Genomic DNA, 57671 nt, shown 5'->3' with positions numbered 1-57671 from the left:
CAGCCAAATGAAAGAAATAGAAGACAAAGTAGATTCAATAGAAAAAGAAATATTGTCAAAAGTTAATCTATAATAATACAAAAAAATAATATAAAAAAACTCTTTATCAATTTAATTTTGGTAAAGAGTTTTTTTGTATAAAGGAAACTTACGGCTATTCTTGGAGGTTCAAAAAGGCTACGTCTAAATGTTTCTCTATAAAAAGGCATATACACTTTTGTTTTCTTCCATTATTGTTTATTACTTTTAATTTCATACTTATAGCTTTGTATAATCGTAATAGTGTATTTTTTATTTAGTTGTTTTTGCATTTCGGCAATCTCTACTTCAGCTTTCTTGGATTGTCCTACCATAAAGGCTTTATTTTTTCCATTTTTCATTACTAACTCTATATGATATCTATCGCCATTACCGCCTCTGCCTCGTAGCAAGTGAATTGTAGCTTTACTTATATTTTTCAGCAAAATTTTTCGATTTCCGGGAACAATACCGCTGTGAATGTAGAAAAATCCGTCTGCAATTTTATATGATGAGCAAAAATTGCCACCACTTTGAATTGTAATAGATAGTCTTCTATAAATAACAATTGATGCTAAGAGCACAAGTATAATAACTGTTGTTCGAACTATATCGTATGAAAAGACATCTTTCATGCCTACTAAGAAATAATGTAATATCATTATTTTACCACCTAAACATTATATATATTCGTTGTTTTGAATATATAAAAGGCTTCTTTTGAAGTCACATAACCATAAAATTTTAATATCTTATATGAACCAATCTTTACACGTTATTTCTAATGATTTCTTTGACAATGGAGATTTTTTTGTTCTCAATATAAATACTAATGTTTGTAAAATAGCTTAAAATGAAAAGTATTCATAATTTATACTAATACTGACTCAAATAGATACTATGTTCAAATCCCTTAAAGTTATACTTTTGAGCATATCTTTTTTAAAAGGTATTATATATTATTTTTCTCTTTTGCACCGTTATTTCATAGAAGTTTAGTATTAACTCTTTGTATCAACGCTATGGTTGCTAGATGAAAGGACTAAACATTATGGAGTACTCGCTATAAAAATTACCATTGTTTGTTAAATTGTATTGTCAGTTCTACACCGAGATTTGTCAATATCTGTTTCTATATTCACATTTTGCCAAGTCTGTACATTTTTTTATAAAATCTGTTTTTGCATTTGTATATCCATCTCTATCATGTTCAAATTTTTTCCAAAGAGATAGTTTTAATGTTTCGTATTCTTTAGCTATTTCCTCATGTTCATTAAGATAATCTCTAAAAAACAGTTCATCATTATCTCCGGTAATTCTAATATGAAGATGGAATACTTTTTTTGCAAAACCTTGTTCTGTATATCCTTTGTTGAGTGTAATTCGGTTTTCGGTATTGTTCATACATAACCAACCATTATTTATAAGAATATCCTTAATAATATCTAAATATGACTTGTTGTTTACTTCAAGTAATATATCTACAATATTTTTCGACCATATTCCTAAAATAGCGGTGCTTCCGATATGATTTATTCTTTTTATACTTTTACTTGGCGCTGTTGCTAAAATAGAGTTCTTTTCTTCTTCATACCATTTTGTCCACTCTGTATTATGTTCAACCAAAAATATCGGAAATTGTTGCCAAAGTTCTTGTAGGCTCATTTCTCCAAATTTTTTCTTCATACTTACTCCTTACAATTTTGTATTTATATTTCATTTTTAAGAATCTCTACTATCTTTTCAAATGTATTGCCATTTCTAATTGTAATTTTCTTATAAAAATCTTGCTTTATTAATTTTTTATGGTAGGTAGTTTTTAGATATTCGGCCTCATCATATTTACCCCCAAATACTGCGTGCCTCCCGATGTGCACTATTTCATTGTGAAATGTAGCTTTGTCTATAAAGTCAAGAATCTTTGATTTATCCAAGTTACACGAAAAAAATAAGACGTCTCTTCTTGCCAGCTCTTGCTCCCACCAGTCAGGCAATTTTGCTTTTTCTTCTAAAAACTCTTCTTTGCTGATTAAAGTAAAAGGGATAGAAAAGTCGTAGTTAGTTTCTAACAAATATCTTATCTTGGATATACAGCTTTTGCAGTTTTGGACACTACTAAAAAATAAATTTCCGCTGTTGATATAAGAATCAACATCTTCAAACCCTGCATTTAACAATAATTCTTTTAAATGACTCATAGATACTTTATTCTTTCCACCCACATTTATGCCACGCAATAAAAGTATATATCTCAAAATTGACCTCCATAAATTTTCTTCTGCAAATATGATTTTTTTCTGATTTTATTTACTTCCTTAAACGCAATTCTTTGTTTTTCAGGTATTTTTTCCTTTAAGCTACTTATCTACGTCATAATCGTTTCTCTAAAATATAATGCATGAATTTGTGATTTTCACAAGTTAAGAGAGTAATATTTTCAATTAAAATATAATTTGACGGTATTTTAATATCAACATTATTCAGATGTAGACCTCGTTTACAATACATATTATCTTTATAAACTACCTTTAATTAAAGATAATTCTTCCTTTTTATCTATAAGATTTCATGAACTAAAAGAAGATGTAGTAGAATTATTTGAAAAAATAGCTAACGAGTAATGCTGTCTATAAAATTGTAGTAGACAAATAGTGGACAAAAATACAATTTTAGGATAGATAGCTATAGAAAAATATTATTATTTCAATGATAGATAACATATAGTTTCGCAATGATACAGATATGGAAACATATTCCCCTAAAATTTCCAATTAGAACGTTTTATTCATAATAAACCATATTTTTTCATATCTTCTTTAATCTGTTTTATATATTTTTCTGATTTACATTTATTCAAAGCAGTTTGATAGCTAGTTGATGCTGACGATAAATCTTTAATTTCGGCTAAAAAGTTCGCTTTTGTATGATAAAAGCTGGACAAAAAATTTTCTTTTTTGCACAAATCAATTGCCTTTTGCAAGTATTTCAACACCATTTCTTTGTCATATTTTGAACCAGAAGAAAACGCCATTGCTTGTCCTATTCGATAATTCCAAAATTCATCATTTTCAAACTTATTATCCATTAAAACTGTTATCGCCTCCTCATACTTTTTTAGTAATATAAGATTCTCTACACGTTGTACACATCGATAACTATTTTTTAAGTCTATAAGATTGTAAAAATTCTCTGCTGTAATAAAATAATTATTCACATTTTCCTTTTCAAAATTTTTTTCAGACCACATTATGGCTTTACCTACTTCCTTATACATTTGAGCAATATCAAAGTAATTCTTTTTATTTATCATCTCTACTGAAGGAACAGGTATACTATTCATGAATAATATAACCTTTTCTGGATGTTCATAGGTAAAATATTTCATTGTTAATGCTAAAGTATTATATGGCAGATCAAAAGTTTCTACCGCTACTGAAGTAACAGCCTTAAAGAAATGCTCAAAATACTCTAAAAAATATTTCTTTTTAATTGTACCAACTTTATCATAAGAGTATATTTCCATATATGCAGCCAATACTACAGACATGCTTATATCTTTACCATTTATATATTCATCTATAAGATTAGTATATTCTTTTAGCACATCTTCTTTTGAAATCATTTCTTTTGATTTGTATATTCTTATAAGTTGAAGTTTCGTTTCATATCTTTCCGGTTTTTTTTCAAGAACAGATTCAAAATATTCTCTTGCTTCGTCAAGCTCACCAATATTACGATAAAGCTTTCCCAAGTGGTGTTCTATATTTCTATATAAATTTGTTTTTGAATTAACTTTAGCCAATATTGTTTTTAAAAATAATATTCTCTCTTGTATCTTTGATATATATTCTGATGAATCTTTATTTTTTCTTGATTCTCCCTCAACAATTTCAAAAACTGTACCTATTATATATTCTGAATCCTTGCTTTTAACTAATTGATTCATATCCATATCTTCAAACGAAAAATTATCAATGACATTCATATCATCATTAGGAAAAGACTGTAAATAAAAATACCACTCAACACTAGGTTCATTTTTATGCTTTGCTAATTCAAATATCTTATTTTCATGTTGATGTAAAGCTTTAAAATAAACTCCAGATTTTTTACTTTTCTGACTTTTAAAAAAGCTATAGAATCTATTATAAAAATCTGAATCATATTTCTTTATAGACTGCTCATTATAATCGCCATTATCAATACAACGAAAAATTATATCATGAACTTTAACTGTATCGTTATTTATTTGTATAAAAGACCTGCTAACAAGTTTTCTAATGCCTTCTTTAGTTATTAATTTTGACAATAAGGATTCACTTATATTTTTTTCATTAATCCATTTTATTGAATATAGCTCTCTTTCCAGCACCTCTTTGTGCCGTTTTAAAATTTTAGAAATAAATTTGTCATTATCTACCTCATGATACATAAAATCATTCGACTCTTCTTCTACAATATCTTCCCAATTTGAATTGTCATACAAAACCAACGCTCTCAAAGAATTTAGCAGTAGCGGATGTCCATTGGTATTTTTCTTTATTCTTTCAACCGTTTCAATAGAGCATTTTTTATCTTTGGGCAATCTCCAATTCAATATATAAGATACCTGTTCTGTTTCCGTTAAAAAACTCTGCCTATATTGAATATTTAACTTCTTCGAAAATTCTGAATTGATTTGTGAATTTACAATTACGTAAGAAGTACTTTTATTATTAGAACTACTTATTTCATTCCAAAATTCTTCCATTATTCCCTCAATACCCATTTGTAAATCATCAATAATAAACAAAGAATTTCCTTCTTTTATAATTGCAAGCAAATTTATCTTACTTCCTGATTCAAGACATACTGAATTCAAATTTTTAGCTTCAATTATTTGAGCTCCATTAATAAAAAATATGGATTTTAAGGATTTGTTTTCTTTCAACATCTCTGATAGCTTTATAGATAAAGAAGTTTTTCCTATTCCACTAATTCCAGAAATATATAATAGATTGTTTTGGGTTAAAATATTAAAAGGTTCTTTTAAATTAGATTCTTCTATTCTATAATTCACTGCTAAATTAGGTAAGTTGTATTCTTGTACCTTATCAACAACCAAAGGCACACCACTAATAAAGTCTTTTTTGTCTTCAATTACCTTATTAATATAATCGTTGAATGCCTGGTATTCGTTCCAAGTAGAAAACTTTGTATTCCAATTATAAAAAGTAATCTTACCTATACCTATACCTGTATCACATATGCAAAATGTATTTTCAACACCTTTTTCTTGCACCAGACAACCTGTTGTTAATTCAATAGTATTATTAATTTTTTTGATCCATACCTCATGACTATCTCCACATAAATAATAACTTACAGGATAATCATTAAATAAAGTTTCTACAACCTCTCGTTCTTTTTTAGAAAAACAATCTGTAGAATGATGTGCCAAAATAATAATTTTTTTATCTGAATAAGTTTTACTTATGTCTTCAAGAGTTTTATACAGGTGATAATTATCTACAACTAGATTACCTCTTTCATCACTTCTTCCACATGTAAGTGATGTATTCATATATAAAAGCACATAATTTTGTACTAGTCTATAGGTATGAATATTTTTCATAAGTTCATCATAAAAAATATTATCTCCATAAAGTTCGCAGCATACCAACTTAAAAAAATCAAATCTATTCAGCAATTTAATAAGTTCTTCTGTACTAAAATCACCTTTATCATAATCGTAACTTTTAATTATATTATCAAGTTCATCATTAGAGCCTCTCGTTAAATCATGATTACCAGGAACAATATGAATATTATCTGTGCTTGATACTCCTACAGCTTTTGCTACTTCTTTTATATATTTAACAGAGTCTTTAGCTACTTCCAGGATGTTTTCATCCTTTTGAAAAAATGCATGTCTAAAATCTCCAGTAATAAAAATCTCATCAACCTCTAATTTTTTATTTTTCAGAAATAATAAAAGTTTTTCCCTTAACTGCGCAGAGCTTCTCCCATCTTTTCCGGGATTGTAATGAATATCGGATAAATGTAACCATCTCATGTACTCTTCTCCATTCAAAAATATATTTATTAAAATTACAAGTATTTTATATATCTAAATTATCAATCTTTCTTAAAACCTTTATATTTCATAATTCTTTGTATCTCCACACATCATATCAATGCAAACATTCACATCTATATAATTTTTCAGGACTTTTTTTCTTCCACCTTCGCCATCTTCATTAAAGACATAATGTTTGTAAAACTGCTTAAAATGCAGGATTTTTATGATTTCACTCTTTGTATCAACGCTATGCACTCCACATGATAACTGTTTGGAAACATGTCCACACCTTTTACATTTTTTATCTCATATCCAGATTCTTTCAATATTATCAAGTCTTGTACGAGCATTTTTGGATTACATGATATATATAATATTTCTTTTGCATTAAAATCTATTATATCTTTTAGAGCTTTAGGGTTTATCCCTGCTCTTGGAGGGTCTAATATGATAAGCTCTGGATTATCGCTTAATTTAGAGACTTCTTCTTTTACATCTCCTGCTATAAATTCAACATTGCTTATATTATTTGCGATTGCATTTTTCTCTGCCATTTCGACGGCTTCTTCGATTATCTCTATTCCTATCACTTTTTTTGCTCTTTGAGACATACTTATACCGATTGTTCCCGTACCGCTATATAGGTCAAAAATAAGATTTTTTTCTCCAGCGATCATATTCATAGCTGTTTTATACAAAACTTCGGCTCCTTTTGTGTTAGTCTGGAAAAAAGAAAATGGCGAAATTTTAAATTTTTTATCTAACAATATATCATAAAAATAATCTCTGCCATATAGAATTTCAATTTTTTCCGGAGTAACTGTATCTGAAAAAGAGTCATTTAAAGTGTGTAATATTCCAACTATATTGCCGTTTAATTCAATATTTGCTAATATATTAATATAGTCTGTTAAATCAAAATCTATTTGGCTTGTTGTCACTATGTTTATTAATAGTTCTTCTGTGTTTATCCCTTTTCGTATTACTAAATGTCTTAAATATCCTTCGTGACTCATTATATGATAATGTGGAAGACCTTGTTTTCTGAAATATTCACCTGTTGTTTTTAAAATTTTTCTGTAATCTTCATCTATTATTTTGCAATCTTCTACATCAACTATACTCATGGATGAATTTTTTCTGTGAAGACCTATAAGTAAATCTCCGTCTTTTTCTTCATTTCCGAATGTAAACTCCATTTTATTTTTGTATTCTTGTTGTATAGGGCTTCCTACTACATCAATGTTTTCTATTTCTGTATGTCCGAATTTGTGAAACAGTTTTAATAATTGCTCTGATTTCAATTTCAGTTGATTTTCATAGTTTACACTTAGTATGGTGCAACCTCCGCATCTGCCAAAATTACTACAGACATCTTCTGTTTCAAGATATGATTTTTCTGTTACTTCAAGTATTTTAGCTTGAATTTTGTCTTTTCTTTTTTTCTGTATTACTGCTTTCACTTTTTGACCGATAATGCCACCTTTCATTGTAACTTTCTTGTCAAACTCTGTGATATTTAAAGATTCTCCGCCAAATATCATTTCATCTATGTTGAACTCAATTATTTGCTTATTTTTCATTTAAACTCCTTATTTATTATTCAATAATGTTTTATTATTATATTTTGATAGTGTATCGTATAATTTTTATTGAATATTTGCATTACTTTACAAGTATATCAATATATATAACAGATTGCAATTATATATTGAAAATTATAGTGCTATGCACTATAATTTTAAGTAAGCTTATTGAATTTGATAAAATTTCAATGTAGAGGGAAATAACCGACATTTTAAAGATAATATATCAGTATTTTATATATAAGAGTCTTATATTAAATGGAGGGACAATCTATGTTTTGGGACAAAGTTGCAAGATTTTATGATATTTTTGAAAAATTGTATAACGGAGAAGTAAATTGTAAACTTGTTATTGCAGTTTCAAACATGGTTGAATCAAGTGACAGAATACTTGAATGTGCATGTGGGACAGGTATGCTCAGTAAAGGAATAGCTCTAAGATGTAAAGAGCTTATAGCTACTGATTTTTCTGATGGAATGCTTAAACAGACAAAGAAAAATTGTAAACATATGAATAATGTGAAGATAAGAAAAGCTGATATAATGAGTCTGAATTTTAAAGATGGCGAATTTGATAAGGTTGTTGCCGGAAATGTAATACATCTGCTTGATTTTCCATATGAGGCATTGACAGAATTGATACGAGTTTGCAAAAATGGAGGAAAGGTGATAATCCCTACATATGTAAATAATGAAAATGTTGGAAAAACTAACCTGTTTGTTCGCTTGCTTAAAAACTTAGGGGCTGATTTTAAGAAACAATTTGATTTTAAATCGTATATTGAATTTTTTAAAACAGCAGGTTATATTGAAAATGTCGAGTATATTTTAATTGAGGGTAAAATGCCTTGTGCAATTGCAATAATCACTAAAATAGGTTAATTGAAACTTTTAAAATATAATATAATTCTATAAGGGAGGTAAAACATGGAAAAATTTACTTTTGCATTTATACCTAAAAATGTTGAGGAGTTAAAGACAATTCCGCAAGCTACATTGGATTCTCCTTACAAAACAGCTGCTCTTTCATTATTGGTGCTTTGTAATTATGAAAACGATGTTGAAGAAACTCATGCAATGTTAGATTTTTTGAGAGGTCCTGATCCGCTTACACCGATGGCAAAACAGTTTTTAAGAGATCGCTTGAGAGGGAAAAATTATAAAACTTTTTCTTTCTTTGAAGGAGCTTATAAAACTAACAATTATACGCCTTCTATGCCATATACAATAACAGTTACAGAGAATCCATATTCTTTTCCTGAAGATAATTGGGCTACACTTTATGTAAAAAGCGGAGGGGCTGATTCTCTAAGACCGATAAAACTTCGTAAAAAACCGTCTACAGGTCAATGGTTTATAAATGACATACAATGTCTTTCCGACATTAGACTTCCTGAATCTGAAGATCCTTGGGCATAGATAAAAAAGTATTGACAAATTAATCTTTGCAAAAGGAGAGCGTGATATGATTAGAAGATTTGAAAAAGTATGTGGAAATTATGTTGAAATGATTTACGGTCAAAAAAGACTTGGTTATAGTATTAGCGATACCGTTGGTTTTTATGATATGTTTGAATTGCAAAAAGAAGGTGAACGTCAAGGTTCTGACATTATATTTTATGATTATGAGAATGGAAAAGTTTATGAGCCTTTTGAAAAAGAAAAAAATGTGATTTATGATAAACCTATATATGCTAAAGGAGCTTATTATTTTTTGAAAGGGGATTTCAATAAAAATATAATGACTCTTTTCAAATATTTACCTGAAGATTTACCTGAAAAAATAACAGAGTTGAATATAGGTGACATGAATCTGTATAATCTGAAAATTATTGGAGATGAAGTATATATTATCAGTGAAGATGAGTATATAGTATCTTATTATCCTAAAAGATTTCAATTTCCGTTGGAGCCTAATGAATGTGTTTTGCTGATTGATAACGATAAAGTATTTATAGAGGCTTGGATTGAAGAGGGCTGGGACGATGAAAAACATTGTGCTACTGATGAATATAAATACTATCATAAATTGATTGTCAAAGATTTTTTTGGTAATTTATTGTCTGAAGAGATAGGCTCATTAGATCAAAATCCGGATGGAAATTGGTGGATTTCATAAGATTAAATATTGGATATGTCTGAAAAGTGATGATTTCAATATAAATTACCACTTTTCGGACATATTTTTATAGTAAACGTAATAAATTCTCTTTGATACAATCACACAGAGTATTTTTTAAATGATAAACCTAATACATTATTTATATTATTTTTATCAAATTTATTTTATAATCAGTTAATAATATAAAATGATACATACAATTACTTATTGATAAATTCTGTTAAAAATTTCTCTCCTGTACCATATTTTTCATATACAAAGTCAATATCTTTATCTCCACGACCTGAAAGATTTACAAGTATAGAGCCTGAATTTTGATTTTTAGCATATTTTATTGCGTATGCCAAAGCATGTGAGCTTTCTATTGCTGGAATTATTCCTTCATAACGGGATAGTAAGAAAAATGCTTGCATAGCCTCATCATCATTCACAGCTTCGTATTTTATTCTTCCGCATTCTCTCAAATATGCGTGTTCAGGTCCGACAGACGGATAGTCAAGTCCGCTTGCTATAGAGTACACAGGCAACGGTTCTCCGTTTTCATCTTGTAAGAGCATACTTTCAAAACCATGAAGAACACCTTTTTTTCCAAATTTCATACTTGCCGCATGTTCTCCTATGCCATTTCCTTTTCCGAGTGGTTCTACACCAACAATATCAACCGGTTCTGACAAAAATGCTTCAAACATTCCTATTGCATTAGAACCTCCACCTACAGCTGCACAAACTATGTCAGGTAAAATACCTGTCATTTCTTTGAATTGTTCTTTTGCTTCAATCCCTATAACTGATTGAAAATCGCGAACTATCATAGGAAACGGATGAGGTCCTACAGCGGAGCCTATACAATATATTGCATCTTTATATTCTTTTAAATATGCTTCAAATGCAGAGTCTACAGCCTCTTTTAATGTTTTAAGACCGTGTGTTGCAGGAATTACATTTGCACCGAGCATTTTCATTCTTATTACATTAGGGTGCTGTTTTTTTATGTCAACTTCTCCCATATATATATCACATTCCAAACCGAAATAGGCTGCTGCTGTAGCAAGCGCAACACCATGTTGTCCGGCGCCTGTTTCGGCAATGAGTTTTTTCTTACCTAAGAATTTAGCGAGCAAACCTTCGCCCATACAATGATTTAGTTTATGTGCGCCTGTATGGTTAAGATCTTCTCTTTTAAGATATATTTGACATTTTCCGAGCAATGAAGATAAGCGCTCACAATGATAAACAGGAGTAGGTCTGCCTTGAAACTCTTTTCTGATTCGTCTTAATTCATTTATAAAACGTGCATTATGACAGATTTCCAGATATGCCTGTGTAATTTCTTTAAAAGCAGGAACTAATTCAGGAGGTAAAATCATTCCTCCGTATTCACCGAAATATCCCTTTTCATCAGGAAAGTTTTTTAAATAGTTATAAAAATCACGATATGTTTTCATATTATTAAATCCTTTCATAATTAAATAAAAAACGTCTTATCTCATAGAAAATAATAATTCAATGAGACAAGACGAAATATCCTGCGGTACCACTCAAATTGATGCCTAAAAGCATCCACCTTTAACACGTACTGTCATACGCTCCGCTTAATAACGACTGCGGTTTGCCGTCCGATTGCTACTTAGGTTTAATCCTGTTCGTTCGCCCTCATAAGTCCATTCGGTATATACATATCTGCTATGTTCTCAGCCACCACAGCTCTCTGTAAGTTATTGTTATGTACCTACTATTCTTATTCAAAGGTTTATGCGTCTAATATTAACATTTTAAAATTTTCTTGTCAAGCGGTTATTTTAAAAATAATTTTCATATACAGTTTTATCAAGTTTAATATGTTATATTTGAATATTATATTAAAAAATGTTTATTAGATAGTAGCATAAACTTATACTATTTTATAATAAAATTATGGATAAATTATATTGCAAACCTAAATCAATATAGATAGTTTATTGCAAAAATTAACTATTATAAATTTTCATTATTCTATAAGATTTTAGTATTAGAGTATACAAGTTTTAAGTGTTTTATATTATCTTGAAAAATGCAATTATAGATATTCAATTATAGAGAATTTGGAAAAATAAAAAATGCTATAAAAGCCGAATATATCTTGACAATTTAGACAAAAAATTATATATTTATATAAAGGAAATAGATTTCCGAATATAAATATTATATTGATTTAAGCTTGTTTGAAAGGAACTTATTTGAATGGATACCTTAAATATATTCATACTTTCGGACTCTCTCGGTAATACTGCTGAGCATGTTGCAAAAGCTGCAATGTCACAGTTTGAGGCTAACGGTTTTATAACGAGAAAGTTTCCGTATGTTACTGATATATCTATGTTAGACAGTATATTTGAAGAAATTAAATCTCACAAAAATGTTATTATATTATATACTATAGTACATAAACAAATAATAAGTGAAATAAAGAATTTTGCATCGAGAGAGAATATAAAAGAGATAGATTTATTGTCTCCTATAGTATCTTCTATACAAGATATAACAGGGCTTATTCCTCTTGATAAGACAGGTATGCTCAGAAAGCTGAATGATTTGTACTTTAAAAGAGTAGAGTCTATAGAGTTTGCGGTCAAATATGATGACGGAAAGGATCCGAGAGGGGTTTTAAAGGCGGATTTGGTAATACTTGGAATATCAAGGACTTCAAAGACACCGTTATCTATGTATCTTGCCAATAAAAATATAAAAGTGGCAAACATACCTTTGGTGCCGGAGTCTACACCTCCAAAAGAAATATATCAGGTACAGGCACAAAAAGTAATAGGACTTACAAATTCTCCTGAAAAACTCAATGAAATAAGGACAGAGAGACTTAATGCACTTGGATTGCCGACAGGTTCAAGTTATGCAGATATGAATAGAATACTTGAAGAAATTGATTATGCTGAAACGATAATGAAAAAGATAGGATGTCCTATTATAAATGTTGCAAATAAAGCCATAGAAGAAACAGCAGAGATTGTAATTTCCTATTTAAAAAGAAATGGGGTAAAGATAGATAATGAAATAATATAAGTTATATTATATGGCTTTTAATACTATTTTTATAAAATTATTTTGTTAAAAGCTGATAGTTGACCGGTTTTTGGAATATTCAGATTATTTAACATTTAGGAGGAGTTATAATGGCAAAAAAATATGTTTATGACTTTAAAGAAGGCAATATGTCAATGAGAGGCTTGCTTGGCGGAAAAGGTGCTAATCTTGCAGAAATGACCAACATAGGATTACCGGTGCCACAAGGATTTACAATAACTACAGAAGCTTGTCTTAAATATTATGATGAAGATAAAAAACTTTGGGATGAATTGTTAAAAGAAATTGATGAACACTTGGAGACAGTAGAAAAATTGCAGGGCAAAAAATTTTCAGATGCCAACGATCCTTTACTATTCTCAGTTCGTTCAGGAGCAGTTATATCAATGCCCGGAATGATGGATACAATACTTAATCTCGGTCTTAATGATGAAACTGTAAAAGGGCTTGCAAGAGCAACAAATAATGAAAGATTTGCATACGATTCTTACAGAAGATTTATACAAATGTTTTCTGATGTTGCAATAGGAATACCTAAAGTACTTTTTGATACAAAATTGGATAATATGAAGGAAAACAAAGGTGTTACTCAAGATACGGAGCTTGATGCGAATGACTTGAAGAAACTTGTGGAACAATTTAAAGAAGTTTATAAACAAGAGATGAAAGAAGATTTTCCTCAAGAGCCTAAAAAGCAATTATACAAAGCGGTTGAAGCTGTATTTTCTTCTTGGAATAATAACAGAGCAATAGTATACAGAAACTTAAACGGTATATCTCATGATCTTGGTACAGCTGTAAATGTTCAATCTATGGTTTTTGGTAATAAAGGAGAAACATCAGGAACAGGTGTTGCATTTACAAGAAATCCTGCAACAGGAGAAAACAAACTGTTTGGCGAATTTTTGATGAATGCACAAGGTGAAGATGTAGTTGCCGGTATAAGAACTCCAAAGAGTATTGATACATTAAAGGAAATAAATCCTGATTGTTATAAGCAATTTGTTGATACAACACATATCTTGGAAAATCACTATAAAGATATGCAAGATATTGAGTTCACAATAGAAGAAGGAAGATTATTCTTCCTGCAAACGAGAAATGGAAAAAGAACAGCTCAAGCAGCAGTAAATGTTGCAGTTGATTTGGTTGAAGAAGGACTTCTAACAAAAGAAGAAGCTATAATGAAAGTAGAGCCTAAACAATTGGATCAATTATTGCACCCTACATTTGAGATAGAGGCACTTAAAAAAGCTACTATGCTTACAAAGGGTTTACCTGCATCACCGGGTGCTGCATCAGGAAAGATATATTTTCATGCAGAAGAGGCTGTTGAGGCAAGTAAAAAAGGTGAAGAAGTGTTGCTTGTAAGACAGGAAACTTCTCCGGAAGATATAGAAGGTATGGTATGCTCTCAAGGTATATTGACTTCAAGAGGAGGTATGACATCACATGCTGCGGTTGTTGCAAGAGGAATGGGAAAATGCTGTGTAGCAGGATGTAGCGAAGTGAGAGTGGATGAAGAATTAAAAACTTTAAGAGTAGGCGACAGAGTGTTTAAAGAAGGCGATGAAATATCACTTGACGGCTCAACAGGAGCAGTATATGATGCAAAAATAGCAAAAGCAAAAGCTGAGTTATCAGGAAAATTCGGCAAGTTTATGGAGTGGGTAAACGAAGTAAAATGTTTAGGTGTCTACACTAACGCTGATACACCAAGAGATGCAAAACAAGGAAGAATATTCGGTGCTGAAGGTATAGGGCTTTGCAGAACTGAACATATGTTCTTCAGTGAAAACAGAATACCGGCAGTTAGAAGAATGATAATATCAAGATCTTTGGAAGAAAGAGTAAAAGCTTTAAATGAACTTTTACCGATGCAAAGAGAAGACTTCTATGGAATATTCAAAGAAATGAGAGAATATCCGGTAGTTATAAGATTACTTGATCCTCCACTACATGAATTTTTACCTAAAGGAGAAAAAGATTTACAAGATATAGCGAATTCAATGGGTATTTCTTATGAAGACATAAGAGATAGAGTTATCGAACTTGAAGAATTCAATCCGATGCTTGGACATAGAGGTTGCAGACTTGCAGTAAGCTATCCTGAAATAGCAAGAATGCAGGCAAGAGCAATAATAGAGGCAGCTATAGAAATAAAATCCGAAGTTCCTAATATAAAACCTGAAATAATGGTACCGCTTGTAGGTCATGTAAATGAGCTTAAGTTTGTAAAAGAACAAATGGTAGATGAAATAAATAAGGTTTTTGCAGAAAAGGGCGAAAAAGTTGAATATCTCATAGGAACTATGATAGAAGTACCAAGAGCTGCACTTACAGCAGATCAGATAGCAACTGAAGCGGACTTCTTCAGCTTTGGAACAAATGACCTTACACAAATGACATTCGGATTTTCAAGAGATGATTCAAGCAAATTTCTTGCAGATTATAACAATAAAAAAGTATTTGATTTTGCACCGTTTGAACAAGTTGACCAAATAGGAGTAGGTAAGCTTATGAAAATGGCAGTAGAAGACGGTAGAAAATCAAATCCTGATTTGATACTCGGAATATGCGGAGAGCATGGAGGAGATCCTTCATCAGTAGAATTCTGCAACGCTTTAGGTTTGACATATGTATCTTGTTCACCATATAGAGTTCCGATAGCAAGATTAGCGGCGGCACAGGCAGTGATAAAACAAAAACAGAAATAATGATTTATTTAATACTAATACCTATTTGACTAATTTATATTATAAAAAATAATAATTCGTTTTTTGATGATTATAAGTTGAAAATATTCATTTGTTTTATCAGGTATTAGTATAAAATGAGTTAATAGGACTTATTCATTAAATAAAAAATGGCTATCATCGATGAAATAAAATATTGATGAATAGCCGTTTTTTATTATATTATACTAATATCTGTTTAATTAACGTATAAACTTTATATAAGTTATTTATTTTAAGTATACTTAATTTTGCTTATACTAAAATCTTATAGAATAATGGAAAATCATAGCAATTAATTTTTCTGGTAGACTATGTATATTAATTTTATATAATTATACAAGTTATCCATAATTTTATTAGAAAATAGTATTAGTTAATAAATTCTTAAAAATAGAAATATCTGTTATTATATTAACTTTTAGAATTAAACTTTAAATTGCTCAGATTTTATGCTGTAAGATTCTAATATTTTTTCAATAGGGTCATCTATATTTTTTAATTTTATGTTTATTATGGAATTCTTTTCGTTTTTTTCTATTTCAAATATATACATAAGATAGAAGTTACTGTCATCAAAGCTATAAGAATATATATTCTCGCCTTTCGTGTCAAATATATCAGATATTTTAGCGATTCTAAAAGATACTTTTCCACAATTTTTCTTCTGTGATTGATTTAATATTGCAAATTTTATGTGTCTTATACTACTCGGTATAGATGCAAGATTTACGAGTATGACTTCGTCATCAGCTTCGGAGTTTCCTGTTTTGTTGTCTCCTGTGTGAAATAGAGCCCCTGTTCTTGAAAATAAGTTGTTATAAAAAATTAAATCGGCTTTATTAAGAAATTTTTCGTTTTTATCCAACATTATAGCCAGCAGGTCAAAATCTATTTCTTCGCCGTTGGAAAAATTTTCCCATGATAAGCCTACAAGCAGTTTATCATCATTTTTTAGTGAGATAATTTCATTTTGCATAAAGACTCCTCTAATAATTTTCTAAATAGCTATGTGATTTTCCATCTAAGTTATACCCTAAAATACAGTCTGTATAAACATTTTGAGCTGACATAAATATATTTTTATCTACATTAGGGTTGGATTTTTTCATTTCTTCTATTAAATCTTTTACTTCATATCTTTTTGAGCCTGTTTTTTTTGCAGCCACCATACATGCACAGTTAAGTACGTTGATACCTGCGTTTTGAGTGAAGCGTATTATGTTTTTTTCTTCTATATAGTAAAGTGGACGTATTAATTCTATTGAGTCGAAATTCTTTGATTTTAACTTTGGAAGCATGGTTTTGTAAGAGCCGGCATATAATACATTTAGCATTGTGGTTTCTATGACATCATTAAAATGATGTCCAAGCGAAAGCTTATTACAATTAAGGCTTCTGGCAATGTTGTATAAAGCGCCTCTTCTCATCTTTGCACACATATAACAAGGATAGTCGCCTGCTATTTTGTCGGCAATTGCAAATACATCTGTATCGAATATTTTTATAGGTATATCAAGATATTTACAGTTATCCTCCAAGAGTTTTCTTATATCTTTATGATATCCGGGATCCATTACTACAAATTCAGCATCAAATTTTATATTGCCATGTTTTTGTAGTTCTTGAAATAATTTTGCCATGAGTATAGAGTCTTTTCCGCCTGATATGGCTACCGCAATTTTGTCATTTTCAGATATGAGGTTGTAATCTCTTACGGCTTTTGTAAATTTTGACCATATATCTTTTCTGTATTTTTTGATAATACTTCTTTGTATTTCATCAAGGCTTATTCTGTCATTTGTTATATTCAGAGTTTTACAGTAATTATCGCCTAATTTTCCCATTGTTTATAAAACCTTTCTTATTTAAAAATTGTTGTGTTTATACTATTACCTAAATTTATACGAAATTATTTACTTTCTCTTGAAAAGATATATTGCATATACTACAATAAATTTTTATTTTGACTAAAGAAAAATTTTTAATGTAGTTTACTATTATAAATAGGTATATTATAAAAATGCTGAATAAAATGTGTTTGATTAGAGAGGTGATTGCATTTTTTGTGTTCTGAAATTATACGCTTTTAAAATAATGTGATTAGCTTAATAATTTATAATAAAAAAGACTGCTTACAGCAGTCTCATTTATTATACAGCTCTTTGAACTTTTCCAGAGCGTAAACATCTTGTGCAAACTCTTACTCTTTTTGGCGCTCCGTTAACTATAACTTTAACACTTTGAAGATTAGGTTTCCATTTTCTTCTTGTGTGACGATTTGAGTGGCTCACGTTGTTTCCTGTTGTAGTTCCTTTTCCGCATACTTCGCATACAAATGCCATATATATAACACCTCCATTATTCTCAATTAACTAAAATCAACATTTAATATATTAACATAAAAAAATATAAAAATCAATAATAAATTAAAAGTTTTGTGTCAGAGATCCTACATAAAATTATATTAGTTTTTGATTTAATTATTTAACTTTTACCTGATGAAAAGTTTTTTTACCTTTTTTTATCATTATTATGTCATTTTTTAGCATAGATGAATTTATTTTGAAGTCTTTACTTGTAACCTTTTCGTCATTTACCGTTATACCGCCTTGTTCGACAAGACGCCTCGCTTCAGATGATGAAGGTGCTAAAGCAGTCATTTTTAATAATTCCAATATATCTATGCCGTTATCAAGCTTATCTTTATCAACAAGAGTTGTAGGAGCGTTTTGTGATACACTGTTTGATGAAAATATTGCTCTTGCAGCCTCTAAAGCTTTATCAGCTTCTTCTTTTCCGTGGACAAGTTTTGTAGTTTCGTATGCTAAAACTTCTTTTGCTTCATTTATTTTGTTGCCTTCCAAACTACCGAGTCTTCTGACTTCATCCATAGGTAAGAAAGTAAGTAGACCTAAACATTTTTCTACTGATGCATCTTCAATATTTCTCCAATATTGGAAAAATTCATAAGGTGAAGTTTTATCTTTATCAAGCCATAATGCACCTGACATTGTTTTACCCATTTTTTTGCCATCTGATGTAGTAAGTAGATTAAATGTCAAAGCATATGCTTTATTTTGAGATTTTCTTCTAACTAAATCTGCGCCTGCGAGTATATTGGACCATTGATCATCTCCACCGCATTGAACTTTGCAATCATATAATTGATTCAGTTTGTAAAAATCATAAGCTTGCATAATCATATAGTTAAATTCCAAAAATGAAAGACCTTTTTCCATTCTGCTTTTAAAACATTCAGCGGTTAACATTCTGTTTACAGAAAATTCTGCGCCAACTTCTCTTAAAAAAGGAATATATTGCAGTTTCATAAGCCAGTTTGCGTTGTTTTCCAATATGGCTTTATCTTCGCTGAAATCTATAAATCTGGAGAGTTGCTCTTTGAATCTTTCGGCATTATGGTTAATGTCATCTTCTGAAAGCATTTTACGCATATCCGTTCTTCCAGACGGATCTCCTACCATAGTAGTACCTCCGCCTAATAAAACGATAGGTCTGTGTCCTGCAAGCTGCATATGTCTCATGGCTATTGCCTGTAAAAAATGCCCTACATGTAAAGATTCGGCTGTTGCATCATATCCTGTATAAAATGTTACACGTTCGTTTGCAAATAACTCCCTTAATTCATCTTCATGCGATGTTTGAGCTATAAAACCTCGTTCTTTTAGAGTATCAAATACATTTGCCATTTCAATTACCCCTTTTAATTTTAAATTATTGCTTAGAATTATATCATAAATTGTTAAAATGTTCTATCGTTTTGTTTGAAATATAATTGATTGTTAAAATATTTGAACATATCTTATATTCAAATAGTATTCGGTATAAAAGTTTAGATTATTTATATAAAGCTTGAATATTTTTTTATTGTTTGATGATTTTTATAAGCGTTAATATAATAATTTTTATTATATGTTGTAAATTTTCAATTTGATTTATTATATATTTGATAATTTCAATATTTAGATATGAAATTACAATTGACAATTTATAGTATATGATATAAAATTAAACAAGATAATAAAAGATGATATTGAAAAATATAGTTTTTAATTTTATATTAAAAATATTATTGAGAAATCTATAATAAATTTTTTGCTTTTTTATTATGCAATTGACTTGCTATAAATGGGAGGGATTTTATGAAAAAAACAGCAAGAAGGAAATTGGCGTTGACATTGTCATTGATAATAAGCTTAGGATTTCAAAGAAGTGCATTCGCGTCTAATTATACATATAAAGCATATATGAAAGGCTATCCTGACGGCAGTTTTAATCCTGCAAAGGTAGTCACAAGAGCCGAAGTTGCCGTTATGATTTCAAATCTTATAAGAGATGGAGAACAAATAGATAGAAATGTAGAATTTACAGATGTAAAAAAAGGAAATTGGGCATATGACAGCGTAAACTATCTCAGAACAAAAAATATAATAAGCTCCGACAATGGAGGTAAGTACAGCGTAAAAGATGATATGAGCAGAGCTGAACTTTGCAGTGTGATAGTTAAAGCATATAATCTTACAAAAGAAGATGGAGTAAGCAAAAAATTTTCAGATATTGAAAAAAATGAATATAAAGATTACATAGAAATAATGGTTTCAAACGGATATATGTCGGGCTATCCTGACGGTACATTCAAACCTGACAAGAAAGTTTCAAGAGCAGAGATAGCGAGCATATTAAACGATGTGCTTGGCAGACCTAAAGCAATAGAAGAATTAAAGAAAATGAACGGCAATCTTGTGATACCGAAAGATGTAAGCATAAACTATTGGGCTTACTCCAATATAGTCAGTGCTATAAATGACCTTAAGGAGCAAGATACAGTTCAAGATAATATAACAAAAGATAAAAAGGAAGAAAAAATTCTTGAAAAAGCAGATAAAAAACACACTGAAAAAGTAGATTATAAAAATTTAAAAGACGGAGAATATAAAATTTCTGTAGGTATGTTAAAAGCGGAAGGTCAAGATACTCCAAGTGAATTGTCTATGGCAAATGACTCTATAGAGCATAAGGCGATGTTAAAGGTTGAAAATGGTAAAGCTAAATTGTATTTAGTTACCAAACCTATGGCATTAAAAAGTTTTGGTGAGCAAAAAGGACATTTGCAAAATGCTTGGTATTACGGAAGCAAAGAAGATTATTATAAATCTTTGACAGATAAAAATACAGGTAATTTAAAATCAGTTGAAATCACGGATAAGTATAATGATAAAGCATTTGATACCGATGATGTAAAGAGCTATCCGAAGACAATAGCATTTCCTGTAGAGATCGGTACAGATTTTATATATATTAAGATAGAAGTGGATGTTATGAACTCTTTAGGAGGAATAAAACCGGATGCGGCAATAAAATTGGATTGGAGTTCACTTGAAAAATAAATAGTAAAAATAAAAGTAATAATTAATGAGCTTGCAGTATAAAAGTTTATTTTTTAGATTTTATTATAGTTTTTTATATTGATATTTAGAGTTCGCACTATTTATATAATATAAGAAAAGGAGAGAGATTATGTTAAAAAAAATATTATCAAGCATTATAGCTTTAAGTTTTATTTTTACGATTTTTGTATTAAATATAAATGCTCAAGATTTAGAAAGCAAAGTATATTCTGTAAAAAATACGGCTCAATACGAAAATCCTATAACTAAAGAGTTGGAAGATCTGAAAATAAAAGAAGGTCAACCTAAATACAAGAGCAAAAAAGCTATCGGAGATGGAATGAGCAGATCTATATTGGGCAAGTATTCTCTTTTGGACAATACAGGTAAAACAAAGACTTTAACTATAAAAATAGGACTTGCGGATGTTTGCAAAGATTATAAAATATCAGTGAAAAATGTAAAAGATGATAAATATAAAGAAGTAAAATTTAAAGTAGTAAAAGAAGATAAAAAGAAAAAGACAAAAGATATAAAATTTGAAGTGCCTACAAATGAAGCATATATAAAAATATCGGCATATGTAGACCCTATGGGCAGAGATATAACATTTTTTTGCCCAAATGAGCAGTAAAGATGCGAAAGAAGGGGCGAAGGAATTTAATTCACAGAAGATGACTACAAAAGCACCTTCTACTGATGAAGAATAATTAAAATGAAAGATGCTCTTCATAATTTGGAAGAGTATCTTTTTGCGAATACATAAATTAGATATATTATTTAAATCTAAACAAATTAATATTGATTTTAAATTTACTCGGTTTATTATTAAAAACATAGAAATCATTATTTTTCAATGGAAATAAAAGTAGCAGATATAATATATCGGTATAAAATATTTTTATAAAATTTGAAAGATAATTAATATTGATAATCAGGGAAAGGAAAGTTATGAAAAAGAGATTTATAGGAATGATTGTACTTATATGTATGATTATGACCGGTTGTGTAGATCAGCACCAAAAACCACAAGGTCAATCAGGAACGCAGACGAGAATAATAGCTACATCTGTTGCCATATCACAGATTACAGATTTGTTGGGATTGGATTTGGTTGGTATATGCGATACGAAGTCATTTAAACTGCCAAAAAGATATGAAAGTGTAACTCGTGTAGGTATGCCTATGGGGCCTGATATGGAAATAATGCGTTCTCTTAAACCTACACAAGTGTTCAGTCCTACATCTTTACAAAGCTTTTTGGAGGAACAATATAAAGAAGCAAAACTGCCATATAGATTTTTGAATATGTCAAGTGTCAGCTCTATGTATGATTCAATAGACGAAGTGGCAAAAGAATATGGAAAAGAAGAAGAAGCAAAAAAACTCAGAGATGAATATGAAAACTTGCTTAAAGATTATCAAGAGAAGAGAAAAGATAAAGAAAAACCTAAAGTTCTCGTGCTTATGGGTTTACCTGGTTCGTATGTAATTGCTACGAATAATTCTTATGTAGGCAATATGGTGGAGCTTGCAGGCGGAATAAATATTTTTAAAGATGACGTTGAAGAATTTTTGCCAATAAATACGGAAGAACTTGTAAAAATGCAGCCTGATATAATATTGAGAACTTCCCACACTATGTCGGAAGAAATTATGGACGAGTTTGATGAAGAATTTAAAACAAATGATATATGGAAACACTTTGACGCTGTAAAAAATAACAGAGTATATAATTTGGACAACAAGTATTTCGGAATGTCGGCAACAATGGCTTATAAAGAAGGACTAAAAATATTAGACGAGATTTTTTATGAAAAGTAAAGAGGTGTTTTGTGTTAAAAAAAATTTTTGCTTTTATTTTTCTAATAATTTTACTGATAATTCTACTATTTGTTGCAATAAGAAGCGGAAGTATAAACCTTACTTATACACAAATTTTTAACGGATTATTTATAAAATATGATGAAGAATTTGCTACAATATATGATTTGAGATTTCCGAGAATATTGGTAGCTATACTTGCAGGAGCGGGACTGTCAGTGTCTGGAGTTATGTTTCAGGCGGTTATGAAAAATCCGCTTGCAGATCCCGGTACTATAGGAATATCATCAGGTGCAAGTTTTATATCTATGATTGTTACGTTTATGTTTCCTAAGCTTTATTTTTTATCTCCGCTTTTTGCCTTTATAGGTGGAGTGCTGGCTTGTATTTTAGTTTATACACTTTCTTGGAAAGATGGACTTAAACCGCTTAGAGTAATACTTGTGGGTGTGGCTGTAAATGCAGTATTTGTAGGGCTTTTAAATGCTATAAACGCTATGAGCGGAGGCAGCCAAAATTCGGTTACCGCCATAGTAAATGCAAATATAGCTCAAAAAACTTGGAAAGACGTATCATTATTGTCAACTTATATAAGTATCGGTATGTTGCTCGCATTAATATTTTCAGGTCGTTGCAACCTGTTAGCTTTAGAAGATAAAACTATAAAAAGTTTGGGAATAAATGTAAACAGATTGAGAATATATATATCGGCAATATCTTTATTACTTATAGGAATATCAACTGCCGTAGTAGGAGTGATAGGATTTATAGGGCTTATTGTGCCACATATGTCAAGAATGTTGGTAGGTAATGACAATAGAGTATTAATACCGTACTCTATAATATTAGGTGCATTTGTGATGTTGCTTGCAGATACAGTCGGCAGAATGATAATAATGCCTTTTGAAATACCGATAGGAGTATTTATGTCGGTATTCGGTGGACCTTTTTTCATAATCCTGCTTAGAAAAAGTGAGGGCACATATGAGAGTCAATGATTTATATTTTGCATATGATAAAGAAGATATTATAAACGGAATTTCCTTTGAAATTAAAAATAAGAAGATAACCACACTTCTTGGAGCTAACGGATGCGGAAAATCTACGCTATTTCAATTGTTGACAAAGAATTTAAAAGCAAGACATGGGCAAGTGCTACTTGAAGAAAAAAATGTTCAGGATATAAAGTTGAAAGAATTTGCACAGAAAGTAGCAATAGTTCATCAATATAACACAGCTCCTGCTGATTTGCCTGTGAAAAGACTCGTTTCTTATGGAAGAATACCGTTTTATAAACATTTTCAAACACAAACAGACAAAGACAAAGAAATAATAAATTGGGCATTGGAAGTAACTAATTTAAAAGAATTGAGCAACAGACATTTAGGACAGCTGTCAGGGGGACAAAGACAAAGAGCCTGGATAGCCATGGCGTTGGCACAAAAACCTCAAATATTATTTTTAGATGAGCCTACAACATATCTTGATGTGAAATATCAAATAGAGATATTGAGATTGATAAAATTGCTAAATAAGGAATATAGTATGACAATAGTTATGGTATTGCATGATATAAACCAAGCTATTCATTACAGTGACGAGATAATAGGAATGAAAAAAGGTAAAATAATATTCCAAGGTGATCCGCAAAAAGTGATATGTGAAGAGAGCATACAAAATATGTATGGAATAAATCTCAAAGTGGGTTATTTAGAAAATCAAAAATATGTACTTGCGGTATGATATAGAATAAAAATTTTCGTAAATAATTTAGAATTTGTTTATTTATAAAACAGGATAATGATATATTTATATAAACTTTTTCGATTTGAGATTATAAATTTATAAAAATATATCGTTAATTGAAAAAATAAGACAAAAATTATTATTAGGAGGAAATATGAGAACTTTAATAATATATTCAAGTAAGACGGGAAACACGAAAAAGATGGCTTATGGAATATATGAAGGTCTGAAAGATGAATACGACTTGAATATAGAAGATATGGACAATATAAAAGATTTAAGCATACTTGATGATTATGATACTTTGGTTGTGGGTTTTTGGATAGATAAAGGTACAGCCAACTCATTGGCAAAAAAATTTATAAAAAATATAAAGAATAAAAATATTGCGCTATTTGCAACCTTAGGTGCAGATCCATCATCAAAACATGGACAGGATGTTATAAAAAATATGAACAGGCTTGCAGACAAATCAAACTGTCTTATAGAAGTAGGTATTTATAACGGACTTGTAGATCCGAAATTACTCGAAAAGCTTAAAACAAAACCGCCTCTATTTTTGCCTAAACCGATACTCAACAAAATGATAAGCTCCGGAGAAAAATCAAGAGAACCTAATGAAGAAGATATAAATGATGCTATTGTAAGATTTTCTAAGGCATTGAAAAAAGTGTCATAATTAAAAATATAGATATTTATACAATATGATTTACTTATAGAATTATATATAATTATTTTTATATAAGTTATGAAATTAATTTTTTGTATTGAACAGATACAATTTGTTTTATAGAAATCTCAGAACAAGGCAGACGAATATATCTTGAATGTGTGTATTAAAATGATATAAGCGAAATTATATACTAATGACGTAAATATACGCTTTTAAGACAAATTTTGATAAGTTGAAATTTAACAATATTAGTAGACTTTTAAGATTATATTTTTTTAGAGAATATACATTTTTATAAATATATATTATACAGAATTGGAGAGCATATGAAATATATAGTACTAACAATAGGATTCATATCACTTGCGCTTGGAATAATAGGAATATTCATTGTGCTTTTGCCTACGACACCGTTTTTATTGTTGTCAGGAGTTTGTTTTGCAAAAAGCTCAACAAAAGTAAATGAATGGTTTAAAAATACCAAGATATATAAACAGTATATTGAAAGTTATGTAGAAAACAAAAGTATGACTAAAAAGAGAAAAATATCACTTCTTGCAATGGTGACAGTTCTTTTATTAATAGGTATATTTTTAGCGAAAAGTATTCATTTAAAAGCGTTTATGGGTGTGGTATTATTGGCACATTATTATTATTTTATATTTAGGGTAAATACAGCACAGGAATAATTATATTTTTATTGTAATACTAAAATTTATTTAAAATGTAAAGTAATACTGATGAATATAATAAAAATTCATTGATTTGTGGTGTTTTTATAGGATTTTAACTTATTAGTAGCCTGTAAAACTCGTGAAATAAAGATTTTTATCTAACTGATATGAAAATATACTTTATTTATCAGCATTACTTCAATATCAAAAATTATGATAAAGGAGAACCGAATTTGATAAAAAAAAGGTTGATTCAAGAAGCGCCGGAAGGTATGAAACACATAAAAAATATAGTGTTTTTTAATTGGATATGCCTTATATGTAATATAGTATCAATATATTGCATATCAATTATATTACAAAAAACAGTTGATAGAAGCATAGACATAGAAACTGTTAACATAAATGTAGCTGTTATAATAATTCTAACAGCAGTAAGATATTTTTTCAGATTAAAAGTTGCAAAACAAAGTTTTTTAGCAAGCGGTAAGATAAAATACACGCTTAGAGATAAGTTATACCAAAAAATGATAAGTTTTGGTACAAATTATGCACAAAAAGTATCTATATCACAGGTAACTCAATTATTCAGCGAAGGTATAGAACAAATGGAGATATATTTCAGCAGATATCTTCCGCAATTTTTTTACAGCCTTATCGCGCCGCTTACATTATTTATTGTGATAAGTGTACTTAGCATCAAAACAGCATTAGTGCTTATGCTTTGCGTACCCCTTATACCTTTGTCTATAATAGCGGTACAGAGATTTGCCAAAAAATTATTTGCAAAATATTGGGGTAAATACACCAAACTCGGCGATGATTTTTACGAAAATCTGCAAGGTCTTACAACGCTGAAGATATATGGAGCAGATGAAAGACAGCAGAAAAAGATGAACGATAATGCCGAAAACTTTAGAAAAATAACCATGAGCGTATTGGTTATGCAACTCAATTCCGTATCGCTTATGGATTTGATAGCATATATGGGAGCTGCACTTGGTGTGATATTTGCGACGATTGAACTTATAAACGGAAGAGTAAATATAGGTCAGGCATTTTTCATAATGATGATTTCTTCAGAATTTTTTATACCGCTTAGAATATTAGGTTCGTTTTTTCATATAGCTATGAACGGTATGTCGGCAAGTGACAGATTGTTTACGATATTAGATATGCCGGAAGATAATGGTGATAAACAAGACGTAGAAGAATTTGCAGATATAGAAGTAAAAAATTTATCTTTTTCATACAATGAACAAAGAACAGTATTGCAAGACGTGAATACTGTTATTAAAAAAGGAAGTTTTGTAGGTATTGTTGGAGAAAGCGGTTCAGGGAAAAGTACGCTGGCAAATTTACTTACATTGCAATACAGACATTATACAGGAGATATACTTGTAGGAGATGTACAAATTAAAGATATATCATCATCAAGTCTTTGGAATAATATATGTTTAGTAAAAAATGAAAATTATATATTCAAAGGCACTGTGAGAGAAAATTTAATTATTGCAAAAAAATCCTGTAACGATAAGGATATGATAGATGTATTACAACGAGTAAATCTTTGGGATTTTTTACAGACAAAAGAAGGGCTTGATACAAAACTTGCAGAAAATGCAAGCAATCTGTCAGGAGGTCAAAAACAAAGATTGGCCATAGCAAGAGCATTATTAAAAGATGTAAATATCTATATTTTCGATGAAGCTACATCAAATATAGATGTAGAAAGTGAAGAAATAATACTTGATTGTATAAATTCACTTAAAAAGAAGAAAACAATACTGCTTATAAGTCATAGATTGGAAAATGTCAAGCAGGCGGATAATATACTTGTATTTGAAGAAGGAAAACTTGTTGAACAAGGTAATTTAAATCAGCTGTTAGAGAATAAAGAACAGTTCTATACACTTTATACAAAACAGCAAGATTTGGAAAATTTCAAGAAAGGAGCAGATGATTATGAACAAGAGCAAGTTGTCTTTAATATCTGATTTATTAAAAATAGTTAAGCCATTGTTTCCTATAATGATTATTACAATAGTTATGGGAGTTATAGGATTTATCTGTTCTATTGGAATACCTGTACTTGGCGGTATTGCTTTGCTAATATATATGGGTGAACTTACAAAGATAACATATAATCATATATTTTATGCAGTTATTATACTTGCAGTTTTGAGAGGTGTACTCAGATATGCGGAGCAGTATTCAGGGCATTATATAGCGTTTAGAGTCTTGGCTATAATAAGAGATAAAATATATACCGTACTTAGACGCTTATCTCCTGCAAAATTGGAAGGCAGGGATAAAGGTGATTTAATTGCGCTTATAACTACGGATATAGAACTTCTCGAAGTTTTTTTTGCACATACTATTGCACCTGTGTGCATTGCATTTTTTATGGGCTTGATAATTTTATTTATAATGTATCAGTATAGTGTAGTAGCAATGTTTATATTACTTATTGCATATTTGACTACATCAATATTTATTCCAAGACTTATAACAAGACTTGGAGAAGAAAAGGGCAAAAAATTTCGCTCCGATTTTGCAACACTCAGCAGTTATGTGCTTGAAAGCCTAAAGGGATTAAGAGAAAGTATGCAATACGGTAACACAAAAGAACGTATGGATACTATGCAGAATATGACAGAAAAATTGGAAGACACAAATAGAGAACTTAAAGAATATGAAGAGCTTACAAAAGCACTTAGTGATTTAACGGTAATAGTTACAGGAATTACAATATTTTTATACACGATGTTCGTAAGGGAAGTGACAAATGCGCCTTTTGAGATGGTAGTAATACCTACCGTACTTTCATTATCATCATTCGGTCCTTTCATAGCGCTCAGCAATCTTTCTAATAATCTTTTGCAGACATTGTCAAGTGGACGAAGAGTTTTAGGTTTGCTTGAAGAACAGCCTCAAGTTGAAGAAAATATATCAGAAAACATAGCAAAATATGAAGATATAAATATAGATGATGTAGATTTTGCATATGATTCAAAACAAATTTTCAAAAATGCAAATATGAATTTTGAAAAGAATAAAATCATAGGTATATTAGGCAAAAGTGGTAGCGGTAAATCTACAATGCTGAAACTTATTATGCGTTTTTGGGATGTGAATAAAGGTAAGATAAACATAGGTGAAGAAAATATAAAAGAATTGAATACAAAAAGTCTTAGAAATATACAAAGCTATGTAACGCAGGAAACAGTATTATTTCAAGGCACTATTGAAGAAAATATAAGAATAGCAAGAGAAAATGCTCCCATTGAGGAAATTATAGAGGCGAGTAAAAAAGCGTCTATACACGAATTTATAGATAAATTACCGGATAAATATGATACGCCTATAGGAGAAGCGATTAATCAATTAAGTGCAGGAGAAAAACAAAGAATATCTATGGCAAGAGCCTTTTTGCACGATGCGCCTATATTGCTTTTGGACGAGCCAACAAGCAATCTCGACAGCTTAAACGAAGCTGTTATACTTAAAACTATTAAACAAGAAAGCCGAAATAAAACAGTTATTTTAGTATCGCACAGAAAGTCAACATTGGCAATAGCGGAAAAAATATATAAAGTAGAGTAGAAGTCAGGCAGGATATATTTTATAATATATCCTGTTTTTGTTGCGGAAAATTAATAATCTATGTTTATTAATTATGATATTGAGTATAATTTTATTTTATTATTCATTTGACAAAATAATTCATTTGTAATATAATAACTAATGCAATAAGTTTGTTTTATCATATGAAACTTACAGGACTTTTAATATTACATATCATCGTTAAAAATATTAAATTTTATTGATAAAAATTATATGAATATTATGATTTATATAATTTAAAAAGTATTGTAGTTCAGACTTATGTATAAGATTATAACCTGAAATGATATCTATTTTTTATGCGTATGGTTTGCATATTGAATTCAATATGTATAAATTACGTATATATTTAAAAATGATTTCAACATATTTTTACGCAACTGTTTGAAATTTGCTGATATTCATACTTGACAGTTTTGAATTTGAAACTTAACAAGACAATAATTATTTTTACAATAATTCTATCTAACATTTTATAGTATTGACACAGATAATTATCGAATTTATAAAATCGGATTTTCAAATTTATGGTGCATAATACATACTTGTTTTGTATTATTATGATGTTTTTATGGGAAGTTGTTGTATATTAACGGTTATAATGTTATCATTTGTGAATATGGTATAAGTTTTATAAGAATTTTTAAAGCATTTAATCAGGGAGGAAAATTGTGAAAAGAAAGGCACAAAAACTGTTATCTCTTGCACTGTGTTCTGCTATGATATATGGTAATACATTATCATCAGTGCCGTTTGCAGTATATGCACAAGGGCAGGAAATATCGCAAGATCAAGGCAGTGAGCAAGAACAAAATAATACAACAAATGCTCAGGAGAAAGATGCAGTAGAAAATACAACAAACGAGGGACAATCTGAGAAACAAAATACGCCTTCATCAGAATATGTAGAAGCATTAAGAAAATTGTTGGATGTAAATAACACCGTTCCATTGGCACCGTCTAATAAAAAACACTCAGACGGTATTGAAATAGTTAGTATAGTGTTGGGAAAAGCTGGCGGATTAACCGGAGAAATGAATGTGGTTAAAGAGTGTATAAGTATAAATATTGATGCTGAAATTAAACCTAATGAGTTGTCCTCTGTATTAAGAGAACATGTTAAAAATGTAGTTATTGATGACTTTGAATATCCTTACAGAGATCCGAGTGACAACAAACCTGCATTTATGCCTTGGCAAGGAGCATACAGTATATTTGCCGCATATCCGTTAGGTATACAGGCGGTAGAAGATTTCAAAAAAAGAGATAAACATAAAGTTGTTATAAATTTTGATGACGGCTCAAAAGTGGAGCATACAGATCAAGGTTATGTAAAGCCTGACAGAGAGCCTCAGTCAGCTACAGGTATAGCAGCAAAATATAAAATAGTAAGTACAGCTAAAATAACAGATAAATATGACTATGATAATTTTGTTATAAACTTTGATAAAAAAATTGAATATCAGGATTTTAATAAGATTAAAGAGATAAAAATTGAAGGAAGCAATAAAATTTTTTCAAAAGATAAATTTGAATGGAGTTCTTCGCAGATATCTTCAAAAGACGGAGATGTTGTAAGAGTCGCTGAAAATAATGGAAACTTTGTAGATACAAAAGTCATAATAAAATTTGAAGACGGCTCAATACTTAAAAAATCAGAAAGCGGTTCCGGAGGGCAAACTCCTAATATAGCATCACAATATAAGATAGAAAAAACGGAATTAGTTACAAAATGGGGAACAACAGAATTAAAGATACATTTTGATAAAAACATATCTTTAGAATGGGTTAATAGTATTAAAAATATTACTATAAACGGTAAATTGTATGATCAATCTAATCCGGAAGCTAATAAAAGAGATATAACAGATTTAGGTATTAGCATGAATACCATTTTATCCACATCATTACATTCCGATGTGATAGCTCAAGCCAAATTAAAAGATCCTATATCCATAATAATACAATTTAAAGACGGTTCTATATTGAAAAATGCGGCTGCTGAAAATGAGAAACCGCAAACGAATATGGCTGCAGAACATAAACTTACAGGCGTTAAGACCAAAGAAGATATGTTGTTTTTGGGGTTTGAAACAAGTTTATATCCGTTCCAATTGAGAGATTTCAGCAAGATTAGCGTAAACGGACTGGAGTTTGAGTTCGCTGCATTGACTTATGCCGTAAGTGAAGATAATCACAATCTTCATATACAAAATTCTGATATAGTGCAAAAAGCAAAAGAAAAAGATCCTGTTGATATAGTGATTACATTTGCTGATTTGACAAAGATAGAAAAATCTATAGCTAAAACTGTTGAGAAAATAGCATCAAAATACGAAATAGAATCAGCGGCAGCTAATGAAAATTATAATGGAAAAAAAGGTCTTGTCGTGAATTTTGACAAGGATATTGAAACTGATAAAAAAATATTTAAAACTGTCAATATAAATGGGCAAGATTTTGCATTATCGGAGGATAAGCTGACAGTTGGCGGTAAAGTATTGTTTATAGAAGGGGAAGATATACTAAAACAAGCCAAGAAAAAAGTGCCTGTTGAAATAATACTTGTATTCTCTGATGACTCTAAATTGGAGAAGAATATAGGCGAAGGTAAAGAGCCCGGACTTACAATAGATAGCGAATTGCCTGATGGAGATTATACGCTCGGATTTAATGCTTATAAATATGGAGAAAATGAAATATCGTCAGTAGGCGGTTATCTTGATGAAAGAGTTAAACTTCATATAGAAGGAAATAAGAAAACAGTATCATTTTTAAATCACTTGTTTGCTGAACTGTTATTAGATATGGCTATAAAAGATGATGACGATAATAGGACAAGATTCAGCAAAAATTTAGTGGAGGTTAAAAACGGTAAACCTCAAAAAGCGGAATATAGCATAGATTTGCCGGATTTAAAAGGCAAAAAGGTTGTATATGTATTAGTCGCTATGCCGGGTTCACAAGTAGGAGCCGGAGATATAGGAGATTACAGTAAGTATAAAAAAATACAAATTGTATTCAAAGATGAAGTTACAAAAGGCTTTAGAGATTATAAAGTTATAGAAGATGAAAAATCAGCTTTGGTAGAAGAAGATAAAAATCTGATAGATGCGCTTGCAGAAGCAGGTGTAGATACTAATAATGATGGACAAATCAGCAAGGAAGAACTAAAAAATGCTAAGGGTAAAACTAAAGAATTACCGAGTGGAAATAATAAATATAAAATATATAGCAATGTATTAGACCTTGAAAATAAAAAGATAAAAAATGTAAGTATGCTTAAAGATTTGGGGCCTAATATTGATGCTATAGTTTTAGCTTCTAATCAAATAGCTGAATTGCCACATGATGTATTTGCCAATGCAACGAATATAAGAGCAATATTTTTAGACGGAAACAGGATAGAAAAAATAGATAAAGATGCATTCTCCAATTTGTCCAAATTAGAACATATACAAATGGACGGAAACAGATTTACCGAATTACCTGATGATTTGTTTAAAAATAATCCTAAGCTTCAACTTATATCTATTGCTAATACCAATTTAAGTAAATTAGGTAGCAATTTCATAAAAAATCAACGTAATTTACAAAATTTATATATATATGAAAATAAATCATTAACTCATTTACCGGATGATTTCTTCGAAGGTCAAAAAAATAGTGAAAAACTTACAAATATACATTTTGAATTAAATAATTTGGATAATCTTCCTTCAAGTTTGGGCTATGTTACAGGTTTATCCGTATTAAAAGCAAACGGAAATGAGATAAAGGAAATACCTGATACATTCTCAAATTTAGTACAGTTGACTGAGGCTGATTTCAGTTATAACAGAATAACAAGTGTACCTGATGAACTTTATACAAATATGGCTTTGTATTCAAAATATTCTAATAAAGAGCCACGTTTACAATTTAGCAACAATATGATATCAGATTTGCCTATAGAAAAGATTTTTGAGACATATGACAATAATACCAAGAAATTTGCAAGACTTGAACTTAATATGAACTACCTGAATTCCGATGTCTCCAAAGAAGATAGAGAAAAGCTTGAAAAAATAGGCGTAAAATTTGAATCTGATAAATGGGAAACATATTATCCGCAAAAAACTAACATGAAAGCCGTTGCAACAGCAGAAAACGGAGTAATCAGTTTAAAATCGGATTTGGATTTGTTGGAGCTTATTTATTGGGATAAAGGAGATTTAGTGGGCGGATATTCAAGTCTTCCTACTAATAAAGCATCTTTCTTGTCAAATGATGAGTTTTTGAGTTATTTTAATACTTTTGGACGTGATGCAAATGGCGTATCAAGAGATTTAAAAAGAAATAAAGCGGCTTTAGAAATATTGAAAAGTAAAATCGGAAATGATTTTAAGGTAAATACGGTCATCACTAAAAACGGTTCTGTAATATATGAAGACAGATCGGCTCTTCCGAAAGAAGAAGGGTTACTTCAAACGTTTAAAGATGATGAAATGAAAAAAGGTGACAGATATATATTAACAAAATCTGTATATGAAAATAATAATATTTACGGCTTTATGAAATCTGCAGATTTTGATATAGAATTCACTGCAAACAGTGATGCAAAAACTCAAAATGAAAACGAAAAATATAATGTTGACGTTTGGTTGAAAAAAGATGATAACAGCAATGAAAAATCAATGGCGGATCGAGCTTTGGTCAAACCGGCAAAGGTTGAAAAAATAGGGGATAATACTTACAGATACACTGTAACTTTCAAACCTATGGAAGTTTTAGGAAGAGAAGGGAATATAACTAAATTTTCAATATTCAAAAATGGAAATAAGCAGTTAATAACACCGACAGTAAAAGGGAAACAAAGAGAATATACATTTGAACTTAATGAAAAAGCGAATGAAGTAAAAGCTGAAATTCTTGCCGACGTTATGGAACAGATGAATATGAAAGAGCAAAAAGTCATATTGGTATTTAATTGGGATAAAAAACCTGAACAACCAAAACCTGATCAACCGAAGCCTGAACAACCTAAAGAAGAAAAACCTGTTGTGACAAATATAAAAACAAAGGTTGAAAATGGAGTTGCCACTGCTGTTGTAAATGAAGCTGAAGTACAAAAACTGAATAAAGAAATTAAAAAACCGGAAAATACTTCGGTTGAATTAAAAGTGGATACGGAAAACAAAGATGTTAAAGAAATAAAAACATCTATACCTGAAAGTTTATTTAAAGCAGTGAAAGAAGCTGATAAAAAAGTTACAGTTACTACTAAATCCGCAAAGATAAACTTGGACTCAAAAGTTGTGAAACAATTAGCGGGTAAGGGCGATATAGAAGTATCTGTAAAAGAAACAACTTTAGACTTGAAAAAATTACCTGATAATTTTAGAGATAAAATTGATAATAGCAGACCTGTAAGAGATTTAATAATAACAGCTGACGGAAATAAGATCGGCAATTTTGCGGGTAAGATAACTGTTGAAATACCATACAAGAAAAAATTGAATGAAGATTCAAGAGCTATAACACCATATTATGTAAAAGAAGATGGTAGCGTACAGGAAATGACAGACTCGGTAAAATATGACGGAGAAAAACTTTCATTCAAAACCGATCACTTTTCAACGTTTGCAGTAGGATATGATAAGAATAAACTTCAAACTTCAGGCTCAAGCGATGAGCTTAGCGACGGTGTTCATACTGTAAGTGCATGGTTGAGAAAAGAAAATTCAAATGAAGAATCAATGGCAGGAAAAGCATTATCGGAAAATGTAAAAGTTGTAAAAAACGGAAGTATATATAAATATACAATAACATTTGTACCTCTTGAAATACTTGGAAGAACAGGTCATATTACAAGTTTTGCTATAGACAGAAACGGAACAAAAGAAGTTGTAGCCGAAGTATCAGATGGAGTATATGAGTTTGAGCTTGATTATAAAGCCAAAGAATTAAAAGTATACCTGAAAGCGGATATAATGGATGAATTGGGATTAGGAGAACAAAGAGCTTTCATAATGTTTAACTGGGATGGTGCAAATACAAAACCTGTGAAAATAGAAAGAGACTTAAATGTAAAAGTTCTTGATATGGACACTAATAAAGAGTCAATTATTAACAAGTTCATAAATCCTATTGCAAAATTGGTAGAAGAAAGCGGTAAATATAAGTATACTGTAGAGTTTAAAACTATGAAATTGAACGATAAATCAGGAGACATAACAAGTTTTAATATATATAACGGACAAGATTCAGATACAATATCACCGGTTAAGATTGACAATGATGACTATATTGTATCATATACGTTTACTCTTGATGAAAAACCTGATAAAGTGAAAGCATCAATAAAAGCAGACAATGTAATAGATACTTACAAAGATGTTTATCTTGTATTTACAGAAACAAATGAAGTTAAAAAGGATAATAAACAGGATAAGAAAAAAGAATTAGAACAACAATTGAAGAAAAAAGTTGAAAAAATATTATCCAAGGAAGAAAGAAAATATTACAAGAAACAAACTTTAGAATCTTTGGAAAAAGCATTTGAAGCATTCAAAAAAGGAGAAAAAGATTCTGAAGCAAAATTAAGAGCTGTACTTGAAATTGCAAGATTAGAAAAAGTTACGACATTGTTACAATCAGGATATATGGTAGGATATCCGGAAAATAAATTTATGCCTAACAAACAAATAACTGTAGCAGAAGCATCAGTTATGTTTGCAAATCTAATAGATGAAGAAACAAACGAAATGCCTGTAACAAAAGCTAAGACTTGGTATAGCAAAGGAGTGAACAAATTAGTAGCTCTTGGATATATAAAAGTTGAAAAAGATACTAAACTTGACCCTGATAGAGCAATAACAAGAGCAGAATATGCTTATATATTAGCTAAATTAGGAAATTACAAAGATGGCACAAAATCATTAAAAGATGTAAAAAATGATTATTGGGCAGCAAAAGAAATATCATCTTTAGTAGAAAAAGGCATTATAAGTGGCTATAAAGATGGAAGTTTCAAACCGGATAACACTATCACTCGTGCAGAAGCTTGCTCTATGGTAAATCGTGCATTTAACTTAAAAGCAGATATATCTAACAAGAAACCTTATAGTGATGTTAAAAAAGATAGCTGGGCATATGAAGCAATTATGACAGCAGCAAAAAAATAACACACTTTAAAAATTAAAGCTTTATTATATTGCTTTTAGACTTTTGTATTATAAGTGATAAAGTAAATAACTTTATCACTTATAATTTTATTAGGAGATTAATGATAGTAATAGTCGCTTAAAATATATTAGCTTAAAAATATTTTATACAGATTATATTAAATTTCATAAACGAATTAATAAAAGATTTATAATTAAATTTTACAAGGCAGTTACTATATGAAATATTAAAATGTATTCATTAGATTAATATAATTTATATAATATATTGATATTATTAAGAAAGAGGTAAATTAGTGAATAGAAAAATAATTTCCGTTGTTTTATCGCTCAGTATGATATTTTCTGTATTACCGGCACAATCATACATATTTGCAGATGAATTGCCTGATATAAGCAAACAGAAAAGTGAAAATTCAGAAAATATTAATGATAACTCATCACCGGCACTTCAAGATTTGATAAGACAAGCAGATGATGATTATAAGGATAATGATGAGATAAAAATAATCGTATCTGTAAATGACAAGACTATGGTACAAAAATACGGTATGAATGTACCTGATTTGAAGAAATTGCGTACGGAAGACGGTTTGGATGACAGGGTAGAATATTCAAGAGAATCACAAGAAAAACTTATAGATCAAATAGAAGATAAAGATGTGAATTTTGATGTAACAGAACGTTATGATGCCGCTCTTAACGGTCTTGCTATAAAGACTACATTTAAAAATGCAAAAGTTATAGCACAATTACCTGAAGTAAATTCTATTGAGATAAGCAAGGTAATACCTGCTCCTGTTATGACAAGCGGAAATATAATGAGACCTGTAGATTTTTCAAGTAATGACATGGTAGGAACAGGATCCGCATGGCAAAGTGAATATACAGGTAAAGGGAAATTAATAGCTATAATAGACTCCGGTGCTGATCCGAATCATGAAATATTCAAAAAAACTGATGATGAACATCTTAGATTTAAAACTAAAGAACAGATGGATAGTTATCTAAAGGATAAAGGAATAAACTATCCGGGTGACAGATGGTTTAATAAAAAAATAGTTTATGGTTATAACTATGCTGATAAAAGTTCGGAGATAAAGGAAAAATCTCAGACGTCTCACGGTATGCACGTTGCCGGTATAATAGCGGCAAATCTTGATGATAAATTCAATCAGCAAGGGAAACTTATAAAAAAAGGTCTAAAGGGTGTGGCATATGATTCTCAGCTTGCCATACTTAGAGTTTTCGGAGGCGGTATGCTTGGAGGCGGCACTACTCCTGAGATATATAATAAGGCAATAGATGATGCTGTAAAACTTGGAGCGGACAGTATAAATATGAGTCTCGGCGCTACAGGAACAACGGATTCACGTTTGGAAAAGACAACTATTGAGGCATTAAAAAATGCTCAACAAGCAGGTATAGTTGTAGCTATAGCGGCCGGTAATGACGGTTTTATGGGATTTCAAATATTGGACGGTCCACCGTCAACTCAGTTGGATTATGGTCTGATAAACTCTCCAGGTATAGCTGATTTATCACTTACAGTTGCATCAGTAGATAATGCAACTATGAGAGAAAAAGGTATAAAAATCATAGGTGGTGCCGGTGAAAAGACTATACCATTTCAAATATCTGCAGATAAGATAGAATTTACAACAGATGAAAAAGAATATGTTGAAATCGGATATGGTTATGAAGAAGATTATAACAATAAGAATGTTGAAGGTAAATATGCACTTATAAAACGTGGAGAACCTGATGGCGGGAAAATATTAAATTTTAGCGATAAGGTTAAAAATGCCGAGAAAAAAGGTGCTATTGGAGCGATAGTATATAACAATATAGACGAAACAGATTTGACAAGTATGGGTGGAATAAATGCTAAAATACCATCTTGTTTTATAAGTAAAAATGACGGAGAATATCTAAAAAATAATCCGAATCTGAAATTACAATTTACAAATTCAGATTCTGTTATGGAAAATCCAAATAGTTATAATTTATCATCTTTTTCAAGCTGGGGTGTGACACCGGAAGGGAATATAAAACCGGATATATCCGCTCCGGGAGGAAAGATATATTCAAGTATTAATAATGATGAATATACTGTTATGAGTGGAACATCTATGGCTACTCCACACGTTGCAGGTGGTATTGCAATAGTTAAGGAATATGTTGAAAAAACATTTCCAAATGTAATGAATGCAGAGAAACACAGCCTTATTAAAAATTTACTTATGAGTACGGCTACACCGCGTGAAGACAAAAAAACCAGAGCATATATGTCTCCAAGAGGCCAAGGTGCCGGATTGATGAATTTGAAAAATGCAATAAAGGCAAGTGTAGTTGCTATTGGAACAAATGGTGTATCAAGCATAAATCTAAGAAATTTAGATACAAATGATGTGAACGTTAAAGGAGTACTTAAAAATTATTCTGGTACAGAAAAAGAATTTAATTATTATGCTGATTTGAATACTGACACAGTGGAAGGCGGAAGAATATTATTAAAATCGCAAAAAATAGATTCTACTAAAAATAGTAAAAAGTCTATAACAGTACCTGCAAATGGAACAGCAAATTTTGAGGTTAATTTTACTTTATCAGATAGTGATTATGAAAAATTTAAAGCCCAAATGCCGAACGGATTTTTCTTGGAAGGTTTTGTGTTTTTTGAAAATTCAGACAGTGAACAAAACATAAGTATACCTTTTGTAGGATTCAGAGGAACATGGGAAAAATTACAAATAATTGAAGACAGTATATATAAAATGAGCAAAGAAAATAAAAAACCTTATTTTTATACAGAAACTATTTCACAATATTTAGATGCTCCTTTTACTCATATATCTTCAATAAATGAAGGAAAGCCTGTAGTGCTTGGAAGAGGCGAAGATAGTACTTTTGAGAAACCTGTGTTTGATGAAAATAAGATTGCCATTTCTCCGAATGGAGACGGAAGATCGGATAGAGCCGTATTTGTAGGAACATTTTTAAGAAACTATAAAGATTTCAAGATAAATATATATGATGAGAATGAAGAAAATGGAGTAAAAAAAGATTATCCTATATATACTGTGGAAGAGCAGGATGATGACGGTCAAAAGAACTTCTTCAATCAAAATTTTCCGGGAACATTCAACTTATCAACTACTAAATCTCACTGGAAATGGGAAGGAATAAATAATTCATCTGAAACAGTTGCAGATGGTAAGTATAAAATGGTAGTGGAAGCAAAATTGGACGGATATAATCTTGAACCTCAAAAAATGGAATTCCCTATAATTGTAGATACTGTATTTCCAAGAATAGTAAAGAGTAGTTATGATGAGTCTACTCGTATATATAAATTGGAGCAGGTTGAAGAAAAAGACTCAGGAGTGAGAAGCAGTGTTATAGTTTATGGAGATAAAATATATAAACCCGACAGCGATGGGAAATTTGAGAGATTACCGGAAAGTGTAGACACTACTGAGGCAAAAATAAAAATACAAGATAATGCGTATAACGTCCTTGAACTGCCTCTTGATAAATCAATAAGAACAGGTAATGAAAAAACAATACTTGTAAAACCTAAACTATCATCAGCTACCATACCTTCAAATAAGTTTAAATGGAAAGTACTTGATGCTCAAGGTAAAGGGGCGGATCCATATAATTTGAAAGTTGGAAAATATACTCTTGTTATAGAAAGCGTAGATGAAGAGTATGAATTATTGTCACCGAAAGAAATATCTTTTGAAATAACAGAATCCGATACTCAAAAAGTAGTGGAAGTGGAATTTGCACATAAAGATAGAGAAGAAGCTGTTTTATCAATGTCAAATCCTTATGGTGCAAAATTCAGACTTATATTGGCGGATAAAGAAACAGGAAAGGAATATGAGCTTAACAAGAAAAATGAGCAACTTTATATGGGATTCGTGCCTGTAGGAGATTATAGAATTATAATAAGAGATTTAAGCGATGACTTCTATGCGTTAATTAGTGGAGGAGATTATCTTCCTGTTAGAAAAAATAAGACTGAATATGGAATAAATATAACAATATCAAGGAAAAAGATGCATTCTGTTACTGTAAATATACAAAGAAACGGCTACGATTCGGAGTTTGATGTGTTATTTAGAGGAAAAGACCTTTATAAAACAAGATATTATCTACATTTTAATAAAGGCGAAGACAGTAAGAATATTGATTTACCGGGTAAGTTGCCGTTTGAAATATATACTACAAATTTCAAAGCCGGAAATTATGGCAGTGATATTATTAATAAAGAATTCCTGCTTGGAGAATACAGTGTAGATATAAAACTTGTATCAGGTATGAGTTCAAAACCTGTGCCTGTAGAAAAGGAACCTTTACTGTTAAAGATAATTCAAGCTAAAAACTTGGATAAGGACGACTATAAAGAAGAATCTTGGGAAATATTTAAAGATGCGCTTGAATTGGCACAAAACACATATGATAAAGCCAACGCTTCTCAAGAAGAAGTTGATAAAGCATTAAGCGATTTAACAAAAGCCATAAATTCTTTAGAGCTTAAAAAACAAGAATTCAGTAAGAAAGATCTTGAAGAGAAAATAAAAAAAGCGGAAGAAATATTTGACAGTCTTGGTGATGATTATACAAATACTTCAAAAGATTATTTAAGCACTATGATAAAAATGGGTAAGGCTATGCTTCAAAACAAAAAAGCTACGCAAGAAGATATAAAAATTGCAATAGAAGCAATTGATAGAGCCATAAAGAATTTGGAAAGAAAAGATGGGAAAATAGATACAAGAGAATTGAAAGAACTTCTTGAAGAGATAAAAAATATAATAGATAATAAAAACAACTATTATGAAGATAATGCCATGGAAAATCTTGAAGCAAGATATAAATCTGCAAAAGAACTTCTTGAAAGCCCGGATATAACAGTAGAAGATATGGAAAGAACAATCAGCTCTTTAAGACTTTATTTAAGTAAAATAAAATCAAAAGCTGAAAGAAGTGTATTAAGAGATAAAATAGAGGAATATAAAAATATAAATTTAGATTTGTATAAATTAGATACAAAATTACAATTTATAAGAGCTTTGAGAGAGGCTGAATCTGTGCTTAAAGATAATCTTGCATTACAAGACAAGATAGATAAAGCTGTTGAAAAATTGGAAAATGCAAAGAATAATCTAATATTAAAAGATGGCAGTGACGATAAATATGATTATAGTATAAACAATATTAGCGTTACTACTACGAATACATTAAATATCAGCTCAAGTATCAAACCTAATAAAGGCGATAAATTTAAATCAGGCGACAGAGTAAAAATATATTTTGAAGGTAGAGAAGATGCTAAAAAATACAAAATAACAAATATAAGCGTAACTACCGGAAAATATGGAAGAGGTGTAAGTGTTAGAAGATTCGATAACAGTTTCTTAATGCCAAATGATGATGTGAACATAGATGTTAAAGTTGATGAACATGATAAAACTGTAGTATTGATACCGGATGTACTTGATGGAGTTGCAACAACACAAGCTCAATTACAACCGGAAAATATAATTGATAAAAAAGTTAATATTAGCCTTAATACTACTTCCAATAGGGAAGTTAAGAAAGTAGGATTAACACTACCGAAGGAAGTATTGTCTAAATTAGTCGAAGAAGATGTGGAAAATGTATCTATATCATTTGGAGATGTAGCGAAGCTTGAACTTAACAAAGAAATGATTAATAATCTGAGTTCAGATGATAAAGATGTAAATTTCTCGCTAAAACTACTGAATATATCAGAAGTTGATATGAATAAGTTAAAAGCATTGAATAAAAACTATGGGGAAAAATTAGAAAAAGAACTGAAGTATATAGTAGAGATTAAAAAAGATGACGAAGAACACAGTAACTTCAATGCAGGCAAAATAAAAGTCACATTACCTTATACAAAACCTGATGAATCGGATTTTGACGTCTTATATTTGGATGATAATACAGATGCAAATAAATTGGTTCCTATTTCCATAAAAAATGCCAATTATGATGAAGATGAACAAGTGATTACTTTTTATACAGAACACTTCTCAAAATTTGCTATTCAAGAAATAGATAAAGAAGAATTAATAAAAGAAGTGGAATATTCTAAAGAAATAGAATCAAAATTGAGTGCTTATGAAAATATCGGACAAGCTGAATTTAAAGAGGCATTAAAAAAAGCAAAAGAAGTTTTAAACAAATCAAAGGTTGAAAAAGGAGACATTCAAAAAGCTCTTGAAGAGTTGAGAGAAAAGAGAAAAGTATTAAAATTAAAATCTAATAATAATGATAAAAAACCTTCACCGGGAGGTTCAAACGGCGGAGGTGGAGGCGGTGGTGCAGTCTCTACTCAGACAGTAAATCCTGCTGTAAAAAAAGGTGAGCTTTCAAAACAATATTTGGATATAAAATCTAAAATAGATGCTAAAATTCAGAAGATATTGGACAATAAAAATCTATATAGCAAAGAAACATTAAAGGAAGTACAAGATGCATTTGAGGCGTTCAGATATGGAGTAAGAGATTCAAAAGCCTTATTGGATACTGTACTGGAAAAAGCAAGAATAGAACGTATAACAAATATTTTAAAAATTGGATATATGTCAGGATATCCTAACAATACATTTAAACCTGACGGAAAAATGACAAGAGCAGAAGTTGCTGTTATGTTTTTGACTTTGGTGGATCCGGATGAAGATAAAAATATAAAATTGCCGTTTACAGATGTAAAACCGGGCTCTTGGTATGCAAATTCAGTTTTACAATTAGATAAATTGGGATATTTCAAATTGAGTTCAAGTGATAAATTTGAACCTAATAAAAATATAACAAGAGCAGAAGTTGCTTTCATAATAGCGAAACTGAAAAAATTAGATGCAGGGACAAAAACATTTAAAGATGTATCAGAAGAGCATTGGGCATTGAGAGCAATATCGGCTTGCGCAGATGCAGGAATTATATCCGGCTATGCAGATGAGACATTTAAACCTGATGAGCAAATAAGCAGAGCAGAAATGGTGTCAATGCTTAGCAGAGCATTTGATATAAAACCTAATATTGAAGGCAAAAAAGCATATTCTGATGTAAAACAGAGCCATTGGGCGTACAATTATATAGTATCAGCAAGAAAAAAATAAATAATAAATTATTTTCTGCTTTTAACAAGCACAAGGCTTGACAAAAATATTAAACTTACAGCTACTGTTTGAGTGGCTGTAAGTTTTTCATTTAATATGAAAAAACCTATAATTATACTTGTTACAACCTCAAGAGTACTTAATATAGATGTATACTTTGCACCTATTTCGGAAACGGCTCTTTGATACAAAAATGTTGCTCCAACTGTTAAAATAAAAGAATATGCAAATACAATAAGCCATATGTTAATAGAAAAGTTTCTATAAATACCAATAAATGCTATATGTGCATAAAAAAACAAGATTACGGCACCTATTGCATTTATATAAAACAGCGCTTTAAACGGAGGCATTTTTTTTATTACATCGCTTTTTTCAAAGTATATTGAGTAAAAGCTGTAAGTAAAAGCTGATAAAAAGGCATAAAAAACACCTTTAAAATTTGACAAAGCATTAAAATCTGTTATAAGTATAAGTCCTATGCTTGCACCTATAATACATAATATTTCTGTAGTTGAGGGTTTTTCTTTTGAAATTATGCTTGTTGCTATGAATATTATTATAGGATAAGTGAAGTGTATTGAAGTAGCAGCTCCTGAATTTATATAATTATATGAATTAAATAATGTTATTACAGTAAATGAAAAACCTGAAGATACAATAAAAAGCGGTTTAAATTCGCTTTTGTTTATACTCATATTGTATTTAAATATGAATTTTGAGCATATGAATATGAATGGTAAAGATAATAACATTCTGTAAAAGCCGGAGCTTACAGCATCACTTCCATAACTATACAAAATTTTTGTAAAAAGTGGCATAGCACCGAACATTACCGCAGATAAAACAGCTTCAAAAAATCCTAAACTTTTTATAATAATCTCCCCTAACAATAATTTTTATAAAAACTTATATTTTTAATTGACTTGCTGAATTAAAAAATATCTTTTTAGTATATCACAATTATTATATACAGTACATATTAATTGAAATCTAATTAAAACATTTTTTATTATAGTGTTTTTAATATGTTATAATATTATCTAAATTAACTATATTTTCAGTAGCGTCTTTAGCTGTATCAGATACCTTGGATAGTAACTTAACCCATTCGTCTAATTGTTTATTGTAATTATCTTTTATAAATCCATCTGATAATTTACCTACTGTTTCAGAAAAATCACTTAAATAAGAGCCTAATTGTCCTTCAAGATTTTCTTTGATTTTTTCTAATCTTTGCTTTTCTCTTTCAGCATTTTTAGGATTTATTGAAAATTGTTTTTCGTTGTATTGTAACGAGTTGTTAACATGATTATATTCCTTAAATAACTGTTCAATTTGTTCTTTTTTATTTAAAGGGGAGAAGTATTGTTTTGTGCCATAAACAGAATTTTTAGCGTCTATAGAAAAGTTCTCTTTTTTATTTAACAACTCTAAAGCTTCGCTGTTTTGCTGTTTGTTCTTTAAATCAGCAAGAGTTTTTTCTATTTTAAGTTTTCTTTCAAGTTCATCATTTTGAAGTTGTAAATTATTTAATTCTTCAACCTGTTTTGCTGTTATATTACCTTGTTCTTTTAGCTTATTTAATTCATCAAGACGTTTCTTAGCAGTTTCAAGTTCGGAAGTATAGTTATTAATATTTTCAGTATGTTGCTTATACTCATCAGCAGTTTTACCAAGTTGTTGTTGTAATTCTGCCGAAGATTGATGAAAATGCCTAATTAAAGCTATCACTCCAACTATCGCTAAAGACAATCCACCTGTTATAGTTGCAAAAACTGTAGAAACAGATGCATCAAGGGCAAACATAGTCGCTATGAGATTGCCTAACATAGTCGATATTAATGGTATTTGTGTAAGTAAACGAATAATAAAAACACTAATTACATTCATTTTTAAACCGGATATAGTAGCACCTATGATGACAAGCACAGGTATTAATCCACCCAATGCACTTCCTAAATCAAGTACACCCTTAACCAAATCAATAAAAAACTTTATCCACGCATTATTTAAAGATATACTTGCGAATTTTTCAAAGCTTGCATTTAATGAGCCAAGATGTCCTTGCAGAGATGCAGCCCATTTTTCTTGTTCTCTCCAAGCCGAACCTACGGAATTTTCAGCAGTTTTTCTAACTCTTTCAGCTTCTTTCATATTTTCAATTATTGCTGTAATAACAGAGCCATCACGTTTGCATTACATTGTTAGGTTGCCAACTATAATAGGGTGATTAAGCCTAAAATTGACATAAAAAAACATAAGGTTGATTAATCCTTATGTTAATTGAAAATATATTAGATTTGTGATAAAAGTTTTGTTTTCTTTTCTAAAAATTCTTCTTCTGTTAGTATATTTTTATTCTTTAATTCAGCAAGTTTTTCAATTTGTAAAAATATATCTTTGTTCGTTGGATTAATTTCAATGATTTGTTGTTTATTTTTTTTATAGCTTTCATAGCTCTTTTCTGGTATTAGTTCGCTAAATACACTTAAAGAATTATAATCAAAGAATAAAGAAAGACTATTTTCATTATTTTTATTTGTAATATAAACCAACTCAACTATTCTCTCATCTTTTTTTACAGTTTCAGATTTTATCTCATTAATTTTATTTCTACTACCTATAATAGCACCGGCACTTCCTGCAATAAATCCACCGACAACAGCACCTTTTATAGAGCTACCGCCACCGCCACCACCTGAAATTTGCATTTCATATCGTACCTCTCCTTGTGTTTTATAATATAAAATAAAATCTATTGGTATCACATATATTGATTGCATAGAATTTTTTTGTTTGTTATAAAATACACAACTATCTCCAAATAATATTAAAAAATTATTCTGTTTGTGTATAAAATAACTTCCATTAATAGAAGGCATAAAGACAGATTTTGCAGTTGTTGGTATTTTATATTCAATTTTCTTTTGCTCATAGTCTGATATTTTTTTATTGATTTCTTGCGATCGTTTGTTCTGGCTGTTTAACACATAATCTTTTGTGTTATTTTTTTCTGAAAAACAAAAATGTATTAATCCAATTATAATAGGTACAAAAACGATAAAAAACATAATCCACATATCGACATTACCCCTAAAGCTAATATTTTATCAATATTATATAATAATATTATTAATATTTCAATTACATTGTTAGGTTGTTAACTATAATAGGGTGATTAAGCCTAAATTGACATAAAAAAACATAAGGTTGATTAGTCCTTATGTTAATTGAAAATATAAAAGCTATATAAAAAAATATTATAATCTTGCTAAAAGTTCCTGTTTCTTACTTGTAAATTCCTCATCTGTTAGTATACCTTGTTTTTTAAGTTCGGCTAATTGTTTTATTTGAGTTGGTATATCATTTTGTTCGCTATTGTTATTTTGTTTACTATTATTAATTATATTATTATTATTTTTTCTAAACATAAAAGAATTTTCAAAATTGATTTTTTTGTAATTTACATTAATATTATATTGCACTAAAACATCTTTTAACGAATATAAACATTCACTAACTTGAGATTTTATAAAAACATCTGCTAAGACAATTATCTTTATTTGATTGTCGTCGTAATAAAAAACTTCCATACACTGACAAGGCTTTTGAATATTATTTTTAAAAGCTGAAGCTATAATTGCTCCTGTAGAACCAGCAATAAAACTACCTATTAAAGCATTTTTAAATTGTTGATTGTTCGTATTTTGAGAATCTATATAGGTTTCATACCATTGTATTTTATCTATATTTCTAAGTTCTATACCACATAATCCATCATAGACAATGGTTTTAGTGTTTACAGTACACATTCCATATACTTGCTCTGTAGCAGGATATATATATTTCAATTTATAAATTTTACTCATATCGACATCACTCTAAAGCTAATATTTTATCAATATTATATAATAATATTATTAATATTTCAATTACATTGTTAGGTTGTCAACTATAATAGGGTGATTAAGCCTAAAATTGACATAAAAAACATAATAACTAATCAACCTTATATCTAATATGTCTTACTATTTTATTTAAGCAAAATTTATTTTTATTTATCTTAGCATATAAGACAATCTTAAATACGTTATATCATAATCTATATAATGTGTTAAATATTAATTTTATAAAAATAGTAGGGAAATTAAAACTATCTTAAAAATAAAAAATACAAGGTTGGTTCCTTGTATTTTAAGCCAATCAGTTTATTTGACTATATTTGTTTATAAAATTATTCATCTTCATTCCCAATACCGCTTTGTTTTAACAACTCACTTACATTAAATACAGGCAGTACAACACAATCCATATTAGGTTGAGCAGTAAGAGTAGATATTTGACTTCTTAAATAAGGCATTAAAATAGCAATAGAATTTGACTCTAATAAATGCCTTTTTTTATCATTATCAATATTATCTCCGTTTACAGAAAAATAGCCACTCAATCTAACAGCAAAAGTATATTCTTTTTCTTTTTTACCTTTTATCTCAACAGTTGTTACATATTTATTTTTATCTTCTTTATTTTCACTAATCTTAGCACCAAATGACAGTTGAAGTTCATTGTCGTTTTTGAAATCCAATCTTTTAAATTCTATTTCATCGAAAACTAATTCATCTAATGCCAAAACGCTTTGCACTTTGTTATTCATATACAAATACCCCTTTTAAGCAACTCTTGTATAATTTTCTGATATGTTTTCAGATACACAATTAAAACCTCCTTCTATATCAATAGATTTTAATTTATTAATATTAGAAACATAATTAAGTGCTACCTTTTCTTTACCTTTTATTTTAGTTATATTTTGAAGATTAATTCCAGTATTTTCAAAACAATATTTAATAAATAAGTTATTGTTATTACAATACAAAGGTACGGTTTGTAAAAAATCGAGATTAATATTATCATAAACAACATCGGCTTTACCATTTTGTTTATAAGATAAATCACTACAAATAGTTGAAGTATGAGATATATTTTCTATAGATTTATTGAAAAAATTAGATATTGACAATCCATAGTGTGATTTTTCAGACTCATACGATTCAAGAATATCATAGTATGTTTTTCTAAGATTTTCTATTTCCTTTTCTCCATCAGAAGTGTTTAAATAATTTAATATTTCATTCATATAATTTATACTCACAATTATCCCTCTTTTTAAATTACATCTATAAACTTAATAATACCATCATCGCTTTTAACACAAAATATTTCTTTGCATTTTACATTAAAAATTTGATTTTTATGTATTATTTCAGAATATTTTTTTGACGTATTATTATCTATATTTTTGTATTCGACAAAACATCTAAAAACTTTATAGTTATTTATATAGTTTCTAATTGTCTTATTATTACAATTATAAATCGCATTTATTAATACACCTAATTTACATTTATTAATTTTTAATTTTTGTGCTAATTTTTCCAAAAGCTCAAACTCTTTATCACAAGTTAAATCATATATACAGTTACTATCGTAACATAAAGAAAATTTTGCTTTTATAATATCTGTTTGTATTTTATTATTCTTATTTTCTTTAATTTTTTTTTCATACCAATAGTCACAATCTCTCTCATTAGTCCAAAAATACATACCATCTCCAAGATAAAATATATCTTTTGAAATAAATAATCTGTTTTCAGTAATAGATTTTTCTAATTTATTTTTTGAATTTGAATGATACACAACTCGTGTTTCTTTTATAGAGCTTTTCAAATAAAACACCTCTTGTTTATAAGAATAGTATGTTTTACTAATTACATTATATAAAAATTTATAATGTAATTTATTTAAATAATTATACTCTATTAAAGTGTTTAATTCAATAGTTTTTTTCATTTTGCTTGTTAAAAGCAATAATAAAATATGATATAATATATAAGCCATTACCACCTTAATGCTAATTGTAGAAAGGTAAGATGATTAATTGATACATATTATTACAATAGTTTATTCTATCGCAGTAAATACAATGTTGTCTAAGCAGTTCATCAACCATATTTTTAAAGTTTTGAGCGTTTCTTTTATATGTTTCGTTGTTTTGGTCTTGAATTGCACTTTTAATATCTCTTGTAAGTTGAGATAGTTCTTGTTGATAACTTGCTCTAAGTTTTCCTATTGAAGCGATATTTTTTTCTTTGAACAGATTGTTGAACTTATTTTCAATATCTTTTAATCTATTGGTAAAATCACTGGTGTTTATATTCGATAATTTATTAATTTCATTTTTAAGTTTTTCTATATCTTTTATAGGTTTGTTTATATCAAGGCTTTTTAGCATATTGAAAACAGTGGCTAAATCTTTATTAAATTGTCCTACATTTTCACTGTTCAAATTTTTTATTGACGAGAGCAACTCTGACATTTTTCCATTTAATTTAGTTATAGCTTTAATTTCACTGTCAAAGTTTGTATTTAAAACTCCTATTTTATTATACAATACAGCTTTTTCTAAATCACTTAACTCTCTTACAGCTTTAGTAGCATTTCTTGCCTGTTGTTCAACATCTTTTAAGCCGTTATTAGCATTGTTTTTAACATTTACTTTTAAATCAATATTACCTAACTTTTCTATTTGTTTTTTTATTTCATTAATACTCTCTTTGCTTATAGTAGCTTGTACAGGCAATTTTGCTTTAAGAGCCTTTAATTGGGAATTTATTTTTTCATTACTGTTTTGTTCATCTAAAATCGCACTGACTAAAATTTGTAATTCATCAGCCATTTATTTATCACCGCCTTAAATTAAAACAGATAGTGTATCTTGATAAAAACATACACTATCCGATGTTAAATTAAATATGTATAGTAGTTTCATAACTTGGTATATATACCTTAGAAGTTTTATCACGTTTAGAAAACTCATCTTCCAGTATTTTAACAAATTCACGTCTGCTATCTATGTTACCATGAACCAAATATAATTTATTAAACTTTAAATCTTTATAATATTCTATAAGTTCACTTTTGCGTGAGAAGAAAAACTATTAAGAACACAAATTTTAGATCTGTTTTTAATTTTAGATTTCCCTATTTTAACAAACGGGACTTTATCTTTTATTTCACTTGCCAAAGTATTTTCTCCACTGTAACCGCAAAAACAAACAGCGTTTTTTTCTTGAGGTAACAACCATTTAGCCCATTCAACAGACCTTCCTTGCGTCATCATACCCGAACCTGCAAGAATTATCATAGGCTCTTTTACTCTCTGTAAAGCTAACGATAGGTGATTTAATGGTAGAACAAAAAATTAAAGTTATCAATTATAAAAAAAAGGAGATGGTATATATAGATATTAAAAAAAACAAAATTCAAATCTTTAAGCAATATATAAATATGTTACTATCAGAAGAAATGAAAAGATTTAAACTGTTTTTATTATTGTTGTTATTTTTATTAAACTATATATTTTTGAATAAAACAATATTTAATATATCATTACAATTAATTGCCATACTAACAATTATACAATATACTTTATTAAGCTTAAATGGTAAAACAAAAGAATTATTTAACCAACACACACAAGCAATTTATGACTGCATATCTTATTTTGTTATCGCAAAAACTATATTTAATAAAATATTTGATATTGCAACAAACAAAGAGGAATTTGTAATATTTTGTGTATTTGTTTTTTTTATGGTAATAATATTAAGATTTATTCTAATATTAGAGGATTGAATATAAATAAAAGGAGATTTAAAAATGAATAAAGAATTAAAAAATTATTTTAAAAATAAATATTACGCAAAAGAAAATACTTATTGGCACGAAGATGTACCGATTGGTCTTTATAACGAGATTAAATCATTAAAAATACAATCAATAGACGGATATATTTTCACATTTTGTCAAAGTGCTTTATATAGTATCTTAAGAAAATTTAAAATATCAGCACATTGCTTTAGGCACACATACGCAAGCAATATGCTAAACAAAGGTGTTAATATAAAAGTAGTAGCAGATTTATTAGGAGATACACTTGATACAGTAATAAAAACATATATTCAAACACCAACATAAGAACTTGAAAAAACATTTGATGAAATAATAAACTCTAATACTCTATAATTGTTTTATAAAAAAAAGATTTTTGACGAATTTTGACGAAATATATGTTTTGTATTGAAAATTCAATAATTTCAAACTCTTAAAATAAATATTTTATATCTATTTACATATAAAACTTATCGTGTTATAATGTAGGACATTAATCTGTATTCCTAAGAAAAACATATTTGTATTTTATTTTACTACTTTATATAGTGTATATATTATAAATACTGTGTTTATATATTATAAAACATATATGAAATTTTGTTTTAAAAATTGACTATTTATCTCTTAAATATTTTTGTTAAATACATGACTTTTATGTTAAACCTTACAAATTTATTTTATAAAACCCAAAATGATTATTTAAAAACAAAGCGTTATTTTATAAAAGTGATTTATTATATATACACATATAATAAGGAAAAAGTGATCTTAATATGGATTGATTGACTATAGATATAATGCAAAAATTATGAAGGCTTGAGGTGGTTTATGAAAACTATAAACATCGCATTATTAGGTTTCGGTACAGTTGGTAGCGGTGTGTATAATGCTATAAAATCAAATGAAGAAAAATTAAAAAAAGAATTTAATGCAAATCTTATAATTAAAAAAATATTGGTATCAGACAAGACTAAAAAAAGAGCTGAAGATATAAATTCCAATATTTTTACAGATAATTTTACAGATGTTATTACTGACGATATAGATTTGGTTGTTGAAGTTATGGGAAGTATGGATTTTGCTAAAAAATGTATACTTACAGCTTTTGAAAGAGGAAAACATGTAGTAAGTGCAAATAAGGATTTAATTGCAACTTATGGTCAAGAATTATACAAAGCAGCTTACGAAAATAATTGTTTTTTTATGTATGAGGCAAGTGTGTGTGGCGGTATACCGATACTTAGAGTTATAAACAATCATCTTTTTGGAGAGAAAATTGAAAAAGTAACGGGTATTATGAACGGTACTACAAATTATATTCTAAGCAAGATGTATCAAGAAGGCTTGGAATATAAAGACGTGCTTTCAGAAGCACAAAGATTGGGTTATGCAGAGGCTGATCCGACTTCTGATGTAGAAGGCTATGATTCAGCGAGAAAAGTAGCTATATTATCTTCGCTTTGTTTTAATACATATGTAACTTTTAAAGATGTGTATACCGAAGGAATTACAAATATTACTAAGCAAGACATAAGTTATGCAAAAAAAATGGGATATAACATAAAATTACTTGGAGTATCAAAAGAAAATGATGGGAAAATAGAGGCATATGTATACCCTGCATTTATTCCAAACACTTGTCAAATATCAAATGTTAAAGATGCCTATAATGCAGTATATTTAAAAAGCAATCTGCTTGGAGAATCTATGTACTACGCTAAAGGCGCAGGCTCTTTACCTACTGCCAGTGCAGTATTGTCTGATATTGTAAATATTATAAAAAATATGAGTTTAAACCTTCCTGTTGAAAGATTAGATAGGAATTTTGAGAAGAAAGAAATATTGAGTATAGATGAAATTTTTACCAAGTATTATTTAAGGATAAGTTTAAAATCCAATATAGACATCAGCTCAGAAATATTATCAATTTTTGAAAATATGGGTATAGGAGTAGTTAAAAGCATAAAAGAAGATATACAGAACAATAATACGATAATTGTAATAACAGAAAAAGTAAAAGAAAGCAAAATTAAACAATGTATAGAATCTCTCAAAAATTTGAATAAAAATTTAGAAATAGGTAATATGATAAGAATAGAAGATAATATTTAGTATTAAAAATTTGGAGGAAGATATGGGATATCAAGGACTTATAAAAAAATATAAAAAATATTTACCTGTTACAGAAAAAACACCTGATATAACACTTTTGGAAGGTGATACTCCGCTTATAAAAAGTACAAATCTTTCTAAAGAATTAGGTCTTGATTTATATTTTAAATATGACGGATTAAATCCTACAGGTTCATTCAAGGACAGAGGAATGGTAATGGCAGTTGCAAAAGCGGTAGAAGAAGGTTCAAAAGCTATAATATGTGCATCTACAGGCAACACATCAGCGTCAGCTGCAGCGTTTGCGGCAAGATATAATCTTGACTGTTATGTGCTTATACCTGACGGCAACATAGCTATGGGTAAACTGGCACAGGCACTTATGTATGGAGCAAAAGTCATTTCAATAGAAGGTAATTTTGATGATGCACTTAATATTGTTAGAGATATAGCGAAAACAGAGCCTATAACACTGGTAAACTCTGTAAACCCATATAGACTTCAAGGTCAAAAGACAGCGGCTTTTGAAGTATGCGATGAGCTCGGAAAAGCACCTGATTATTTAGCAATTCCGGTTGGAAATGCAGGCAATATATCAGCGTATTGGATGGGATTTAATGAATATAAAAATGACGGGAAGATAAATAGTTTACCTACTTTGTTAGGTTTTCAAGCTGAAGGTGCTGCACCGATAGTTAAAAATGAAGTTGTTAAAGATCCTCAAACGATAGCTACAGCTATAAAGATAGGCAATCCTGCAAGTTGGGATAAAGCTGTAAATGCACTTAAAGAGTCAAACGGACAGATAAATGCAATTTCTGATGAAAAGATCTTGGAAGCATATAAAATGCTTGCAAGCAGTGAGGGAATATTTGCAGAACCTGCATCTTGTATAACATTGGCGGGAGTTCTTAATTTGAAAGAAAAAGGTGTATTTAAAGGTGGAGAAACAGTTGTTTGTGTGCTTACAGGAAACGGATTAAAAGATCCGACAACATCATTGTCACAAATACCTACACCACAAAAAATAAAAGCAACAAAAGAAAATGTAATGAAATTGATTAATGAAAAATAAAATTTTTTCTAAAAATTGGAGGGCTAATGGTAAGCTATAAAGTTCCCGCTACATCTGCCAACATAGGACCGGGATTCGATTGTTTGGGGATGGCTGTAAATATTTATAACACTATAAGTTTTGAAGAAACTGATAAAGGACTTGAAATAGAAGTTATAGGTGATGGTAGCGATACAGTACCGCTGGATGAAAATAATATGGCATATGAAACGGCAAAGTATTTTTTTGACAAAGTTGGATATAAATTTAAAGGCTTAAAGATAAAAATACACAATTATATACCGATAGCAAGAGGACTTGGGAGCAGTTCATCTATAGTTATAGGCGCACTCTTGTGTGCTAATGATATAGCAGGTACAAATATGAGTAAAGATGAGATACTTAATATTGCAAATGAGATAGAAGGACATCCGGACAATGTAACCCCTGCACTTGTAGGAAGCATAACGGCATCAGTTATATTAGGAGACACAGTTGAATACAAAAAGATAATGCCACCTGATATGCTCGATACGATAGTTTTAATACCTGAATATGAAATGTCAACAAACGAAGCAAGAAAAATATTGCCCAAGACCTATGACAGACAAGATTGCATATATAATATATCAAGAGCATCTCTGCTTATAATGGCAATGATTACAAGTGACTATGAACTTTTATCAAAAGTGGTGGATGATAAAATTCATCAACCATATAGAAAATCACTTATAAAAGAATATGATTTTTTTGAAAATATTATGAAATCAAATGGAGCATTGGCAACGTTTATAAGCGGATCAGGCTCAACTCTTATGGCGTTTTGCCACAAGACAATGTCCCAGGAGTTATATGAAATTTTAAAAGAAGAATGTAAAAAAAATAATATAAAAGGTACTATAAAAATACTTAGCCCTGTTAAAGAGGGTGCAATAAAATTAGAAATAGGAGGGTAAAAAAAGTTGTCACTAATAGTTCAAAAATATGGCGGTTCGTCTGTTGCTAATGCCGATAGAATTAAAAATGTAGCAAACAGAATAGTAAATACGAAAAAACAAGGAAATCAAGTAGTAGTAATAGTTTCGGCTATGGGAGATTCTACAGATGATTTAATTGAATTAGCAAGACAAATAAGTCCTAATCCTCCAAAAAGAGAAATGGATATGTTGCTTTCTACAGGAGAGCAGGTATCAATATCATTATTGGCTATGGCTATTCAATCTATGGGAGAGAAAGTTATATCTCTTACAGGAGCACAGGCAGGGATAAAAACAAATGATTTTTACAGCAAAGCTAAAATAGTAGATATAGACTCAAATAGATTAAAAGAAGAGCTCGATAATGGTAATATACTAATAGTTGCAGGATTTCAAGGCATAAATGAAAAGAATGACATTACAACATTGGGTAGAGGAGGCTCAGATACAACAGCTGTTGCTCTTGCTGCCGCATTAAATGCCGACAGTTGTGAGATATACACGGACGTAGATGGAGTTTATAGTGCAGATCCGAGATTAGTGAAAAATGTTAAAAAAGTAAATTTAATTTCATATTCAGAAATGCTAACATTGGCATCTCAAGGCTCTAAAGTTTTAAATCCGAGATGTGTAGAACTTGGACAATTATATAATGTAAAAATTCATGTTCGCTCAAGCTTTAATTTAAATGAGGGAACAATGGTACAAGAGGTGGATAAATTGGAAAAAGATAGAGTAATAACCGGAATAGCACACGATTATGATGTAGTGAAGATGACAATTTTTGGAATAAAAGATCAACCTGGAATTGCTAAAACCATATTCAAGTCGTTAGCAGACAATAAAGTAAATGTCAGACTGATAGCACAATCATCAGGAGAATTGGGAATAAATAATATATGTTTTATAATTGACAAAGATTCAAAACAAGATGCTATAGAAACTATGGAAAAAACATTGATAGCACTTGACGGTAAAAAAATAGAAGCACTTGATGATGTAGCCTGCATAACGGTAGTAGGTGCAGGAATGATTACAAATCCGGGAGTTGCAGCGGATGTATTTGCAGTACTTGGTGACAATAATATAAACATAGAGATGATTTCGACATCAGAAATATCTGTAGCCGTAGTTATTGAAAGTAAAGACTGTGAAAGAGCGGCAAATCTATTGGCACAATATTTCGAAATAATAGATACTGAACTTTAAAATATAGTTTATTTAAAATGTACGTAAAATTATAATAAAAATCTTTACAAATAAAATTTTTGTGGTAGAATATTACACTATACAAAAAATAATAAATATTTTAATTGCTTATAAATATTATTATTTTCTTGTTTATAAAATTACTTTAAATATTTTTATCTTAATATTTAGAGCAGTTTTTTTTCTTATACAATATAATATTGTATTATTTTAAATTAAGGAGAGATTTTTATGAAAAGGAGTTTGAAGAAGTTTTTATCATTAGCTTTAACGGTAGCCATGGTATTTGTTTTGGCAGCATGTGGAAAAACGGAAGAAAAACCGAATAATAATGATACAGCGGAGGCATCGGACAGCATACTTATAGGTGGAATAGGGCCTATCACAGGAGATGCAGCTATGTACGGTAATTCAACTATGAATGGAGCAAAATTAGCTGTAGATGAAATAAATGAAGCCGGCGGAGTATTAGGTAAAAAATTGGTACTTGAAGTTATGGACGATAAAAATGATGCAGTTGAGTCAACAAATGCGTTTAATAAATTGGTAGAGAATAAAATAGTTTCTCTTGTAGGAGCGGTTACATCAAAACCTTCAGATGCAGTGGCATTAGTTGCTGCAGAAACAGGAATACCTATGATTACTCCTACAGGAACTGCACAATCTATAACTACACATGGAGAAAATATATTCAGAGCACCGTTTAT

The 57671-nt window shown here is 29.5% G+C and carries 43 protein-coding genes, 1 pseudogene and 1 other annotated feature (2 of these 45 running past the window's edge); of the genes and pseudogenes, 24 read left to right on the top strand and 20 right to left on the bottom strand.

Annotation, left to right across the window (positions count from 1 at the left end):
• Positions 1-73, top strand: the final stretch of a protein-coding gene (locus HMPREF9629_RS04310; protein ID WP_009525130.1) for a cyclodeaminase/cyclohydrolase family protein. The gene continues 545 nt to the left of window position 1, outside the view; only the last 73 of its 618 coding nucleotides appear in the window; its start codon lies off the left edge, out of view; it ends in the stop codon at positions 71-73.
• Between the two features lie 157 nt (positions 74-230).
• On the opposite strand, the gene HMPREF9629_RS04305 is transcribed toward HMPREF9629_RS04310, so the two are convergent.
• From HMPREF9629_RS04305 to rlmD, 6 genes are all read right to left on the bottom strand, one after another.
• Positions 231-680, bottom strand: coding sequence for a hypothetical protein (locus HMPREF9629_RS04305; RefSeq protein ID WP_009525129.1), 450 nt, complete (start codon positions 678-680; stop codon positions 231-233).
• 457 nt (positions 681-1137) lie between these two features.
• On the bottom strand, positions 1138-1704 hold the full coding sequence (locus tag HMPREF9629_RS04300; RefSeq protein WP_009525128.1) for a GrpB family protein: 567 nt from the start codon (positions 1702-1704) through the stop codon (positions 1138-1140).
• 23 nt (positions 1705-1727) lie between these two features.
• Entirely contained in the window at positions 1728-2273 is a 546-nt protein-coding gene (locus tag HMPREF9629_RS04295) for a DUF1697 domain-containing protein (protein ID WP_009525127.1), read from the bottom strand.
• 530 nt (positions 2274-2803) lie between these two features.
• Positions 2804-6073: a metallophosphoesterase gene (locus HMPREF9629_RS04290; protein WP_009525126.1), complete on the bottom strand. Its 3270-nt coding sequence runs from the start codon at positions 6071-6073 to the stop codon at positions 2804-2806.
• Positions 6074-6154: 81 nt separating this feature from the next.
• Positions 6155-6334 (bottom strand): hypothetical protein, encoded by a 180-nt coding sequence (locus tag HMPREF9629_RS11490; RefSeq protein WP_081466038.1) that lies wholly within the window; start codon positions 6332-6334, stop codon positions 6155-6157.
• Positions 6301-7662 (bottom strand): 23S rRNA (uracil(1939)-C(5))-methyltransferase RlmD, encoded by a 1362-nt coding sequence (rlmD, locus tag HMPREF9629_RS04285; protein ID WP_009525125.1) that lies wholly within the window; start codon positions 7660-7662, stop codon positions 6301-6303. The genes HMPREF9629_RS11490 and rlmD overlap by 34 nt, the downstream gene beginning before the upstream one ends.
• 276 nt (positions 7663-7938) lie before the next feature.
• Here rlmD and HMPREF9629_RS04280 point away from each other — a divergent pair, with 276 nt between their 5' ends.
• Genes HMPREF9629_RS04280 through HMPREF9629_RS04270 form a run of 3 tightly spaced genes read left to right on the top strand, consistent with a single transcriptional unit; the run spans position 7939 to position 9784 of the window.
• Complete coding sequence (locus HMPREF9629_RS04280) at positions 7939-8547, top strand: class I SAM-dependent methyltransferase (RefSeq protein WP_009525124.1); 609 nt, start codon at positions 7939-7941, stop codon at positions 8545-8547.
• A 45-nt stretch (positions 8548-8592) separates the two neighbouring features.
• Positions 8593-9084, top strand: a complete 492-nt coding sequence (locus HMPREF9629_RS04275) for a DUF6935 domain-containing protein (protein WP_009525123.1) — start codon at positions 8593-8595, stop codon at positions 9082-9084.
• Positions 9085-9130: 46 nt separating this feature from the next.
• A complete protein-coding gene (locus HMPREF9629_RS04270; protein WP_009525122.1) occupies positions 9131-9784 on the top strand; it encodes a hypothetical protein in 654 nt (217 codons plus the stop codon).
• A gap of 203 nt (positions 9785-9987) precedes the next feature.
• On the opposite strand, the gene trpB is transcribed toward HMPREF9629_RS04270, so the two are convergent.
• Complete coding sequence (trpB, locus tag HMPREF9629_RS04265; protein ID WP_009525121.1) at positions 9988-11232, bottom strand: tryptophan synthase subunit beta; 1245 nt, start codon at positions 11230-11232, stop codon at positions 9988-9990.
• Between the two features lie 64 nt (positions 11233-11296).
• Positions 11297-11542: a binding site (T-box leader), on the bottom strand.
• A 465-nt stretch (positions 11543-12007) separates the two neighbouring features.
• Here trpB and HMPREF9629_RS04260 point away from each other — a divergent pair.
• Positions 12008-12841: a pyruvate, water dikinase regulatory protein gene (locus HMPREF9629_RS04260; protein ID WP_009525120.1), complete on the top strand. Its 834-nt coding sequence runs from the start codon at positions 12008-12010 to the stop codon at positions 12839-12841.
• Between the two features lie 110 nt (positions 12842-12951).
• Entirely contained in the window at positions 12952-15579 is a 2628-nt protein-coding gene (gene ppdK, locus HMPREF9629_RS04255) for a pyruvate, phosphate dikinase (protein ID WP_009525119.1), read from the top strand.
• Between the two features lie 445 nt (positions 15580-16024).
• Here ppdK and HMPREF9629_RS04250 read toward each other — a convergent pair whose 3' ends face one another.
• The 4 genes from HMPREF9629_RS04250 to tyrS form a co-directional block, all read right to left on the bottom strand.
• Positions 16025-16576 (bottom strand): TerD family protein, encoded by a 552-nt coding sequence (locus HMPREF9629_RS04250; protein ID WP_009525118.1) that lies wholly within the window; start codon positions 16574-16576, stop codon positions 16025-16027.
• Positions 16577-16586: 10 nt separating this feature from the next.
• The gene (locus HMPREF9629_RS04245; RefSeq protein ID WP_009525117.1) at positions 16587-17444 is read right to left on the bottom strand and encodes a tRNA 2-thiocytidine(32) synthetase TtcA; all 858 of its coding nucleotides are present in this window, start codon (positions 17442-17444) and stop codon (positions 16587-16589) included.
• 306 nt (positions 17445-17750) lie between these two features.
• Positions 17751-17942: a 50S ribosomal protein L28 gene (gene rpmB / locus HMPREF9629_RS04240; protein WP_009525116.1), complete on the bottom strand. Its 192-nt coding sequence runs from the start codon at positions 17940-17942 to the stop codon at positions 17751-17753.
• A 138-nt stretch (positions 17943-18080) separates the two neighbouring features.
• Positions 18081-19307 (bottom strand): tyrosine--tRNA ligase, encoded by a 1227-nt coding sequence (tyrS, locus tag HMPREF9629_RS04235; protein ID WP_009525115.1) that lies wholly within the window; start codon positions 19305-19307, stop codon positions 18081-18083.
• Between the two features lie 453 nt (positions 19308-19760).
• On the opposite strand from tyrS, the gene HMPREF9629_RS04230 reads away from it, so the two are divergent.
• From HMPREF9629_RS04230 to HMPREF9629_RS04180, 11 genes are all read left to right on the top strand, one after another.
• Positions 19761-21005 (top strand): S-layer homology domain-containing protein, encoded by a 1245-nt coding sequence (locus tag HMPREF9629_RS04230; protein ID WP_009525114.1) that lies wholly within the window; start codon positions 19761-19763, stop codon positions 21003-21005.
• A 130-nt stretch (positions 21006-21135) separates the two neighbouring features.
• Positions 21136-21639 (top strand): heme-binding Shp domain-containing protein, encoded by a 504-nt coding sequence (locus HMPREF9629_RS04225; protein WP_009525113.1) that lies wholly within the window; start codon positions 21136-21138, stop codon positions 21637-21639.
• A gap of 317 nt (positions 21640-21956) precedes the next feature.
• A complete protein-coding gene (gene isdE, locus HMPREF9629_RS04220; protein WP_009525112.1) occupies positions 21957-22829 on the top strand; it encodes a heme ABC transporter substrate-binding protein IsdE in 873 nt (290 codons plus the stop codon).
• 11 nt (positions 22830-22840) lie between these two features.
• Positions 22841-23827: a FecCD family ABC transporter permease gene (locus HMPREF9629_RS04215; protein ID WP_009525111.1), complete on the top strand. Its 987-nt coding sequence runs from the start codon at positions 22841-22843 to the stop codon at positions 23825-23827.
• The gene (locus HMPREF9629_RS04210) at positions 23814-24572 is read left to right on the top strand and encodes an ABC transporter ATP-binding protein (RefSeq protein WP_009525110.1); all 759 of its coding nucleotides are present in this window, start codon (positions 23814-23816) and stop codon (positions 24570-24572) included. Before HMPREF9629_RS04215 ends, HMPREF9629_RS04210 begins: the two co-directional genes overlap by 14 nt.
• A 157-nt stretch (positions 24573-24729) precedes the next feature.
• Entirely contained in the window at positions 24730-25254 is a 525-nt protein-coding gene (locus HMPREF9629_RS04205) for a flavodoxin family protein (RefSeq protein ID WP_009525109.1), read from the top strand.
• Positions 25255-25574: 320 nt separating this feature from the next.
• The gene (locus HMPREF9629_RS04200) at positions 25575-25937 is read left to right on the top strand and encodes a YbaN family protein (protein WP_009525108.1); all 363 of its coding nucleotides are present in this window, start codon (positions 25575-25577) and stop codon (positions 25935-25937) included.
• 218 nt (positions 25938-26155) lie between these two features.
• Positions 26156-27919, top strand: coding sequence for an ABC transporter ATP-binding protein/permease (locus HMPREF9629_RS04195; RefSeq protein ID WP_009525107.1), 1764 nt, complete (start codon positions 26156-26158; stop codon positions 27917-27919).
• Positions 27888-29528 (top strand): amino acid ABC transporter ATP-binding/permease protein, encoded by a 1641-nt coding sequence (locus HMPREF9629_RS04190; RefSeq protein WP_009525106.1) that lies wholly within the window; start codon positions 27888-27890, stop codon positions 29526-29528. The genes HMPREF9629_RS04195 and HMPREF9629_RS04190 overlap by 32 nt, the downstream gene beginning before the upstream one ends.
• 692 nt (positions 29529-30220) lie before the next feature.
• The gene (locus HMPREF9629_RS04185) at positions 30221-36715 is read left to right on the top strand and encodes an S-layer homology domain-containing protein (RefSeq protein ID WP_009525105.1); all 6495 of its coding nucleotides are present in this window, start codon (positions 30221-30223) and stop codon (positions 36713-36715) included.
• A 296-nt stretch (positions 36716-37011) separates the two neighbouring features.
• Positions 37012-43875, top strand: coding sequence for a S8 family serine peptidase (locus tag HMPREF9629_RS04180; protein WP_009525104.1), 6864 nt, complete (start codon positions 37012-37014; stop codon positions 43873-43875).
• An 8-nt stretch (positions 43876-43883) separates the two neighbouring features.
• On the opposite strand, the gene HMPREF9629_RS04175 is transcribed toward HMPREF9629_RS04180, so the two are convergent.
• The 9 genes and pseudogenes from HMPREF9629_RS04175 to HMPREF9629_RS04130 all read right to left on the bottom strand — a co-directional run.
• The gene (locus HMPREF9629_RS04175) at positions 43884-44768 is read right to left on the bottom strand and encodes a DMT family transporter (protein WP_009525103.1); all 885 of its coding nucleotides are present in this window, start codon (positions 44766-44768) and stop codon (positions 43884-43886) included.
• 130 nt (positions 44769-44898) lie between these two features.
• Positions 44899-46032, bottom strand: coding sequence for an MFS transporter (locus HMPREF9629_RS04170; RefSeq protein ID WP_009525102.1), 1134 nt, complete (start codon positions 46030-46032; stop codon positions 44899-44901).
• Between the two features lie 140 nt (positions 46033-46172).
• On the bottom strand, positions 46173-46958 hold the full coding sequence (locus HMPREF9629_RS11295) for an SHOCT domain-containing protein (protein ID WP_009525101.1): 786 nt from the start codon (positions 46956-46958) through the stop codon (positions 46173-46175).
• Positions 46959-47138: 180 nt separating this feature from the next.
• Positions 47139-47747: an SHOCT domain-containing protein gene (locus tag HMPREF9629_RS04155; protein ID WP_009525100.1), complete on the bottom strand. Its 609-nt coding sequence runs from the start codon at positions 47745-47747 to the stop codon at positions 47139-47141.
• A 365-nt stretch (positions 47748-48112) separates the two neighbouring features.
• Positions 48113-48532 (bottom strand): protein-export chaperone SecB, encoded by a 420-nt coding sequence (locus HMPREF9629_RS04150; RefSeq protein ID WP_009525099.1) that lies wholly within the window; start codon positions 48530-48532, stop codon positions 48113-48115.
• 15 nt (positions 48533-48547) lie between these two features.
• Complete coding sequence (locus HMPREF9629_RS04145) at positions 48548-49030, bottom strand: hypothetical protein (RefSeq protein WP_009525098.1); 483 nt, start codon at positions 49028-49030, stop codon at positions 48548-48550.
• 14 nt (positions 49031-49044) lie between these two features.
• Positions 49045-49728, bottom strand: a complete 684-nt coding sequence (locus HMPREF9629_RS04140; protein ID WP_154646053.1) for a hypothetical protein — start codon at positions 49726-49728, stop codon at positions 49045-49047.
• Between the two features lie 61 nt (positions 49729-49789).
• Positions 49790-50614, bottom strand: a complete 825-nt coding sequence (locus HMPREF9629_RS04135; protein WP_009525096.1) for a hypothetical protein — start codon at positions 50612-50614, stop codon at positions 49790-49792.
• 228 nt (positions 50615-50842) lie between these two features.
• Positions 50843-51091: pseudogene (locus tag HMPREF9629_RS04130) on the bottom strand (hypothetical protein); the annotation flags it as partial.
• A 32-nt stretch (positions 51092-51123) separates the two neighbouring features.
• Here HMPREF9629_RS04130 and HMPREF9629_RS04125 point away from each other — a divergent pair.
• From HMPREF9629_RS04125 to HMPREF9629_RS04095, 7 genes are all read left to right on the top strand, one after another.
• Positions 51124-51573, top strand: a complete 450-nt coding sequence (locus HMPREF9629_RS04125; protein WP_009525094.1) for a hypothetical protein — start codon at positions 51124-51126, stop codon at positions 51571-51573.
• Positions 51574-51597: 24 nt separating this feature from the next.
• Entirely contained in the window at positions 51598-51915 is a 318-nt protein-coding gene (locus HMPREF9629_RS04120) for a site-specific integrase (protein WP_009525093.1), read from the top strand.
• Positions 51916-52440: 525 nt separating this feature from the next.
• On the top strand, positions 52441-53724 hold the full coding sequence (locus HMPREF9629_RS04115; RefSeq protein WP_009525092.1) for a homoserine dehydrogenase: 1284 nt from the start codon (positions 52441-52443) through the stop codon (positions 53722-53724).
• Positions 53725-53746: 22 nt separating this feature from the next.
• Positions 53747-54799: a threonine synthase gene (thrC, locus tag HMPREF9629_RS04110; RefSeq protein ID WP_009525091.1), complete on the top strand. Its 1053-nt coding sequence runs from the start codon at positions 53747-53749 to the stop codon at positions 54797-54799.
• 26 nt (positions 54800-54825) lie between these two features.
• Positions 54826-55734 carry a homoserine kinase gene (gene thrB / locus HMPREF9629_RS04105; RefSeq protein WP_009525090.1) on the top strand — a complete coding sequence of 303 codons (909 nt, stop codon included), beginning with the start codon at positions 54826-54828 and terminating at the stop codon, positions 55732-55734.
• Positions 55735-55740: 6 nt separating this feature from the next.
• On the top strand, positions 55741-56964 hold the full coding sequence (locus HMPREF9629_RS04100) for an aspartate kinase (RefSeq protein WP_009525089.1): 1224 nt from the start codon (positions 55741-55743) through the stop codon (positions 56962-56964).
• A 231-nt stretch (positions 56965-57195) separates the two neighbouring features.
• Positions 57196-57671, top strand: the beginning of a protein-coding gene (locus HMPREF9629_RS04095) for an ABC transporter substrate-binding protein (RefSeq protein ID WP_009525088.1). The gene runs 703 nt beyond the window's last position; only the first 476 of its 1179 coding nucleotides appear in the window; its start codon is at positions 57196-57198; its stop codon lies beyond the right edge, outside the window.

The sequence above is a fragment of the Peptoanaerobacter stomatis genome (genome assembly GCF_000238115.1).
In the GTDB taxonomy this organism is placed as follows: domain Bacteria; phylum Bacillota; class Clostridia; order Peptostreptococcales; family Filifactoraceae; genus Peptoanaerobacter; species Peptoanaerobacter stomatis.
This window is presented reverse-complemented; position numbering and strand designations above follow the sequence as displayed.

Excerpts from the sequence above, each read along its gene's own strand:
- HMPREF9629_RS04140 (WP_154646053.1), bottom strand. The coding sequence starts at position 49,728 with ATGAAAAAAACTATTGAATTAAACACTTTAATAGAGTATAATTATTTA.
- HMPREF9629_RS04120 (WP_009525093.1), top strand. The coding sequence starts at position 51,598 with ATGAATAAAGAATTAAAAAATTATTTTAAAAATAAATATTACGCAAAA.
- isdE (WP_009525112.1), top strand. The coding sequence starts at position 21,957 with ATGAAAAAGAGATTTATAGGAATGATTGTACTTATATGTATGATTATG.
- HMPREF9629_RS04190 (WP_009525106.1), top strand. The coding sequence starts at position 27,888 with ATGAACAAGAGCAAGTTGTCTTTAATATCTGATTTATTAAAAATAGTT.
- HMPREF9629_RS04205 (WP_009525109.1), top strand. The coding sequence starts at position 24,730 with ATGAGAACTTTAATAATATATTCAAGTAAGACGGGAAACACGAAAAAG.
- HMPREF9629_RS04245 (WP_009525117.1), bottom strand. The coding sequence starts at position 17,444 with ATGGGAAAATTAGGCGATAATTACTGTAAAACTCTGAATATAACAAAT.
- HMPREF9629_RS04200 (WP_009525108.1), top strand. The coding sequence starts at position 25,575 with ATGAAATATATAGTACTAACAATAGGATTCATATCACTTGCGCTTGGA.
- tyrS (WP_009525115.1), bottom strand. The coding sequence starts at position 19,307 with ATGGCAAATGTATTTGATACTCTAAAAGAACGAGGTTTTATAGCTCAA.
- rlmD (WP_009525125.1), bottom strand. The coding sequence starts at position 7,662 with ATGAAAAATAAGCAAATAATTGAGTTCAACATAGATGAAATGATATTT.
- HMPREF9629_RS04270 (WP_009525122.1), top strand. The coding sequence starts at position 9,131 with ATGATTAGAAGATTTGAAAAAGTATGTGGAAATTATGTTGAAATGATT.
- HMPREF9629_RS04280 (WP_009525124.1), top strand. The coding sequence starts at position 7,939 with ATGTTTTGGGACAAAGTTGCAAGATTTTATGATATTTTTGAAAAATTG.
- HMPREF9629_RS04210 (WP_009525110.1), top strand. The coding sequence starts at position 23,814 with ATGAGAGTCAATGATTTATATTTTGCATATGATAAAGAAGATATTATA.
- HMPREF9629_RS04170 (WP_009525102.1), bottom strand. The coding sequence starts at position 46,032 with ATGAAAGAAGCTGAAAGAGTTAGAAAAACTGCTGAAAATTCCGTAGGT.
- HMPREF9629_RS04135 (WP_009525096.1), bottom strand. The coding sequence starts at position 50,614 with ATGGCTGATGAATTACAAATTTTAGTCAGTGCGATTTTAGATGAACAA.
- thrB (WP_009525090.1), top strand. The coding sequence starts at position 54,826 with ATGGTAAGCTATAAAGTTCCCGCTACATCTGCCAACATAGGACCGGGA.
- ppdK (WP_009525119.1), top strand. The coding sequence starts at position 12,952 with ATGGCAAAAAAATATGTTTATGACTTTAAAGAAGGCAATATGTCAATG.
- HMPREF9629_RS04225 (WP_009525113.1), top strand. The coding sequence starts at position 21,136 with ATGTTAAAAAAAATATTATCAAGCATTATAGCTTTAAGTTTTATTTTT.
- HMPREF9629_RS04150 (WP_009525099.1), bottom strand. The coding sequence starts at position 48,532 with ATGAATAACAAAGTGCAAAGCGTTTTGGCATTAGATGAATTAGTTTTC.
- HMPREF9629_RS04305 (WP_009525129.1), bottom strand. The coding sequence starts at position 680 with ATGATATTACATTATTTCTTAGTAGGCATGAAAGATGTCTTTTCATAC.
- HMPREF9629_RS04125 (WP_009525094.1), top strand. The coding sequence starts at position 51,124 with ATGGTAGAACAAAAAATTAAAGTTATCAATTATAAAAAAAAGGAGATG.
- HMPREF9629_RS04300 (WP_009525128.1), bottom strand. The coding sequence starts at position 1,704 with ATGAAGAAAAAATTTGGAGAAATGAGCCTACAAGAACTTTGGCAACAA.
- thrC (WP_009525091.1), top strand. The coding sequence starts at position 53,747 with ATGGGATATCAAGGACTTATAAAAAAATATAAAAAATATTTACCTGTT.
- HMPREF9629_RS11295 (WP_009525101.1), bottom strand. The coding sequence starts at position 46,958 with ATGTGGATTATGTTTTTTATCGTTTTTGTACCTATTATAATTGGATTA.
- trpB (WP_009525121.1), bottom strand. The coding sequence starts at position 11,232 with ATGAAAACATATCGTGATTTTTATAACTATTTAAAAAACTTTCCTGAT.
- rpmB (WP_009525116.1), bottom strand. The coding sequence starts at position 17,942 with ATGGCATTTGTATGCGAAGTATGCGGAAAAGGAACTACAACAGGAAAC.
- HMPREF9629_RS04250 (WP_009525118.1), bottom strand. The coding sequence starts at position 16,576 with ATGCAAAATGAAATTATCTCACTAAAAAATGATGATAAACTGCTTGTA.
- HMPREF9629_RS04290 (WP_009525126.1), bottom strand. The coding sequence starts at position 6,073 with ATGAGATGGTTACATTTATCCGATATTCATTACAATCCCGGAAAAGAT.
- HMPREF9629_RS04260 (WP_009525120.1), top strand. The coding sequence starts at position 12,008 with ATGGATACCTTAAATATATTCATACTTTCGGACTCTCTCGGTAATACT.
- HMPREF9629_RS04115 (WP_009525092.1), top strand. The coding sequence starts at position 52,441 with ATGAAAACTATAAACATCGCATTATTAGGTTTCGGTACAGTTGGTAGC.
- HMPREF9629_RS04275 (WP_009525123.1), top strand. The coding sequence starts at position 8,593 with ATGGAAAAATTTACTTTTGCATTTATACCTAAAAATGTTGAGGAGTTA.
- HMPREF9629_RS04230 (WP_009525114.1), top strand. The coding sequence starts at position 19,761 with ATGAAAAAAACAGCAAGAAGGAAATTGGCGTTGACATTGTCATTGATA.
- HMPREF9629_RS04155 (WP_009525100.1), bottom strand. The coding sequence starts at position 47,747 with ATGAGTAAAATTTATAAATTGAAATATATATATCCTGCTACAGAGCAA.